This is a genomic window from Microbulbifer litoralis, assembly GCF_023634065.1.
In the GTDB taxonomy this organism is placed as follows: domain Bacteria; phylum Pseudomonadota; class Gammaproteobacteria; order Pseudomonadales; family Cellvibrionaceae; genus Microbulbifer; species Microbulbifer litoralis.
Window position 1 is genome coordinate 57,672 of sequence record NZ_JALKCV010000014.1, and the last position, 57,671, is coordinate 115,342.

The 57,671-nt window shown below is 63.2% G+C and carries 41 protein-coding genes (2 of these 41 cut by a window edge); 26 read left to right on the forward strand and 15 right to left on the reverse strand.

Going from position 1 to position 57,671, the window contains the following annotated elements; all coding sequences use genetic code 11:
* Nucleotides 1-864 carry the 3' portion of an AraC family transcriptional regulator gene (locus tag MWN76_RS17345; RefSeq protein ID WP_250463732.1) on the forward strand. Its footprint begins 339 nt before the window's first position, so only the last 864 of its 1,203 coding nucleotides appear in the window; its start codon lies beyond the left edge, outside the window; it ends in the stop codon at nt 862-864.
* A 206-nt stretch (nt 865-1,070) separates the two neighbouring features.
* Here the strand turns inward: MWN76_RS17345 and MWN76_RS17350 are convergent, their stop codons facing one another.
* From MWN76_RS17350 to MWN76_RS17370, 5 genes are all read right to left on the reverse strand, one after another.
* Nucleotides 1,071-2,522 (reverse strand): sugar porter family MFS transporter, encoded by a 1,452-nt coding sequence (locus MWN76_RS17350; RefSeq protein WP_250463735.1) that lies wholly within the window; start codon nt 2,520-2,522, stop codon nt 1,071-1,073.
* 210 nt (nt 2,523-2,732) lie between these two features.
* The gene (locus MWN76_RS17355; RefSeq protein ID WP_250463738.1) at nt 2,733-5,267 is read right to left on the reverse strand and encodes a cellulase family glycosylhydrolase; all 2,535 of its coding nucleotides are present in this window, start codon (nt 5,265-5,267) and stop codon (nt 2,733-2,735) included.
* Between the two features lie 94 nt (nt 5,268-5,361).
* The gene (locus MWN76_RS17360) at nt 5,362-7,647 is read right to left on the reverse strand and encodes a glycoside hydrolase family 3 N-terminal domain-containing protein (protein WP_250463741.1); all 2,286 of its coding nucleotides are present in this window, start codon (nt 7,645-7,647) and stop codon (nt 5,362-5,364) included.
* Nucleotides 7,648-7,856: 209 nt separating this feature from the next.
* On the reverse strand, nt 7,857-10,580 hold the full coding sequence (locus MWN76_RS17365; RefSeq protein ID WP_250463744.1) for a TonB-dependent receptor: 2,724 nt from the start codon (nt 10,578-10,580) through the stop codon (nt 7,857-7,859).
* A gap of 280 nt (nt 10,581-10,860) precedes the next feature.
* Complete coding sequence (locus MWN76_RS17370) at nt 10,861-12,936, reverse strand: carbohydrate-binding protein (protein ID WP_250463747.1); 2,076 nt, start codon at nt 12,934-12,936, stop codon at nt 10,861-10,863.
* Between the two features lie 217 nt (nt 12,937-13,153).
* Between MWN76_RS17370 and MWN76_RS17375 the strand changes: the two genes are divergently transcribed.
* The 14 genes from MWN76_RS17375 (at nt 13,154) to rpoS (ending at nt 30,010) form a co-directional block, all read left to right on the forward strand.
* Complete coding sequence (locus MWN76_RS17375) at nt 13,154-14,350, forward strand: AraC family transcriptional regulator (RefSeq protein WP_250463749.1); 1,197 nt, start codon at nt 13,154-13,156, stop codon at nt 14,348-14,350.
* A gap of 438 nt (nt 14,351-14,788) precedes the next feature.
* A complete protein-coding gene (locus MWN76_RS17380) occupies nt 14,789-17,815 on the forward strand; it encodes a TonB-dependent receptor (protein WP_250463751.1) in 3,027 nt (1,008 codons plus the stop codon).
* Between the two features lie 234 nt (nt 17,816-18,049).
* Nucleotides 18,050-19,357, forward strand: a complete 1,308-nt coding sequence (gene tilS, locus MWN76_RS17385; RefSeq protein WP_250463753.1) for a tRNA lysidine(34) synthetase TilS — start codon at nt 18,050-18,052, stop codon at nt 19,355-19,357.
* A gap of 126 nt (nt 19,358-19,483) precedes the next feature.
* A complete protein-coding gene (gene pyrG, locus MWN76_RS17390; RefSeq protein WP_250463755.1) occupies nt 19,484-21,124 on the forward strand; it encodes a CTP synthase in 1,641 nt (546 codons plus the stop codon).
* Nucleotides 21,125-21,199: 75 nt separating this feature from the next.
* Nucleotides 21,200-22,045 carry a 3-deoxy-8-phosphooctulonate synthase gene (kdsA, locus tag MWN76_RS17395; protein ID WP_250463757.1) on the forward strand — a complete coding sequence of 282 codons (846 nt, stop codon included), beginning with the start codon at nt 21,200-21,202 and terminating at the stop codon, nt 22,043-22,045.
* 195 nt (nt 22,046-22,240) lie between these two features.
* Nucleotides 22,241-23,527, forward strand: a complete 1,287-nt coding sequence (gene eno, locus MWN76_RS17400) for a phosphopyruvate hydratase (RefSeq protein WP_250463759.1) — start codon at nt 22,241-22,243, stop codon at nt 23,525-23,527.
* Nucleotides 23,528-23,611: 84 nt separating this feature from the next.
* Nucleotides 23,612-23,899, forward strand: a complete 288-nt coding sequence (locus MWN76_RS17405; RefSeq protein ID WP_250463761.1) for a septum formation initiator family protein — start codon at nt 23,612-23,614, stop codon at nt 23,897-23,899.
* The gene (ispD, locus tag MWN76_RS17410; protein ID WP_250463763.1) at nt 23,896-24,624 is read left to right on the forward strand and encodes a 2-C-methyl-D-erythritol 4-phosphate cytidylyltransferase; all 729 of its coding nucleotides are present in this window, start codon (nt 23,896-23,898) and stop codon (nt 24,622-24,624) included. The genes MWN76_RS17405 and ispD overlap by 4 nt, the downstream gene beginning before the upstream one ends.
* Nucleotides 24,624-25,124, forward strand: a complete 501-nt coding sequence (gene ispF / locus MWN76_RS17415; protein WP_250463766.1) for a 2-C-methyl-D-erythritol 2,4-cyclodiphosphate synthase — start codon at nt 24,624-24,626, stop codon at nt 25,122-25,124. Before ispD ends, ispF begins: the two co-directional genes overlap by 1 nt.
* Complete coding sequence (gene truD, locus MWN76_RS17420) at nt 25,117-26,091, forward strand: tRNA pseudouridine(13) synthase TruD (protein ID WP_250463769.1); 975 nt, start codon at nt 25,117-25,119, stop codon at nt 26,089-26,091. The genes ispF and truD overlap by 8 nt, the downstream gene beginning before the upstream one ends.
* An 86-nt stretch (nt 26,092-26,177) precedes the next feature.
* A complete protein-coding gene (locus MWN76_RS17425; RefSeq protein WP_250463770.1) occupies nt 26,178-26,849 on the forward strand; it encodes a protein-L-isoaspartate(D-aspartate) O-methyltransferase in 672 nt (223 codons plus the stop codon).
* Nucleotides 26,846-27,796, forward strand: coding sequence for a DUF368 domain-containing protein (locus tag MWN76_RS17430; RefSeq protein WP_250463772.1), 951 nt, complete (start codon nt 26,846-26,848; stop codon nt 27,794-27,796). Before MWN76_RS17425 ends, MWN76_RS17430 begins: the two co-directional genes overlap by 4 nt.
* 224 nt (nt 27,797-28,020) lie before the next feature.
* Complete coding sequence (locus tag MWN76_RS17435) at nt 28,021-28,785, forward strand: peptidoglycan DD-metalloendopeptidase family protein (RefSeq protein ID WP_250463774.1); 765 nt, start codon at nt 28,021-28,023, stop codon at nt 28,783-28,785.
* Between the two features lie 190 nt (nt 28,786-28,975).
* Nucleotides 28,976-30,010 (forward strand): RNA polymerase sigma factor RpoS, encoded by a 1,035-nt coding sequence (gene rpoS / locus MWN76_RS17440; protein ID WP_250463776.1) that lies wholly within the window; start codon nt 28,976-28,978, stop codon nt 30,008-30,010.
* Nucleotides 30,011-30,093: 83 nt separating this feature from the next.
* Here the strand turns inward: rpoS and MWN76_RS17445 are convergent, their stop codons facing one another.
* From MWN76_RS17445 to MWN76_RS17465, 5 genes are all read right to left on the reverse strand, one after another.
* The gene (locus tag MWN76_RS17445) at nt 30,094-30,420 is read right to left on the reverse strand and encodes a YdbL family probable chaperone protein (RefSeq protein WP_250463779.1); all 327 of its coding nucleotides are present in this window, start codon (nt 30,418-30,420) and stop codon (nt 30,094-30,096) included.
* A gap of 11 nt (nt 30,421-30,431) precedes the next feature.
* Nucleotides 30,432-30,626 (reverse strand): YnbE family lipoprotein, encoded by a 195-nt coding sequence (locus tag MWN76_RS17450; RefSeq protein ID WP_250463782.1) that lies wholly within the window; start codon nt 30,624-30,626, stop codon nt 30,432-30,434.
* Between the two features lie 167 nt (nt 30,627-30,793).
* Nucleotides 30,794-33,805 carry an intermembrane phospholipid transport YdbH family protein gene (locus MWN76_RS21220; protein ID WP_250463785.1) on the reverse strand — a complete coding sequence of 1,004 codons (3,012 nt, stop codon included), beginning with the start codon at nt 33,803-33,805 and terminating at the stop codon, nt 30,794-30,796.
* A gap of 123 nt (nt 33,806-33,928) precedes the next feature.
* The gene (locus MWN76_RS17460; RefSeq protein WP_250463789.1) at nt 33,929-37,093 is read right to left on the reverse strand and encodes an efflux RND transporter permease subunit; all 3,165 of its coding nucleotides are present in this window, start codon (nt 37,091-37,093) and stop codon (nt 33,929-33,931) included.
* 165 nt (nt 37,094-37,258) lie between these two features.
* Nucleotides 37,259-38,449, reverse strand: a complete 1,191-nt coding sequence (locus tag MWN76_RS17465) for an efflux RND transporter periplasmic adaptor subunit (protein WP_250463792.1) — start codon at nt 38,447-38,449, stop codon at nt 37,259-37,261.
* Between the two features lie 436 nt (nt 38,450-38,885).
* Here MWN76_RS17465 and ggt point away from each other — a divergent pair, with 436 nt between their 5' ends.
* Nucleotides 38,886-40,595 carry a gamma-glutamyltransferase gene (ggt, locus tag MWN76_RS17470; protein ID WP_250463795.1) on the forward strand — a complete coding sequence of 570 codons (1,710 nt, stop codon included), beginning with the start codon at nt 38,886-38,888 and terminating at the stop codon, nt 40,593-40,595.
* Nucleotides 40,596-41,045: 450 nt separating this feature from the next.
* Nucleotides 41,046-43,676 (forward strand): aminopeptidase N, encoded by a 2,631-nt coding sequence (gene pepN, locus MWN76_RS17475; protein ID WP_250463798.1) that lies wholly within the window; start codon nt 41,046-41,048, stop codon nt 43,674-43,676.
* 73 nt (nt 43,677-43,749) lie between these two features.
* Here pepN and MWN76_RS17480 read toward each other — a convergent pair whose 3' ends face one another.
* Both MWN76_RS17480 and MWN76_RS17485 read right to left on the reverse strand, forming a co-directional pair.
* Nucleotides 43,750-44,298 carry a histidine phosphatase family protein gene (locus MWN76_RS17480; RefSeq protein WP_250463800.1) on the reverse strand — a complete coding sequence of 183 codons (549 nt, stop codon included), beginning with the start codon at nt 44,296-44,298 and terminating at the stop codon, nt 43,750-43,752.
* A gap of 20 nt (nt 44,299-44,318) precedes the next feature.
* On the reverse strand, nt 44,319-45,896 hold the full coding sequence (locus MWN76_RS17485) for a carboxylesterase/lipase family protein (RefSeq protein ID WP_250463803.1): 1,578 nt from the start codon (nt 45,894-45,896) through the stop codon (nt 44,319-44,321).
* Between the two features lie 200 nt (nt 45,897-46,096).
* On the opposite strand from MWN76_RS17485, the gene MWN76_RS17490 reads away from it, so the two are divergent.
* On the forward strand, nt 46,097-46,252 hold the full coding sequence (locus tag MWN76_RS17490) for a hypothetical protein (RefSeq protein ID WP_250463806.1): 156 nt from the start codon (nt 46,097-46,099) through the stop codon (nt 46,250-46,252).
* Between the two features lie 181 nt (nt 46,253-46,433).
* A complete protein-coding gene (locus MWN76_RS17495) occupies nt 46,434-47,699 on the forward strand; it encodes an MDR family MFS transporter (protein WP_250463808.1) in 1,266 nt (421 codons plus the stop codon).
* 54 nt (nt 47,700-47,753) lie between these two features.
* Here MWN76_RS17495 and MWN76_RS17500 read toward each other — a convergent pair whose 3' ends face one another.
* The 3 genes from MWN76_RS17500 to MWN76_RS17510 all read right to left on the reverse strand — a co-directional run bounded on the left by MWN76_RS17500 (nt 47,754) and on the right by MWN76_RS17510 (nt 51,639).
* Nucleotides 47,754-48,314, reverse strand: a complete 561-nt coding sequence (locus MWN76_RS17500; protein WP_250463811.1) for an isochorismatase family protein — start codon at nt 48,312-48,314, stop codon at nt 47,754-47,756.
* Between the two features lie 23 nt (nt 48,315-48,337).
* Nucleotides 48,338-50,380: an NADPH-dependent 2,4-dienoyl-CoA reductase gene (locus MWN76_RS17505; protein ID WP_250463816.1), complete on the reverse strand. Its 2,043-nt coding sequence runs from the start codon at nt 50,378-50,380 to the stop codon at nt 48,338-48,340.
* Nucleotides 50,381-50,748: 368 nt separating this feature from the next.
* The gene (locus MWN76_RS17510; protein ID WP_250463819.1) at nt 50,749-51,639 is read right to left on the reverse strand and encodes a LysR family transcriptional regulator; all 891 of its coding nucleotides are present in this window, start codon (nt 51,637-51,639) and stop codon (nt 50,749-50,751) included.
* 187 nt (nt 51,640-51,826) lie between these two features.
* On the opposite strand from MWN76_RS17510, the gene MWN76_RS17515 reads away from it, so the two are divergent.
* The 7 genes in view from MWN76_RS17515 to MWN76_RS17545 are tightly spaced (at most 58 nt apart) and all read left to right on the forward strand, a layout consistent with a single transcriptional unit that may run on beyond the window.
* Nucleotides 51,827-52,498, forward strand: a complete 672-nt coding sequence (locus MWN76_RS17515; protein ID WP_250463822.1) for a histidine phosphatase family protein — start codon at nt 51,827-51,829, stop codon at nt 52,496-52,498.
* 16 nt (nt 52,499-52,514) lie between these two features.
* On the forward strand, nt 52,515-53,726 hold the full coding sequence (locus MWN76_RS17520) for an acyl-CoA dehydrogenase family protein (RefSeq protein WP_250463825.1): 1,212 nt from the start codon (nt 52,515-52,517) through the stop codon (nt 53,724-53,726).
* 24 nt (nt 53,727-53,750) lie between these two features.
* Entirely contained in the window at nt 53,751-54,821 is a 1,071-nt protein-coding gene (locus MWN76_RS17525; protein WP_250463828.1) for a phosphotransferase, read from the forward strand.
* 58 nt (nt 54,822-54,879) lie between these two features.
* Entirely contained in the window at nt 54,880-55,656 is a 777-nt protein-coding gene (locus tag MWN76_RS17530; RefSeq protein WP_250463829.1) for an SDR family oxidoreductase, read from the forward strand.
* On the forward strand, nt 55,656-56,438 hold the full coding sequence (locus MWN76_RS17535) for an SDR family NAD(P)-dependent oxidoreductase (RefSeq protein WP_250463833.1): 783 nt from the start codon (nt 55,656-55,658) through the stop codon (nt 56,436-56,438). The genes MWN76_RS17530 and MWN76_RS17535 overlap by 1 nt, the downstream gene beginning before the upstream one ends.
* A gap of 28 nt (nt 56,439-56,466) precedes the next feature.
* Nucleotides 56,467-56,928: a MaoC family dehydratase gene (locus tag MWN76_RS17540; protein ID WP_250463836.1), complete on the forward strand. Its 462-nt coding sequence runs from the start codon at nt 56,467-56,469 to the stop codon at nt 56,926-56,928.
* 13 nt (nt 56,929-56,941) lie between these two features.
* Nucleotides 56,942-57,671, forward strand: the 5' portion of a protein-coding gene (locus MWN76_RS17545; RefSeq protein ID WP_250463838.1) for an SDR family NAD(P)-dependent oxidoreductase. It continues 194 nt past the right edge of the window; the window shows 730 of its 924 coding nt (coding positions 1-730); its start codon is at nt 56,942-56,944; its stop codon lies off the right edge, out of view.

Sequence of the window (57,671 nt, forward strand, 5' to 3'; positions counted from 1 at the left end):
TTCGTCGCCTATGCGCTGTTTGAATATATTTCCTACTTCCGCTTCGACAGCGAGACCAAAGTTGCCATGCTACAGGGCTATACGCCCTACGACGAGACACTGCTGAACCTGGTGATCGGCTTCGGGCGCGAGGTCTTGCGGGTGGTGTTCGGCGCGCTGGCGCTGCTGGAGATCCGCAACTGCCGGCGGCAGATGCGCGACACTTACTCCAATGTCGACAAGATCGATTTCAAGTGGCTGCTGATCCTGGTCTGGGGTTTCCTGGCGCTGCGTGGCTGGGCCGTGCTGGTGAATATCGCCCTGACTCTGGCGGCCCACCTGGATGTGATGGTGGACTTCCGCATCATGGGGCTGGCCAGCAACTACACGGTGTTTATCCTGATCAGCGCGATGATCTTCTTCAGCCTGAGTTACTCGTCCATGTTCGAAGGGCTGGACGGGCGCGACTCGAAAGATACGGCGGGAGACACCGAGACGGGGTCGGACAAGCCGGCCGTGGACAGCCAACTGGTGGACAAGATCACCCGCTATATGGAACAGGAAAAGCCCTACCTGGCGCCCACGCTGACGCTGGAGCAGCTGTCCACACAGCTGGAGGTGCCCAAGCGCACCCTGTCGAACGTGATCAACCGACACTTCGAGCGCAACTTTTTCGAGTTCATCAACCACTACCGCATCGAGGAGGCCAAGCGGCGCCTCGCCGATCCGGTGCAGGCGGAGCAGACGGTGATGGAGATCATGCTCGACTCGGGCTTCAACACCAAGGCGACCTTCAACTCCTTCTTCAAGAAACTGGTGGGCATGACGCCCACCGAGTTCCGCCACCGCAGCCTGCCGGAGAAGCCGACCTCTGCGGCGGTGTGAGGTGCGTTGGTGGTGATGGTAGGGCGCGCACCGTTGAGCGGGCCTGTGGAAGGTTGCCGGAGTTCAGTTCGTAAGGAGACTCCGGGGCGGCCCTGCTGCCGGTGGCTGCTTGTTCAACAGCCTCATCGGCAATCGTTTCACAAACAGCCCCCGACAGCAGGACCTCCACATTCGGCTTTGTATTCTTTTCCTGCCGTAGAGTCCCGTCAGCCCTGCATCTGCTCCAGCTCCAGCCCCTTGGTCTCGTGCACCAGGTAGATGACGAAGGCGATGGAGAGCACCGCGAACAGCGTGTAGATACCGTAGGCACCGGCGAGACCGATACCGGCCAGCATGATCGGGAAGGTCATGGTGATACCGAAGTTGGCGCCCCACTGGAAGAGGCCGGACACCGCCAGGCCGGAGCCGCGGATCTGGTTGGGGAACATCTCGCCCAGCATGGTCCACATGGCGGGGCCCCAGGATCCGTTGAAGAAGAACACATAGGCGTTGGCCGCGACCAGCGCCAGCAGGCCCATGCCCTGGGACAGTTGCAGCTTGCCGCCGGCATCCAGCGTGGCGTTGGTGAAGGCGAAGGCCACCAGCCCGAGCGTCACCGCCATGCCGATAGAGCCCACCAGCAGCAGCGGCCTGCGGCCGATGCGGTCGATCAGCGCGATGGTGATCAGGCAGGCGCCGATACTGACCGCGCCGGAGATGATATTGATCAGCAGCGCGTCCGCCTCGGAGAAGCCCACCGCCTGCCACAGTACGGCGCCGTAGTAGAAGACCACGTTGATGCCCACCAGCTGCTGGAAAGTCGCGAGGCCGATGCCGACCCAGACGATCTTGCGCACGCGGCCCAATTTGTCCAGCAGGTCGCGCATGCGCGGCTTGTGGTCGCCGGCGATGGAGTTGCGGATATCCGAGAGTTTCCCGTCCACCGCGGCGGCACCGTAGAGTTTGCCCAGCACGGCTTTGGCCTTGTCGGTCTGCTTGGACAGCACCAGGAAGCGCGGGCTCTCGGGAATCAACAGCAGCGACAGGAAAAACAGCGCGGCCGGGGCGATTTCCACCCAGAACATCCAGCGCCAGGCGTTGTAGCCCATCCACCATTCGTTGACGGCGGAACCGGCCACCTGTGCCAGCCAGTAGTTGCTGACAAAGGCACAGAAGAGCCCGGAGATGATCGCGATCTGGTTGATGGTGATCAGGCGGCCGCGCATCGCCGCCGGCGCCACCTCACTGATATAGGCCGGCGACATCACGCTGGCCGCGCCGACAGCCAGGCCGCCGAGAATGCGGTAGAAGACAAACTCGGCCGAGCCCGCGGCGACACCGGAGCCCCAGGCGCTGGCGATAAAGAACACCGCCGAGATCAGCAGCAGGTTCTTGCGGCCCCAGCGGTCCGCCAGGCGGCCGGCGAAGAAGGCGCCCACGGCGCAGCCGAGCAGCATCGAGGCCACATTGAAGCCGGTGCCGGCGGTATCGGAATTGAACGCCTGTTGCAGGCCGGTCACGGTGCCGTTGATGACGCCGCTGTCGAACCCGAACAGGAAGCCGCCGATGGTGGCGACACCGCAGATCAGGATGATAAAGGCCAGGGGAGGGGAGTCCGTCCTGCCCGCGGCCAGGGCATCCGGGCCGGGGGTGTTGGAATGGGGCTCGATCGCTTGCATGGGTTACTTCCTGCGTCGTTATTGTGTAGTACGGGCCGGGCGGTGGCCCGGCATCAATGCAGCCGGATTCGGCGGGCTGGCATAATGGATGGAACGGGCCCGCGAGATCGTCCTACTTTAAGAGAAATCGTAAAGTTGGACGGCGTCAGGATGTGCCACCTTCTCGCTGTACGCCGAACAGGTGGCACGCTCGCCCGTTTCCCGCCGGACCTATTGGCTTGTCATTTCGAACCAGTTCAGGTTCCAGGCCCCGCCCTGCGCGTCGATGCGCAGGGTTGTCTCGCCGGCGGGCAGCGCGATACTGCTGCCCACCGTTTCCCAGGCCTGCCAGTCGCCGGTATCGGGCACCGCGACGGTATCCACCGATTCGCCGCCGGCGGAGAGGGTAAAGCCCTCGCTGCCGCCGCTGCTGGCCAGCCGGTAGCGGATGTCGTAGTTGCCCGCCTGCGCGACGTCGACGGTATATTCGAGCCAGTCCCCGGCCTCCACATGGCCGATATTCAACCCGCCGCCGCTGTCGTTGGTGGTTTCGGTCTGGATGCCGGACATGGCATTGAAGCTCTCCGCCTCGATCCGGCCCGGCAACGGCAGGGCCACCGCGGCGGTGGCCACCTGGTCGCTGTAGTAGCTCTCCGCGGTGTCCGTCACCGCCGTTACCACGTAGTAGTAGGTGCGGTCGCCGCTGACCGTGTCGTCGACAAACAGCGGTTCGGCAATCTCGTCGGCGAGCAGTGAATATCCATTGCCGGACGTGGTGGAGCGATAGACCCGGTAGCCGGCCAGGCGCGGGTGGTTGCTGGGGGACCAGGTCAGCGTGGCGGAGCCGCTGCCCTCCGTCAGGGCCAGGTTCGCGGGCTCGTCCGGCAGGTCCAGCAGCGTGGGGCCCGTCTCGGCGTTCAGCGCCGCGCGCACCTCTTCGTGCAGGTCGTAGCGGGTATCGCCGAAGGCGCGAAACAGCGTTTCGATCTCCTTCGGGCTGGCGCTGTTGAAATCCAGCGGCGCGAAGGGACCCTCGGCCAGTACGTCGGTACCGTCGACGGGTTGCTGCGCCACCAGGTAGATCTCGGCCCAGGCGCTGGCGCTGCCGTTGTCCCTGAAGCGACCGGAGATACGGTAGTCCCGCCCGGACTCCAGCGTGACAGCCTGGTAGAGGCCACCGTTGATGTCGCCACCGCCGTGCAGGCGCAGGGCCGCGCCCTCGCCACCAGTGGGCAGGCCATCGGCCTCGCGGTAGTCGTAGTCGATTTCGGGCGGCGCACTCTGGTGCCACTCGCTCCAGCCACTGGCGTCGCCGAAGCCGCCGTTGAGCAGCAATTCATGGCCGGTGTCCTCGTCGACGATGCTGATATTGTCCAGCGTGACGTCCAGGCTGCCGTCGCAGCAGGCGCCGGACTTGATTACCAGGTAGTAGGTGTGGGTGCCGTCGCGGTCCGGGGTAAATGCGCTGCGACTGCTGCCACAGGCCTCCCCGAGCGTCGAGTCCCAGCCGGGGCAGGCCCAGGTGTCGGCCTTGGCCAGCAGGCCCAAGCCCTGTTCGTTGGTGACCAGCCCCCAGGTGCCATCGCCCTGGCCGCCGCTGTTGCCGACGATCTTGTAGCTCCAGGCGGTGCTGGCCCAGCCGTAGCCGGCATAAGTGTCGTAAGTCGCGCGGGTGATGTCGGCGCCCAGTTGCGCGCCCAGGCCGGTCCAGGGCTGGAATTCGCCCACCAGGAAGGGGGCGTCGAGGTCCTGCAGGCGTTGATCCCATTCGCAGACGCCGCCCTTGCCGTCACTGCCACAGGTGAGCCAGTCGCGGTGCACCGGGTAGCCGATCTCGCCCCAGCCGAAAATGCCCGGGTAGAAGTGCATCTCGAAGGCGACATTGGTCATGCCCGCGTCCGCCGGTGCGGGGTAGGCGTCGAGTCCCTGCGAATGGCCGGGCAGGATCACCACCGTGTCGCTGTCGACGGCGCGGATGGCGTCGTGGAGTTGGATCGCTTCCGCGGCCAGGTTTTCCGGCGTGGTGCCCCAGGGTTCGTTGAGCACGCCGTAGGCGGCTATCGCCTCGCGATCGGCGTAGCGGCTGGCGATCTGTTTCCACAGCCACTCGGTGCGCTGCTGGTATTCGGCGCTGTCCCAGTATTCGTTGTGGTCGGCGCAGCCGCTGTGGTGTTCCCAGCCCTGGGCGCCAACGGCGCCGTGCAGGTCGAGAATCACATAGAGTCCGCGAGCCTCGGCCTGTTCGATGGCCCGATCCAGGTATTGCCAGGCGTCTTCGCGCAGCGTCATCGGGTTGCGTTCGTCTTCGACCAGGTTCCAGATAAAGGGCAACCGCACGACGTTGAAGCCGAAGGATTCGATCAGGTCCCAGTCGCGCTCCCGGATCCAGTTGTCCCGGAACAGGTCCATCAGGCGCTCGCGCTCGGCAAAGCCGAAGCGCTCGTCGAAAATACTCTCCAGCGTGCACTGGTCGTTCACCGCATCGGAGCTCTGGCCCATCATCCAGAATTCCTGCAGCAGCCAGTTGCCCAGGTTGACGCCTTTCAGCAGTACCGGTTGCCCGTCTGCGTCGACCCAGCGGGTGCCATCGGTGTGCAGTGGACTGAGCACATCGGGTTCCGGCTCGGGTTCTGGCTCGGGCTCAGGTTGAGGTTGCGGCTCGCTGACCGGCGGCGCACTGTCGCTGCCGTCGCAGGCGACCAGTTGGAACAGGGTGAGAAACAGCAGACTTCCCAGACAGATTCTTATGATTTTGGCGATTGTCATTGTCGGAATCTCCGCGGCGGTGTGCCGGCGATCCGTGGCCGGCACACGCTATTCGAATTTGCAGGGTGGGTATAGGCGCGCAGCGACGTGCCCATCAACGCAGCGTGAAACGGCCCTCCAGCCCGGCCTCGGCATTGGGGGCGATCCAGACCCGGAATTCGCCCGGCTCGGCGACGCTCTGCATTTCCGCGTTGTGGAACGCGAGTTGATCCGCCCCGAGGCTGAAGGTCACCCGGCGCGATTCGCCCGCGGCCAGCTCGATTCTCTCGAAGCCTTTCAGTTCGCGCACCGGTCGCGTGACGCTGCCCACCAGGTCGCGCACGTAGAGCTGCGGAATTTCGGTGGCGACGACATCGCCGGTGTTGGTGATGGTGGCGGAAACCCGCAGGGTGTCGTCCGCGCCAATCTCGTCGGTGCTCAGTTCCAGGTCGGAGTAGCGGAATTTGCTGTAGGTCAGCCCGTAGCCGAACGGGAACAGCGGCCGGTGGCCGTAGTCCAGCAGGTTGGAGGAGTTGCCGGGCTGGTGCTGGAAGACACCGGTTTCGATTTCGTCGATGCGGGTGTAGTTCTCGTCGGTGGCCGGGCGGCCGGTGGCCATATGGTTGTAGTAGATCGGGATCTGGCCGGCGCCCACGGGCCAGGACAGCGGCAGGCGGCCGGAGGGGGATTTTTCCCCGTAGAGCACATCCGCCAGTGCCGGGCCGGCCATGGTGCCCGGGTGCCAGGCCATCATCAGCGCGTCGGCCTGTTGCAGGGTTTCGTCCAGCTGCAGCGGGCGGCCGGCCATCAGCACCATGGCCAGCGGTTTGCCGGTGTCGGCCAGCTCGGCCACCAGTTGCGCCTGGGCGCCGGGCAGGCGGATATCGCCGCGGCTGTGGCCCTCGCCGGTGAGAATGGACTCTTCGCCGCCCACATACAGGATCACGTCGGCTTTTTCCGCTGCGGCCAGGGCGGCGGCAAAGCCTTTGCGATCGGTATCGCGGCTGTACGCCAGCCCCGGGGCATGGACGATCCTGCTTTCACCGGCGATTTGGCGCAGCGCCGGCAGCAGCGTGTGGGAATATTTTTTGTCGCCGTTGTAGATCCAGGTTCCCAGCTGTTCGTGCGGGGCTTCCGCCAGCGGGCCGATGACGGCTACGGTCTGGTCTTTGCGCAGTGGCAGCAGTTGGTCGTCGTTTTTGAGCAGTACGAAGGTCTGTTCCGCGGCGCTTTCGGCTTCGGCGAGAAACGCGTCGCTGCGGATGATTTTCTCGCGCGCTGCGGCATTTCCGGCGCGTGGGTAGGGATGCTGCCACAGGTCCAGGCGCAGTTTGATACGCAGGATATTGGCGACGGCGTTATCCAGTTGCCGTTTGGAAAACTCGCCCTCCTCGATCAGCAGCGGCAGGTAGTGCTCGTAGGTATCGGTATGCATTTCCATATCGATACCGGCGTTGGCGGCGAGCTTTGCCGCGTGCCTGGCGTCGCGGGCGAAGCCGTGCGGAATCATTTCCATCACGGAGTTCCAGTCGCTGACGACAAAACCGTCGAACCCCCATTCGTCGCGCAGTATCTGTTGTGTCAGCAGCGGGTTGGCGGTGCCGGGGATATCGTTCAGCGTGCTGTAGGAGCTCATGACGCTGGCCATGCCGGCGTCGACGGCGGCCTTGAACGGGGGCAGGTAGATATCCCGCAGGGTGCGCTCGGGAATATAGGCGCTGTTGTAGTCGCGCCCGCCCTCGGCGGCGCCGTAGCCGGCGAAGTGTTTGCCGCAGGCGGCGAGGCTGCTGGGGTCGCCGAGGTCGTCGCCCTGGAAGCCCTCGACCATGGCGGTGCCGAGTACGGAGGTGAGGTAGGGATCTTCACCGAGGGTTTCGGCGATACGGCCCCAGCGCGGATCGCGGCTGATATCGATCATCGGGGCGAAGGTCCAGCGGATGCCGTCGGCACTGGCTTCGCGGGCGGCGACACGGGCGCCGCGGCGAATCAGGTCGGGGTTCCAGCTGGCGGCCTGGCCGAGCGGAATGGGGAAAATGGTTTCGTAGCCGTGGATCACGTCCTGGCCGAACAGCAGTGGGATGCCGCGGGGGCTTTCCTCCACGGCGATGCGCTGCAGTTCGGCGAAGGCGTTGTCGTCCACATCGCTGAAATTCACATTCAGGAAACCGCCGACCTTGCCGTCGCGGATGGCCTGTTTTATGGCGGGCATGTCCTCGCGGGAATAGGTGCCCCAGTCGCGCAGGGCGAGCTGGCCGACTTTTTCGCGCGTGGTCATTTTCGAGAGGAGTTGCTCGATACGTTTTTCGATATCCGTGTCACTCTGTGCCGCCTGCAGTGGCAGGGTGGTAAGGAGCATCAGCAGGGCGGCCACTAAACCGGGCCACGTTCGAAGCTTTTTCATTGGTTGCACCTGTTTTTTAGACGTTTTTTAACGTATTCCAGTTTGGGAGTGTCGTAGGGTGCGCCGTGCGCACCGCCGAGGCCGGTGTGTGTCTGGAATCTTTCGGTGCGCACGGCGCACCCTACGGGCTCAAACCCCAAAACTCGAGTTCAAAAAAGCCCCCAGGGAAGGGAATCGCTGGGGGCAAGGGGAGAAGGGAGAATCATTCCCTAGAAGTTGTAATTCCCCCGCACACCGTAGAACCGCGGCATGGAAACCGGCCCCTTGATCACACCGTCGCCGCCGCCGGCCCAGTAGAACTCGGTCTGGTCGGTGGCGTTGTTGACGAAGGCCTCGACATTCCACTGGTCACCCGGCGCGCCGTATTTCAGTGTCAGGTTGACGTTGTGGTGTTCCGGGCGCTCGTCGGTAAAGGCATCCGGGGTTTCGGTGGCGAATTTGTCCAGGTGTTTGTCCACGTTCTGGAAGGTGTAGTAGGACTGGTCGCGCCAGTAGACGTTGATGGCCGGCTCGAGGATGCTGCCGTCGTTGAACTCGAAGGTGTGGCTGTAGTTCAGCGACACGGCAAACGGCGGCGATACCGCCAGTTCGTTGCCCTTGAAGTTGGTGGTCAGCGTCTCGTTGCTGGGGTCGGTGGCGGCACCGCTGTCGATCTCGAACAGGTCGGTGGTGGCGTGGGCCCACTGGTACATGAAGTCACTGGTGATTTCGGTGTCCAGCCAGGTGAAGTAGCCGTTGACGCGGCCGTTGGGGTAGGGCGCCCAGTCGAATTCCACTTCCAGGCCCTTGATCGCGGCGCTGCCGATATTCTCCGTCTGGAATACGGAGGCGCCTTCGGTGGTGACTTCGCCGGTGAGTTCGCCGGCGTTGTCCCGCTCCTGCACGTAGACCGGGAACAGCACCTTGGCGGAGGCCGCCTGCATATCCTCGTAGTCGCTGTAGAAGAGGGTACCGGTCAGGTTCAGGCTGCCGTCGAGGAAGGTGCCCTTGGCGCCCAGTTCGTAGGTGGTGACGACTTCCGGCTCGTAGGTGTTTTCGAAACGTTTCTTGACGATGCGATCGCCGTTGTCGTCCACGGGATATTCGGTGGTGATCGGGTCCTGTTCGTACTGCACCACCACGTCGCCGATACCGCCGGACTTGAAGCCGTTGGCCACATAGCCGAATACCATCAGGTCGTCGCTGACCTGGTAGTCCAGCCCCAAGCGGTAGTTGGTGAAATCCCAGGAGCCCTTGATCTCGTTGTTGGTGGCCGGCTCGTACATGGCGGAGTTGAGGAAATAACCCGGCGGCAGCTGGTTGAAGGCGTCGCGGTCCCAGGCCGGGAAGCAGGCCTCGCCGGTCTGGGGGTTGATGGTGTCGGCGTTGCAGGCCAGGTTGCGGCCGCCGCGGTCCTGCTTGGTGTCCTTGGTGTAGCGCAGGCCGGCGGTCAGGGCCAGGCGATCGGTCAGGTCGTAGGTGGCCTGGGCGAACACCGCCTCGGACTTGAGGGTGCGATTGGGCTGATCCCAGAAGTCGGCGTTGTTGGCGCTGTTGATCCAGCCACCGGCCATGGCGTTGTCTTCCTGGAAATAGAAGAGCCCGGTGATCCACTGCAGCGGCCCGTCGCCGGTGGATTGCAATTGCAGCTCGTGGGACTGGGATTCGAAGGTGGCGTCGTCGAAGAAGATCGACATGTCCCAGCCGGTGATGCCGCGGTCCTGGTCGGATCTCTGCGAGCGCACCTGTTCCGCCCAGCCGGCGTTGTAGACGAGTTTCAGGCTGTCGCTGAGGTCCCAGTCCAGGTTGGAGCGCACCGTATCGATACTCAGGTCGACCATACCGGGCACGCTGACGTCGACCGTGAACTCGTCGGCGCCGGGGCCGTAGACGCTCTCGCAGCCGAGCAGCCCGGGTACCGGCTCGTCGGTGACGTTGCCGCCGATGGCGTCCAGGTAGTTGCCGTCGCCGTCCTTCAGTACGCGCTTGTCGGCCAGGTCGCAGTTGAGGGTGTCGGTGCTGCCGGCGCTGTTGTCGCGAAACTGCTCGTAGGACAGCATCCACGACAGCCGGTCACCGGGTTCCCACAGGCCGGCGATGCGGAAGGCGTACTGGTCTGAGTTGTTGTAGAAATCCTCCGGGTCCGCCTTTACCAGTTCCTGCACCGTGCCGCCGCCCCAGCGGTCGCGCTGGGTCAGGGTGCGGTCGCTGTCGGCGCCGCTGTAGGCGGGTGCGTTGACCACTTCCTCCGGCAGGTAGCGCGTATCCCACTGGTTGGGGTCGTAGTAGCCGTCCAGGTAGGAGTCGCGGGTCTCCTGCATGAAGGCGGCGCGCAGGGCGAAGGTGTCGCTGACCGGGATATTGATCATGCCGCGGGTCTGTTGATGGTTCCAGCGGCCGGCCTCCACGCCGATGGAGGCGTCGAAGGCCTCGAAGTCCGGGCGGCGGGATATGATGTTGACGCTGCCGACGGTGGAGTTGCGCCCGAACAGTGTGCCCTGGGGCCCGCGCATGGCCTCGACCCGCTCCACGTCGAACATCAGTGCCATGGCGCCCTGGGGGCGCGGCGAGTAGATGCCGTCCAGGTGCAGGCCCACGGAGGGATCGCCCAGTTCGGTGATGTTGGTGGAACGCACGCCGCGCATGGAGATCACCGGCGCCGTCTGGGACGAGTCCATGGAGATTTCCATGTTCGGCACCAGCTTGGCCATATCCTTGACGTTGGTGATGCCCTGGCGGTCCAGGGATTCCTGGCCGAAGGCGGTGATGGAGATGGGGGTTTCCATCAGGCCGGTCTCGCGCTTGGTGGCGGTGACCGTCACTTCCTCCAGTTGCGTGGTGCGAACCGGCTTGTCGGTTTCCTCTGTGGTGTCATTCTGTGCGAGTGCGGGCAGGGCCCAGCAGGCATTGGCCAGCGCTACCGACAGCGCCAGCGGGGTGCGTAGTTTTTGCATTGTGTTTCTCTCATCCGGGTTTATTGTTATCCGCGACCGCCGTTGGCGGCCGTTACCCCTGCGGTGGGCGCAACGTCGGCGCCCGGGAGAAAAGTGCCGCGATTGGCGGTGGCCGTCGTCCGAGTAAGCGGTTCGAACGCATTCGGTCGACCGGGGGCCGCGTTCGGCTGCGGCAGGTTTTCTCGAACCAGTTAATTTACTTTTAAATCAATGACTTGTAGCTGTCCTCCCGGCCGCGGTCGGCGGTGCCACTTCCGCCCCGCAGCCAGGTGGGACGCCGCTATTGCGGCGTCAGCTCGAACCAGTTGAAGTTCCAGCCGCCGCTCTCGGCCCACACCACCAGGTCCTGGCGGCCGGCTTCCAGGTAGACGCTGGTGCCGATGGTGGTCCAGTTCTGCCAGCCGCCGGTGTCCGGGATCGCCAGCGCCGCAGTCAGGTCGGTCCCATCCTGCCCGAGGATCACCTGCCCGCCGCCGCCACTGGAAGCCACGCGGTACTCCAGCGTGTACCAGCCGCTGGCCTGCACGTCGATGCGGTAGGACAGCCAGTCGCCGGCCTCGATATGGCCGATATTGATACCGCCGCCGGTGTCTCCGGTGGCCTCGGAGCGGACGCCGGACTGCCAGTTGAAATGCTGCGCCTGGATGCGGCCAGGGGCGGTGTTTTCCATCGTCATCCAGGTGCGCAGGGCGCGGTTGGGCGCCAGCGGCTGGCTCGAGAAGCTGCGGAAGAAGTTCTCGATCTCGGCGCTGGAGGCGGTGGCCAGGTTGGGGACCTGCATGGGCCCGCTGTTGGCGACCATGCCCCAGGGCCAGCTCTGCGAGCCGTCGCCGCCGGTGCCGCCGAGGGACACGGTCTTGTAGGCCCAGTTGGTGGAGGCCCAGCCGAAGTTGGAGAAGACCCGCGGGGTCAGTGCGCCCAACGGCGCGCCCTGAGCGCCGGAGATGGTCCAGGGTTGGTATTCGCCGACCAGGAAGGCGGTGTCGAGCCCACTCAGCCGGTTGTTCCACTCGCAGACGCCGGTGGTGCCGTCGGGGCCGCAGAAGAGCCAGTCGTTCTGCACCTGGTAGCCGGGCTCGCCCCAGCCGAACAGGCCCGGGTAAAAATGCATCTCGAAGGCGACGTTACTCATGCCGCGGTCGGCGGGATTGCCGTAGGCGTCGATGCCGCTGTTGTGGCCGGGCAGGATGATCACGTGGTTCGTGTCCTTGGCGCGCACCACCTGGTAGAGCTCGGTGATGAAGTCCGCCAGGGTGGTGGCGTCCGTGCCCCAGGGCTCGTTCAGCAGGCCGTAGCCGGCCACGGCGCTGCGCCCGGCGTAGCGCGAGGCAATCATGTCCCAGAGCCACTTGGTGCGGTCGCGGTAGGTGGGATTGCCCCAGAGTTCATTGCGGTCTGCGCAGCCGGAGTGGTGTTCCCAGCCCTGGCTGCCGACGGCACCGTGCAGGTCGAGGATCACGTACATGCCGCGCTGCTCGGCCTGGTCGATGGCCCGGTCCAGGTAGTGCCAGGCGTCGTCGCGCAGGGTGTAGGGCCGGGTCTCGTCCTCGATCAGGCTGTACCAGAAAGGCAGGCGGACGACATTGAGGCCGAAGCTGGCCATCAGGTCCCAGTCGCGCTCGGTAATCCAGTTGTCGCGGAAGACCTCCATCAGGCGTTCCTTTTCCGCGCGACCGAAGCGCTGGGTGAAGTTGTCTTCCAGAGTGCACTGGTCCTGGAACTGGTCGCTGAGGTTCATCATCCAGAACTCCAGTTGCAGCCAGTTGCCGATATTGGTGCCCACCAGGTCGACGCGATTGCCGTCGGCGTCGTGCCAGTAGCGGCCGCTCTGGTGCAGCATCGGCAGGCTGTCGCCGCTCTCCGGTTCGAGGCGGAACCAGTTCAGGTTCCAGCCGCCGCTCTCGGCCCAGACCACCAGATCCTGCTGGCCGCTGTCCAGGTGGACGCGGGTGGAAACCGTCTGCCAGTTCTGCCAGCCGCCGGTGTTGGGCACGGCGGTGGCTGCGGTCAGGTCCTGGCCGTCCCGGCCCAGGATCACCCGGCCGCCGCTGTTGGGCGAGGCGACACGGTATTCGAGCTGGTACCAGCCGCTGCTGCCCACGTCGACGTGGTAGGAGAGCCAGTCGCCGGTCTCGATCCAGCCGACGTTGTCGCCACCGCCGCTGTCGCTTGTGGCCTCCAACTGGATGCCGGACATGGCGCTGTAGTGTTCCGCCTCGACGGTGCCCGGCAGCGCTGTCTGCGCCGGGCTGGCCTGGGCGAACAGCAGTGCCGCGGCGGCTGCCAGCAGGAATTTCCACCGGCGGCTGGAGGTCCCGGCGGCAATGCCGGGGCATTGGTGCGATAGGTTGCTCATCACGCTTTCCTCGATTTATTGGTGTTGTTGTGGCGCGGGCAGTCTGGAATGGCGCGGGCGGGGCAGTCGTTCGAATGGCGGCGATTTGTCCAATTAACCGCTTGTCGAACGCGTTCGCCTGGTTTTCCGGTATCCGAACCCGGTGCCGGGCGGGGTGTTATCCGACGGGGTTTGGGATAAGATCCGGCGGACGGTCAAACAATAAAAATAGAGCGCGATGAGCGAAGTACTGTTCAATTTCCACGATGTCATCCTGCTGATGACCGCCATGCAATGCCTGTTTTTCGCGGTGCTGTTGCTGGCTACCAATAGTCACCGGCAGGTCAGTACCTATTTTCTCGCGGCCTTCCTGTTTGCCCACGCGTTTATCCCGCTGCACGAACTGATCCTGTGGGGGGCCGAGTTCAAGCTCAAGGTGCGGGATTTCTGGCCGCAGCTCTATTTCCTCGGCGGGTTCGCCTATTACCTGGACGGGGTGCTGCTGTTCTTCTGCGTGAAATCGCTGATCTTCCGCGACTTCGCCCTGCGCCGGCGGGACCTGCTGCACCTGTTGCCGCTGGCGCTGTTCCTTCTCTATATGGTGGCGGTTTTCTATCGCCTGCCCGGTGCCGAGCGCATGGTGCTGATCCGCAGCGAGGAGTTCGTCTATGGCTGGGACTATGTGCTGGTGGAGTTCCTGTGCAAATGCCTGCGGGTGGCCTATTGCCTCTGGTGCCTGTCGCTGATCCTGAAATACAAGAGCCTGCTGAAGTCCACCCACTCCAATATCGAGAAGGTGGATATCACCTGGGTCAAAACCCTGGTGTGGGGCTTCCTGCTGGTGATGGTGATGGAGGTGATACTGAGCGTGTCCAAGCTGGCCAGCCTGTACCAGCACTACGACCTGGAGGTATTCGAGAATATCGGCCTCACCGGCTACTACACGCTGTTCGTGCTGATCAACCTGCTGGTATTCACCGGTATCCGCTACTTCGCCAGCTTCGAGGGCGTGCGCCAACGCGACAGCGGGCGCAGGCCGGCGGGCGAACAGATGTTAAATCCGGCACTGGCGGAGGAGATCGACGGGGCCATGCGCCGCGACAAGCCGTACCTGCAGCCGGATATCACCCTGGACATTCTCGCCGCCCACCTGGCCATGCCGGCGCGCGACCTGTCGATGGTGATCAACCGCCACTTCGGCATCAATTTCTACGAATTCATCAACCGCTACCGTATCGATGAGGCCTGCCGGCTGCTGCGCTCCGCCGGGGGCCGCGACAAGACCATTACCGATATCTACCTGGAGATCGGTTTCAACAGCAAGTCGGTGTTCAATACCTTCTTCAAGAAAATCGTCGGCATGACGCCGTCCCAGTACCGGCAATCGGATACCGTGCCGGAGCTTTCCGGCGTGCGCCTGGTGGCGGCCGACTGACACCGTCGGCCGATCCCGGGCGCAGATGCGTCCGCGGTTTTCCACTGTTCCTTCCAGTCATTTATGGCAGTTGGTTGCGATTAGTCATTTGCGGCTGCCTGGGCCCCTCTCCCCCTTTGCGCCTTTGACGCTGAAATAGGCGCCAATCGATGTAACCGGTTACCGTAACCGGTTACATTTATATGAATAATATGATTCAGTAACGGCGGGTCGATATTAAATAAAAAAGAGAGTTCGACTTTTATGGTCGGATCGCCATCTCGGCAATTCCCCCACCTGAACATGCTGCGCCCGGCGGCGTGATCCCCTCGCCCGTCGTCCGCGCATATCAATGTCGGCATGGCGGGTTCAGTTGGGGCACCGGCGCCAAGCCGGATGAGTACACCGTGCCAATAAAAAACATAACCGATTTGTACTAGCGAAACTGAGAGAAGACCGATGGATAATAAACCACAAAAACGCCGGCTATCCCTGTGGGTGGCCGCGCTGTCGCTGGGCGCCGCGGGGCTGCCCGCCATTGCCCAGGAATCCGGCGGGGAACCGCAAAGCCGCGCCGGGGAGCTGCTCGAGGAGGTCGAGGTCACCGGCATTCGCGGATCGCAGAAAAAATCCGTGGATGTAAAACGCAACTCGGAGGTGATCGTCGATTCCATCGTGGCCGAGGATATCGGCAAGCTGCCCGACGTGACCATTGCCGATTCGCTGCAGCGGGTTACCGGTGTGCAGATCGAACGCACCGCCGGCGAGGGCACCAGCCTCAATGTGCGCGGCATGCCGCAGGTGCTGACCACGCTGAACGGCGAGCAGTTCCTGAGTCCCTGGACCATTACCGATGTGGGCGCCAATTACTCGGACATTCCCGCGTCCATGATCGCCGGCGTGGATGTCTATAAATCCCAGGGCGCCGCGCTTTCCGCCGGTGGCATATCCGGTGTCATCGATCTCAAGACCCGCGACCCGCGCGACCTGGAGGCGGGCTGGACCGCCGCCGCCAACGCCGAGGGTTCCCGCGGCTCGATTACCGAGGACGACAACTACAACTTCAATACCTTTGTCGGCTACAACGGCGATCGCTTCGGCTTCACGCTGGGCGGTTTCCAGTCCGACAGCAACTCGGCCAACTACCAGATCTGGGAGGACATGCGCCTCGGTTTCGTCAACCAGGGCGGCGACCCGCTGGACCTGAATGGCAACGGCGACCTGGACGATCGCTACCTGGTGCCGGGCGGCTATGGTGTCAACGCCTATGTGATGGAACGGCAGCGGGAGGGGCTGGCCGGTTCATTCCGTTTCGATATCTCGCCGAGCCTCGAATTTGCCGCCGATGTGTTCTACACCAGAATGGATCAGTACGACCGCGGTGTGGAAACCAACTTCAATGGCATGAACAACGACAATTACGATGTGCTGCGCCCGGGCACGGTCACACAGCGGGAAGCGGTGTTGCCGGCGGAGGGCGACACCCCCGAGCGCGTGATCAACTCGGTGCAGGTGGCCGTCGTGGAGGCGCCGGATTTCCAGGCCACTACCCGCAGCCTGCAGAACCATACCGACGCCATCAACGCCAATATCGAGCTGAAGTTCGACAACGGCGGCCCCTTTACCGGTTCCTTGCGCTATGTGCGCGGCAAGGCCGACAAAACCTACGAAAACGCCATTTTCCAGCAGGGCACGCCCGAGTGGTACTGGGTGGACGAAGACGGCGATGGCATGGACGATCCGGTGGAGCCTTTCTGGGTAACTGTGGACTACCGCAGTGAATACCCCACCTTCGAGTTCGACGAGGACCTGTCCGGCACCGATCGCCTGAACCTGTTCCAGGGGTTTGGCGACGGCACCGAGCAGGAGGCGTCGCTGGATGTGTTCCGCGCCGACGGCAAATACGAGTTCGATATCGCCAGTTTTACCTCGGTGGATTTCGGCGTGCGCCACGGCCGCCGCGACGTGGAGAGCGAGCGCTTTATCTACATGACGCCCACCGGTTACTACTCCACCTGGGAGGATCCGAACGTACCCGAAGAACTGTGGTACCAGCCGTTGCCGGGGGATTATGTCTGGCAGCAGTACCCGGACTGGAACGATTTCGCCGGCAATACGCAACTGGGTATAGCGCCGTTCGACGAGTTGCGGGACAGGTTGATCTCCTACAACGACTTTGGTCCCTTCAAGGGCTGGGGCGACGGCGTGGCGGCGCTCGACCCGAAAGCACTGGACGATGTGGACGGCTTCATGAACTTTCTCTACCCGGGCGCGCGGCGCTTTGTCGATCCGTCGCGGGCCTACTCGGTGGTGGAGGATGAGACTTCCGTATACGGGCAGATGAATTTCTTCAACGACAGCGGCCTGTTCGGTGTGTCCTTCGATGGCAATTTCGGCGTGCGTGTCGTGGAAACGAGACGCGAGGTGGTCAATGCCGTATACGACCAGCAGGCGGTACCGGAGCAGGGCAATTACTACGGTGGCGGTTACCCGGCCACCTATGGTGAACCCCAGGGCTGGCAGATCATGTACAAGAGCCTGGGCACGGAGACCACCAAGACCTCCTTCACCGATGTGCTGCCGTCGGCCAATATCAATTTCTTTCCCCGCGAGGACGTGATCGTCCGTTTCGGTTATGCGGAAACCATGTCCCGCAACGACCTGCGCAATGTCGGGGAGGGGGAGACGCTGTGGTACCAGGAGTACCGCGTCTATACGCCCGATGGCGACCAGGTGGACGAGAACGATGAACGCTACAAGATGGTCACCAGCCCCGGCGGTGGCAACCACCAGGGCAATCCCGACGTGGATCCGTGGCGCGCCAACAACTACAACGTCTCCACCGAGTGGTATTTCGGCGAGGGCGGCATTCTCGGTGCGGGTATCTTCCTGATCGAGGTGGAGAGTGCCACCCAGACCCTGCAGGAGGCGCGCGCCTATCCGGATTCCGATGGTGTGGTGCGCCGCACCGCCAATATCTGGACGACCAAGAATGTGCCGGCATCGGATCTCAAGGGGTTTGAGCTGGGTTACAAGCAGGCCTTCAACTTCCTGCCGGGGCCCTTGTCCAATACCGGCATCGAGGCCAACTACACCTACTCGGACAACGATTCCGGCAGCGTCGACCTGGAGGGCGAGAGCTTCCCGCTCAACTCCAATTCCAAACACCAGGCCAACCTGATCCTGTGGTACCAGGGCGACCGGTTGAGTACACGCGTGGCCTACAACTGGCGCAGCGATATCTTCCAGGGGCAGGCCGGCCTCAATACCAACGAGGCCCCCATCAGCCTCGGCAACTGGGCGGAGGCGGCGGGTTACCTGGACGCCTCGATCAATTACGACCTGCTCGACAATCTCACCGTCTACCTGCAGGGCACCAACCTGACGGAGACCAACTATCGCAACTACGCCCAGTTCGAGAGCCAGCTCCGCTCGATCAATGTGCAGGAGCGCCGCCTGGCACTGGGGGTGCGTATGCGCCTGTAGGCAAAGATCTGTGACTTGTCGTTTCGTTCTGGCGAAAGCCGGGTTTTCCCCCGTTCGGGGAGGCGTTCTGTCGCCTCCCCTTTTTTGATCTGTCTTCAGCGGTCTCCACCCCACCAGGCTTCGTGCCAACCCCCACATTTCTCAACGCCGAAACCTGAGTGTACAAGATGGAGGATCAGCGGCGCCGCTGAAAGGTATACTCCCAATTGAATGGCAGTCTGGCTGGAAACGGGTGTGAGTGAACCGCTGATCGAGATCGTCGAAACCGCGCTGTCGCGCCATCCCTGCGAAGGGCAGCGCTGGCTGGCCTATTCCGGCGGGCTGGATTCCACGGTGTTGCTCTACCTGCTGGCCGATCTCGGCGTGCCGCTGCGGGCCGTTCACATTCACCACGGTCTCTCGACCGCTGCCGATGCCTGGCAGGCGCACTGCGAGCGGGTTGCCGCGTCCCTGGGGGTGCCGCTGACCGCGGTACGGGTGTCGGTCGATCCGGCCGACGGCGGCCTGGAGCAGGCCGCGCGTCGCGCGCGCTACCGGGTTTTCGGGGAAGTGCTGCAGCCCGGCGACCAGCTGTTGGTGGCGCAGCACGGCGACGATCAGGTGGAGACCTTCTTCCTGCGCCTGCTGCGCGGGGCCGGTGCCCTGGGCCTGTCGGCAATGGCGGAGAGCCGCCCATTGGGTCGGGGTCGGTTGTTGCGGCCACTGCTCGCCGCCGGCCGCGGGCAACTGGAGAACTGCGCCCGCGAGCGCGGCCTGGCCTGGGTCGAGGACGAGAGCAACCGGGACCAGCGTATCGAACGCAATTACCTGCGCGCCTCGGTGTTGCCGCTGCTGCGGCAGCGCTGGCCCCTGCGCCAGCGGGTGGTGCGGGCCGCGGACAACCTGCGCGAGGCCGCCGCGCTGCTGCGCGACCTGGCCGAGACGGACCTGGCGGCCTGCGACCGGCGCCGCGAGCGCTTCGGCGAGAGTATCGACCTGGCCCGCCTGCGGCAGTTGCCCGGGCGCCGGCGCAAGAACCTGTTGCGCGGCTGGCTGGCGGAACAGGGCGGCAGTGCGCCGGAGGCGCGACACCTGCGCGAGGCCCTGGAGCAGGTGGCCGGTGCGGCCGCCGACAGTGCCCCGGCGGTAGTGCTCGGCGGCCGGGTGCTGCGCCGCTTTCGCGACCGCGCCTACCTGACGCCGCCGTTGCCGCCGGCACCGGCGGAGGGCGACCGTTCCTGGCGGGGCGAGGTCCCGCTCGACCTGGGCGGCGGCTGGCTGCTGTGCCCGGGCCCCGGCTGGCCGCCCGGGGACTACCGGGTCCGCTTCCGCCGCGGTGGCGAGCGGGCCCACCCGAACGGCCGCCGGCACTCGCAGACATTGAAGAAGCTGCTGCAGGAGGCGGGACTGGAACCCTGGCTGAGGGACCTTGTGCCGCTGGTATTCCGCGCCGGGGCGGGGCAGGCGCCTCTCGCGGTGGGCGATCTGTTTGTCTGTGAGCGGGGTCTGCCGGGAACCCTGGAATGGCGCCATGCGGGGCCGGACAGTGCGATTTGCGATTGAGCAAAAAAGGGCTTTCTGGTAGTCTGGCGTCCCATCTCAAGGCACCGGGAAGGGCGGGAACTATTTCCGTGCGCCCGGGCCAGCCCCGCACTCCCGCATCGGGTTTTCAACTGACCAAGGTTTTGCATGACGCGCTATATTTTTGTCACAGGTGGCGTGGTTTCCTCGTTGGGGAAAGGTATCGCCTCCGCCTCTCTGGCCGCCATTCTCGAGGCCCGCGGCCTCAAGGTCACCATCCTGAAACTGGACCCCTACATCAACGTGGACCCGGGCACCATGAGCCCCTTCCAACACGGCGAGGTCTACGTGACCGAAGATGGCGCCGAGACGGATCTGGACCTGGGCCACTACGAGCGCTTTATCCGCACGCGCATGTCCAAGCGCAACAATTTCACCACCGGCCGCGTCTACGAAACCGTGCTGCGCAAGGAGCGCCGCGGCGACTATCTGGGTGGCACCGTGCAGGTGATCCCGCATATCACCGATGAGATCAAGCGCCGCGTACTCGAGGGCGGCCGCGATATGGACGTGGCCATCGTCGAGATCGGCGGCACCGTGGGCGATATCGAGTCCCAGCCGTTCCTGGAATCCGTGCGCCAGCTGCGCGTGGAGCTGGGCCTGAACCGCGCCCTGCTGATTCACCTCAGCTACGTACCCTTTATCGCCACCGCCGGCGAGACCAAGACCAAGCCCACCCAGCACTCGGTCAAGGAGCTGCGCTCCATCGGCCTGCAGCCGGATATCCTGCTGTGCCGCTCCGAGCGCGAGATCGACGAGGATTCGCGCCGCAAGATCGCGCTGTTTACCAACGTGGAAGAGCGCGCGGTGGTGCCGCTGCCGGACGCCAGGACCATATACGGCGTGCCGCGCCTGCTGCACGACTACGGCCTTGACGATATCGTGGTGGAAAAGCTGCAATTGGAGTGTGCCGCGCCGGACCTGTCTGAATGGGACGCGGTGGTGGATGGCAAGCTGAATCCGCAGCACGAAGTGAAGATCGCCATGGTCGGCAAATACATGGAGCTGCTGGATGCCTATAAATCCCTGATCGAGTCCCTGGTCCACGCGGGCATCAAGCACCGCTGCAAAGTGGATATCGCCTTTATCAACGCGGAAGATGTCGAGGAGGAAAACGGCCTCGACCTGATCAGGGACGCCGATGCGATCCTGGTGCCCGGCGGCTTCGGTGAGCGCGGCCTCGAGGGCAAGCTGGAATCCGTGCGCTACGCGCGCGAAAACAATATTCCCTACCTGGGCATCTGCCTGGGGCTGCAGTCGGTGGTAATCGAATACGCGCGCAACGTGCTGGGCCTGAAGGAAGCCAACAGTACCGAGTTCGACGTCAAGACACCGCACCCGGTAATCGGCCTGATCACCGAGTGGATCGACAGCGAGGGCAAGATCGAGAAGCGCGACGAGCAATCCGACCTGGGCGGCACCATGCGCCTCGGCGGCCAGGAGTGCCGCCTGGCCAAGGACAGCAAGGCGCGGGATATCTACGGCTCCGACGTGATCATCGAGCGCCACCGCCACCGCTACGAAGTGAACAACAACTACGTCGACCGCCTGCAGAAGGCCGGTCTCAAGATCGGCGGCTGGTCCGCGGACGACACCCTGGTGGAAATGGTCGAGCTGCCGGAACACCCCTGGTTCGTGGCCTGCCAGTTCCACCCGGAATTCACCTCCACACCGCGCGACGGCCACCCGCTGTTCGAGAGTTTCATCGCCGCGGCGATGAAGCAGCACGGCAAACGGGACTCGGTTTAATCGGGCTCGCTGCGCTTTGCCCTGAACCGGGGCTGTAGGAGCCTGCTTGCAGGCGAATAAAAAAGGTGGAAAACATTGAAGAATATTGAAGTAGGAAAGGTCCAGGTTGCCAACGACAAGCCGTTCACGCTCTTCGGCGGCATGAACGTACTGGAGTCTCGCGACCTGGCCATGCAGGTGGCCGAGCACTATGTAAAAGTCACCGAAAAACTCGGTATCCCCTATGTCTTCAAGGCCTCATTCGACAAGGCCAACCGCTCCTCGATCCACTCCTACCGTGGACCGGGCATGGTAGAGGGCCTGAAGATCTTCGAGGAGATCAAGAATACCTTCAAGGTGCCGCTGATCACCGATGTGCACGAACCGCACCAGGCCGCGCCGGTGGCCGAGGTGGTGGACGTGATCCAGCTACCGGCCTTCCTCGCCCGCCAGACCGACCTGGTGGCGGCGATGGCGAAGACCGGTGCCGTGATCAATGTCAAGAAACCGCAGTTCATGAGTCCGCCACAGATGAAAAATGTGGTGGAGAAGTTTGCCGAGGGCGGCAACGAGAAAATCATCCTGTGCGAGCGCGGTGCCTGCTTCGGTTACGATAACCTGGTGGTCGACATGCTCGGCTTCCGCACCATGATCGATTCCACCGGTGGCGCACCGCTGATTTTCGACGTGACCCACGCACTGCAGATGCGCGATCCGGGCGGCGCCGCTTCCGGCGGCCGCCGCGCCCAGGTCACTGAACTGGGCCGCGCCGGACTGTCAATCGGTATCGCCGGCCTGTTCCTGGAGGCGCACCCGGATCCGGAAAAGGCCCTGTGCGATGGCCCCAGCGCGCTGCCGCTGGAAAAACTGGAGCCTTTCCTGGCGCAGATGAAAGCCGTGGACGATCTGGTCAAAGGCTTCGAGCCGCTGGATACCAAGTAGTATCTTTATGTCCCTCCTTTTTCTGGAAGGGCCGTAGGAGCCTGCCCTGCAGGCGAAAAGGGAACGGGGTCTCCGCCGCCGTTCGCCTGCAGGGCAGGCTCCTACAAGTGCAGCTTTGCCACCTGCGCCGGTAGTTACAGGCAAACAACACCAATTAGCCATTCATCACTCAATAAAACATGGAGCCCTTGTTAAATGAGCAAAATCGCCGCCGTAAAAGCCTACGAAGTACTGGATTCCCGCGGTAACCCGACGGTCGAAGCCGACGTAATCCTGGAAGACGGATCCGTCGGTTCCGCCTGTGCCCCGTCCGGTGCCTCCACCGGTTCCCGCGAAGCGCTGGAACTGCGCGACGGCGACAAGAGCCGTTACCTGGGCAAGGGCGTGCTGAAGGCCGTTGACAATATCAACACCACCATCGCTGGCCTGCTGAAGGGCATGGACGCGACCGACCAGCGCGCGCTGGACAAGGCGATGATCGACGCCGATGGCACCGACAACAAATCCGTGCTGGGCGCCAACGCCATCCTGGCGGTTTCCCTGGCCGCGGCCAAGGCGGCGGCCGTTTCCAGGAAAATTCCGTTGTACCAGCACATCGCCGAGCTGAACGGCACCGCCAGCCAGTACAGCATGCCGGTTCCCATGATGAATATCCTCAATGGCGGCGAGCACGCCGACAACAATGTGGATATCCAGGAATTCATGATCCAGCCCGTCAAGGTCGAGACCTTCTCCGAAGCCCTGCGCCAGGGTGCCGAGATCTTCCACTCCCTGAAAAAAGTGCTGTCCGCCCAGGGCCTGAACACCGCCGTTGGCGATGAGGGCGGCTTCGCCCCGGACCTGCCGTCGAATGAAAGCGCACTGAAAGTGATCGCCGAAGCGGTAGAGCAAGCCGGTTACAAACTCGGTGACGACATCACTCTCGCCTTGGACTGCGCCTCCTCCGAATTCTACAAAGACGGCAAGTACGACCTCGCCGGCGAAGGTAAAGTGTTCGACAGCGCCGGCTTCGCCGACTACCTGGCGCAACTGGCCGACAGCTACCCGATTCTTTCCATCGAAGACGGTATGGACGAGAGCGACTGGGACGGCTGGAAAATCCTCACCGACAAGATCGGCGATAAGGTGCAACTGGTGGGCGACGACCTGTTCGTGACCAATACCAAAATCCTGAAGGAAGGCATCGACAAGGGCGTGGGCAACTCTATCCTGATCAAGTTCAACCAGATCGGCTCCCTGAGCGAGACCCTGGATGCAATCAAGATGGCCAAAGACGCCGGCTACACCGCGGTGATCTCCCACCGTTCCGGCGAGACCGAGGACACCACCATCGCCGACCTGGCCGTCGCCACCGCCGCGGGCCAGATCAAGACCGGTTCACTGAGCCGCTCCGACCGCGTGGCCAAGTACAACCGCCTGCTGCGTATCGAAGCCGAGCTGGATGGCTCCGCCCCGTACCGCGGCCGCGCAGAGATCAAGTAAATGCGGAATGAATGCGCCTCTGCCGGTGCGGGGTTTGATGTTCCGCGTTCCGCGTTCCGCATTCCGCGTTTATAGGGACGCCGCATGCGCTGGCTGTTGGCAATTCTCACCATCATGCTGCTCGTTACCCAGTACCGCCTCTGGGTGGGTGAGGGCAGCCTGGCGGAAGTCACCCGGCTGAAGCGGGAGCTGGTTCAGCAGCAGGAAAAAAACTCTGCGCTGGCGCGCGCCAACCGCCAGTTACTGCGCGAGGTGCGCAGCCTCAAGCAAGGCACCGACGGTGTCGAGGCCAAGGCCCGCTACGACCTGGGGTTGATCAAGGAGGACGAAACCCTGTTTATCTTTCTCGACCCGGAGGAGTCCAAAGAGTGACCAGCGCGACTCTCACCAGTGGCTACTGGGTTGTGGTGCCCGCGGCCGGCGTCGGCCGGCGCATGGGCGCCGACCGGCCCAAGCAGTATCTGCCGGTATTGGGCCGGCCGCTGTTGTCGCTGACATTGCGCAATATCCTGACCTGGCCCGGTATTGCCGGTGTCGTGGTGGCCGTGTCCGACGACGACAGCTGGTTTCCCCACCTGCCGGAAGCGGAGCATCCGCTGGTACACCGGGTGACCGGCGGTGCCGAGCGCGCGGACTCCGTACTGTCCGCGCTGAATTTTCTCGCTACCCGCGAGGCCCCCGAAATACCGGTGCTGGTGCACGATGCCGCGCGCCCCTGTGTCGCGCTGGAGGATATCGAGGCGCTGCTGCGGGCGGATTCCATCGCGCTGTTGGCGCAACCGGCCAGCGATACCGTCAAGCGCAGCCGTATCGAGAATGGCGGCACAGTGGTCGACAGCACCCTGGAGCGCGAATCCATCTGGCTGGCGCAGACACCACAGCGCGCGCCGCTGGCGCTGCTGCACGACTGTCTTCGCAAGGCGCTGCAGCGGGGCGAGCCGATCACCGACGAGGCCGGCGCACTGGAGCTGTACGGTCACCGGCCGCAACTGGTGCCGGGGCGCCGGGACAACCTCAAGGTCACGCATCCCACCGATATCCTGCTGGCGGAGACCATCCTGCGTCTGCGCCATGCCGCCACCGAGGACAAACGCTAGTGCGCTTTCGCATCGGCCAGGGCTTTGATGTACATGCCTTCCGCTCCGGCGAGGGCGATTGCGGTGATTGTGTCATTCTGGGTGGGGTCAGGATCCCGCATCGGCGGGGCCTGCAAGCCCACTCCGATGGCGATGTGCTGTTGCACGCGCTGGCGGATGCACTGCTGGGGGCACTCGCCATGGGTGATATCGGCCACCACTTCCCGGATACGGACGCAGAGTACGCCGACGCCGACAGCCGCGCGCTGTTGCGCCATGTGATGGGCCTGGTCGCCGGGCGCGGCTATCGGTTGGTGAATGCCGACTGTACCCTGATCGCCCAGGCGCCGAAGATGGCGCCGCATATCGATGCCATGCGCGCGAATATCGCCGCCGACTGCGGGGTGGAGATCGGTGCGGCCAGCGTCAAGGCCACCACCAGTGAGCGCCTCGGTTTTACCGGCCGCGGCGAGGGCATTGCCGCCCAGGCGACGGTCCTGCTCGAGCGTGCCGATGACTGATTCCCCCACCGACTGGACACAGGCACTCGACTGGCCGCGGGCGCTGGGCGGCGCCGCCATCGAGGGCGACTTCCGTTCCGTTGCCGAAGATTTTGTCGTCGACGAACTGGCCGCGCCGCCGCTCGCCGACGGTGAGCACGTCTACCTGCAGATCCGCAAGCGCGGTGCCAACACCGGCTGGGTGGCACAGCAGCTGGCGCAGTTGGCCGGCGTGCGCAATCAGGATGTCGGTTACTACGGTCTCAAGGACCGGCACGCGGTAACCACCCAATGGTTCAGTGTCTGGCTGGGCCGGAAGCCGGAACCGGATTGGACGCCGGTCAACAGCGATGAAATTGCGCTGCTGCAACACCATCGCGGGCCGCGCAAACTGCGCCGCGGCGAACACGGCGGCAACCGTTTCGCCATCCGCCTGCGCAATATCCGCGGCGACCGCGAGGCGGCGGAACGAGTTCTGGCGCGGCTTGCCGGCGGAGTGCCCAATTACTTCGGCGAGCAGCGTTTCGGCCGCGCCGGCGGCAACCTGGACACGGCGCGCCGGCTGGCGGAGGAGGGCGGTCGCAGCCGCCGCAGCGACAGGGCCTTCGCCATGTCCGCCGCCCGCAGCTGGCTGTTCAACCTGGTGCTGGCGGAGCGGGTGCGGATGCAGAACTGGCAGCAGCCGCTGGCCGGCGAGCCGGACGTGCAGCCCAGCGGTCCGCTGTGGGGCCGCGGCCGCAATCCCGCCGCGGATGTGGTGGCGGAACTGGAACAGCGGGTGACCGGGCCCTGGCGCGCCTGGTGCGACTGGCTGGAGCACTGTGGCCTGCAGCAGGAGCGGCGACCGCTGCTGTTGCAGCCGGCGGCCTTCGAGTACGAGTGGCCGGAAGAGGATCTGGTGTTGCGCTTCGCGCTGCCACCGGGGACCTTCGCCACTGCCGTGCTGCGGGAAGTGGCAGTGCTGGCCAACGGTTCCGGCGCCACATAGAATCTGCCCGGGAGGCTCGGGCCGGAAGCCCGTCAGTTGCGTAGGGTGCGCCGTGCGCACCGGTGAAGTTGGAACAATAAAAGAATATGGACCACTTGAAACGTGAAGGCCTGGGAATGACCTCCCAGCGTACCCGCAACCGCCTGATCCAGAGGTTGCGGGACGAGGGCATCGCAAACGAAACCGTGCTGGACGTGATGGCGTCCACACCGCGCCACCTGTTCCTGGACGAGGCGCTGGCGATCCGCGCCTACGAGGATACCTCCCTGCCCATCGGCTACGGCCAGACCATCTCCCAGCCCTATATCGTTGCGCGCATGACCGAGCTGCTGCTGAGCCGCGCCAAATCCCTGCACCGGGTATTGGAAGTGGGTACCGGCTCCGGCTACCAGACGGCGATACTGGCGCGCCTGGTGGACAATCTCTATTCGGTCGAGCGCATTGGCCCCCTGCTGGACAAGGCGCGCCGGCGCCTGCGGGAGCTGGACCTGTACAACGTCGAATGCAAGCTCAGCAGCGGCGGTTTCGGCTGGCCGGAAAAGGGGCCCTACGACGCCATCCTGGCGGCCGCGGCGCCCGCCTCGGTGCCCGCTGAGCTGAAGGAGCAACTGGCCCCCAGCGGTGTGCTGGTGTTGCCCGTCGGCTCCGATCGCCAGCACCTGACCATCGTCAGCCGGCGCGAGGACAGCGACAAGTTTGATGTGGAGCGGCTGGAGGCCGTGCGCTTTGTGCCCCTGCTCGGCGGAGTGGTCCGATGACGTCGCGGGGACTGTTGCGGCATCGCTACTGGTCGGTGGCTGCGCGGGGCATGGCCATGGGGGCGGCGGATGTGGTGCCCGGTGTCTCCGGCGGCACCATCGCGTTTATCACCGGGATCTACCAGGAGTTGCTGGATTCCCTCAGCAGCATTGGCCCGCACACCCTGACCGTGTTGCGCCGCCACGGAATCGGCGTGGCCTGGAAGACCGTCAATGGCAACTTCCTGCTGGCGCTGTTCGCCGGCATCCTGCTCAGTATCTTCAGCCTCGCCACCCTGATCAGCCACCTGCTGGAAAACTATCCGATCGTGGTGTGGAGCTTCTTCTTTGGCCTGATACTGGCCTCCACAGTGCCGATCCTGCGGCAGATTCCGCGCCGCTCGCCATCGGTGTTCGTGTGCCTTGCCCTGGGAGTACTGCTGGCTGTAGCAGTCAGTGAAATGCGGCCGGCACAGGTCCCGGCCACACCGCTGACCCTGTTTTTCTCCGGTGCGCTGGCGATCTGCGCAATGATACTGCCGGGGATTTCCGGCGCCTTTATCCTGTTGATGATCGGCATCTATCCGCGGGTGTTGGCGGCGGTGCACGAACTGCAACTGCTCAACCTGTTCTGTTTTGCCAGCGGTGCCGCAGTCGGCCTGATGTTGTTCAGCCGCCTGTTGTCCTGCTTGATGCGCCGGTATATCTCCCGCACCCTGGCTTTTCTGGCGGGCGTGTTACTGGGTAGCCTGAAGATCGTGTGGCCGTGGAAGTTGCCGCTGGGCGAAGCCGCGGCCGCCGGGGACAAACTGGCGCCGCTGATGTCGAACTCCTGGCCCGGGAGCTACGCCAGCGCGACCGGTGAATCGGCCCATCTGGTTCCGGCACTCGCTGCGGCGGTGTCCGCGGCGGCGCTGGTGTTGTTGGTGGATTTCCTGGGGGAAAAATACCGCTCTGCGCACAGTTAAAGGGCATTGCGCGGGAGCCCGCCGGATTCCGATCTGGACAAGGTCGGAATGGCAGCCTTTTCTAAAGACTTTCGGCCCGGTTTCAGGATATTTTTTTAGACACTTTTTCCATAAATCTGGCCGTCTGATGTAAAAAGAGAATAATGAAATGTCGTCCCTTTCAACAGTTTGAATCCATATCCTGGCGGGCTAATTCGCTTGGCTCTCGCTGGTACCCGGATTTTATGTTAAAAATATTTATCATTGCTTGGGTTTTCCTCCTGGTGGCGGGGTGCGCCAGCCACCGCGCACCCACCAGTTCCCTGGAGCAGCCGCCGAGCCAGCGGATCCGCCATCATATCGTCAGCAGCGGCGAGACCCTCTATTCCATCGCCTGGCGCTATGGCAAGGATTTCCGGGATATTGCAGCAGTCAACGGCATAGCGGCCCCCTACCAGATATACCCCGGTCAGAAGTTGCAGCTGGCCGGGCGCGCCCCGGTTGTGGCGGCGCCCCGCCCGGTCCGGAAGTCGTCTCCCGCGCCCTCCCGAAAGAAAGCCCCGGCCAGGACAAAACCGGCTTCCAGTCAAAAATCATTAACACCCAAGAAGACGCGGAAGCCGCGTGCACGTGTTTCATCGGGGAACATCCGGTGGCAGTGGCCGACCGAGGGGCAGGTCATCAGCCGTTTCCGCTCCGGGGATCCCCTGAGAAAGGGTGTTGATATCGCCGGGGAAAAGGGAGACTCTGTACTCGCAGCAGCCAATGGCACCGTGATCTACGCGGGTAGTGCGCTGAGAGGCTACGGAAAACTGCTGATCGTCAAGCACAGCGAGGAATTCCTCAGTGCTTATGCTCACAACCACAAGTTGCTTGTGCGTGAGGGCAGCGAAGTCAAGGCGGGGCAACGGATAGCGGAACTGGGTTCGAGTGGTACCGACCGCAACAAGCTCCACTTTGAAATTCGCCGCAACGGCCAGCCGGTGAATCCCGAAACCTATCTGCCATAGCCCGGCCAGGGCGTCCGGAGGTTCTGCAGATAAAAATGGACTTTTAATTTGTACCACTTGAGGTAGTCACCGGAATCGTGACGATCGCAAGGTCAAAGCGACGCCGGAGGCTGTCGCACTGACCGCAGCCCCCGGGCTGGGGTCCAGCAGCAGTGCGGCTGACATTGGCAAAGTACAAGGAGTTGGGGAAATGGAAGCACATCGGCAAGATCGGGTAGTCGCCGGCCAGGCAGAACTTCCTCCAGAGTTAAACAATGAACGTCAAGTAGATAAAACAGAGGACAAATCGAAGGGCCGCACCCGGAGAGCGGCGACAAAGAAAAGCTCCGAACCCACCCCCCTGAAGGCGCGGGAACGCAAGTCGGAAACCGACAGTCACCTGCAGAAAAATCTCGACGCCACCCAGTTGTATCTGAATGAGATCGGTTTTTCCCCACTGCTGACCGCTGAGGAAGAGGTGTACTACGCCCGCAAGGCCTTGCGCGGCGATGCGGCAGCGCGAAAACGCATGATTGAAAGTAACCTGCGCCTGGTGGTCAAGATTGCCCGCCGGTACGTCAGTCGCGGTCTCGCGCTACTGGATCTGATCGAGGAGGGCAATCTCGGCCTGATCCGTGCGGTGGAAAAATTTGATCCGGAACGGGGTTTCCGCTTCTCTACCTACGCCACCTGGTGGATTCGACAGACTATTGAGCGGGCGATCATGAACCAGACCCGCACGATCCGTCTGCCGATCCATGTCGTAAAGGAACTGAACGTCTACCTGCGGGCCTCCCGCGAACTGGCGCAGAAACTGGACCACGAGCCCTCGGCGGAAGAGATTGCCTCTCTGCTGGAAAAGCCGGTGGAAGATGTGGAGCGCATGCTGGGGCTCAATGAGCGCGTCACTTCCGTGGATACGCCCATCGGTCCGTCCTCCGAGAAGACCGTGGTGGATACCATACCGGACCAACAGGAATCCGACCCGGCGGAACTGCTGCAGGACACCGACCTGTTCGACAGCATCAACCGCTGGTTGGGAGAACTGCCGGACAAGCAGTGCGAAGTGGTATCGCGCCGTTTCGGTCTGCGCGGCTACGAGGCCAGTACCCTGGAGGAAGTCGGGCGGGAAATCGGACTGACGCGGGAGCGTGTTCGCCAGATCCAGGTGGATGCCCTCAAGCGCCTGCGCGAGGTGATGGAAAAGCAGGGCCTGGACAGCCACTCCCTGTTTGCAAACCTGTAATCAGCGACGACAGGTAAAAAAAGAAACAAAAAAGCCCGCGAAGAGAAGGCTCTCTTCGCGGGCTTTTTTGTAATACGCAGTCGTTACTTCTGTGCCCAACGCCCGCGATTGTCCTGGTAGTAGTCACCGGAGGAGAGCCTCGCTTCCAGTTTCTCTGCCGCGCGTGCAGCCACCTGGGCCACGGCAATGTCGTTGCGCTTGGCGATCCGGACATAGGCGGCCTTGCGCTTGGCGTTGACCTGGGCCACCAGTTGTTCCAGCTCCGGTGAACTCTGGCCCACCACGGCGATATAACCACTGTTTGCCTCGCCCACCAGCCCCTGGTTGCGGGCCTGGTCGAGGGTGATGGCCATGGCTGGCAGGGCAATGGCGAGGCCCAAACAGAGCAGGGCAGTCTTTACTGTCTTCACGGTGTGCCTCCTTAGAAAATACCTTCTTTGTCTTCGAACAGGTTGTCGAGCTCCTTGTCGACCTTCACGCGAATCTCGTGCTCTATCTTGACATTGAGATTGACCGTGATCGGTTCGCTGGGTGCCTGTACCGCAACGGTAGGCGTGCAGCCCGCCGCCGTCACGGCGGCAGCCAGCAGCAGCGGAAGCAGTCGGGTGGTTGTCATCTGACCTTCCTCAATCGTTAAAACACCTGACGCCCGCGCTCGCCGCGGGACTGGGTCGAATGTCGAGAGCCTTGATGGAGGCTGCCTTGCATTCTAAGCCCACTAGCTTAACCCAAACTGAACCCTGAATCCCCGAATTCATGGCGATACCCCGTGAATCGTCTCTGTTATTGCTCACTGACCGCTTTCTCCAGTGCCCCCGTCAGGTCGCGGCTGGCCTGTAGCGAGCGCAGCATATCGGGGATATTGTTCTCCAGGTTCAGGTTGATGACCAGGTCGCGGTCCTCTGCTACCGAGTCACTGCGTCCCACCAGTTTCAGCTGCATCTGCATGTCGCCGCTGGGGGGGTATTCGAGGGTGCCGCTCAGCTCGCGGTAGTTGTAGTCCTCCAGCGCGCCGGCGATCAGTTTAAGCTGTGGGTTTCCGGACAACATGGACGGGGAGAAGGCGCCGTAGTAGCGCAGGCGGCCGCCCGGCGGGCGGGCTTCCACCCGCCCCTGCTCGACGGTCACGCCGTCCGCGTCGGTCAGCAGTGGGATGCGCAGATCGAGGATACCGCTGGCAGCAAAATTTTCAGCTTCCATTTCATCGGCGAGTTGCTCCAGGGAAATGCCGTCCAACCGGGCTTCGCTGCGCCGCATTTCCCCGTCCAGGTTCCAGGTCAGTTGGGGGGACCGCAGTGTGCCCCCGAGCAATTCGGCGCGGAGATCGATCAGTTCCAGGTTCCGCTGCCGATCCAGCGAGAGTGCAAAGCGGATATCGTCGATGGCAACACCGACATCCACGGACCCCACTGTCAGCGGTTGCGGCGACCCGGTGACCCAGAGGCCGTCCCGTTGTTCTGCCGCCAGGGTACCGGAGGCATCGACGGCAAACATGTCGCCGTAGGTTGCGGCGAGCCGGTCCAGGGTCAGGGACAGTCGATCGCCCTTAGCGCTGCCCAGCGGCCAGGAAATCTGTCCGCTGGCGCCGATACTGCCCGCGACCAGGTCGGCCGGCAGGCCGCTGATGGAGTCGCTGAGTGGCGCTTCGCGGCTGAATTCCACGCTCGGTATATCGAAGCTGGCGCTGCCGCGCCCGCTCTCCAGTTGGTGGTGCCAGTCGGCTTCGGCCCGCAGCGCGCCGGCCTGCAACGTGCCCTCGCCCCGCAGCGTGTCGCCGGCCAGTTTGAAGCGGCCGCGGATCGATGCATCGAAGGCATACTGCTCCAGAACCCGCGCGTGGATATCATCCGAACTGTACCGGGCCTCCAGCTGTACCCCGCTGTCCGCGGTGGACAGGGACAGGGCCTGCAGATCGACCGTGCCGGAGGTTGCCAGTCCGTCGGTGCTGGCGCCGTCGGTTGTCGTGGTGATGGAATCCGCACTGCAGTCGATACCACTGGCTGCCAGCGAGCAGTGCACTTCCGGGGAGCGTATGGAAACGGTTTCCAGTTTCCACGCCTGCCGGCGCAGGTTGCCGGCGGCGATTGCCATATCCGCGAGAGTCAGGTCGGTCTGCTGTTGTTGTATGTCGACTTCCAGGTGGGAATGCAGGGAGACCTGTTCCCCCTCCAGCTCCTGCGCAGGTAGTGCCAACCTGTCTGCTCCGGCTTCCAGGTCGAGTCTGCAGGTGCGGTCGGTATCGATGCGGCACTCCAGTGCGGAGATTTGTGCCGAAATCGGCGCGTCATCGCCGTCGGGCCGCAGGCCCAGCTCCAGCGCTGGCGCCGCCAGTGAAATGCTGCCCGGCCACTGGGCGGCGGAGACCGTCAGGGGCTCGTTCAGTGCCAGTGTGGCGATGGCACGCGGCCAGCCGAGTTGTTCCAGAACGGGGATGTCACTGTCGCCTGTCGCGGCGGTCAGGCCGAGCCGGGTCTCCGGCAACAGTGAAAATTCGAGATTTTTTACTGTGGGGGCGCTGCCCGCTGTCATCTGCCCCAGGGGCTGCAGTTTTGCCGTGCCGCGGAAACTGCCACTGCCTTCGGGCGAAGTCAGTTGCAGGCCGCCGGCGAGCGATTGCCAGCGTTCGGCCTGTAGCAGCGGCTCGAGGGCCGCAAAACGGATTTCGCCGGCCAGGGATATAACCGGCTGCGCGCCGGAAACCCGCGTATCGATATCGGCACTTAGCAGCGGTGTATCGCCGGATGCCGTGGACAGGGTCAGGCGGCCGCCGCCGGCGATATCCCGGGGCCGGAATGGGGACAGGGAGGCGAAGGTCACGGTTGCGACCCCCGGGGTGGAGAAAACGAGTTCCAATGGCGCACCGAGGAGTGGTTCGGGCAGCGCCAGTGTCGCCCTGTCCGCGGACAGCTCGACAAGGATATTGCGGTACTCATCCAGGTGTAGCAGGCGATCCGGGAGCTGCATGGCCAGCCGGGCATCTGCGCTGCCGCTTGCGTTGGCCACGGCTTCGGATACTGCCTGCGGCAGTGGCAGTCTGCGCAATTGTCCGAGCGCCAACTGGAGTTGCAGTTGTGCCGTCCAGTTTTCTGTATCGAGCCGCTTCAGTTGGCCGGACAGGGTCGCGGCCCGCTCTGTGTCCGCGAGCAGAGTCACCTGCACTTCGGGTTCCCGGTCCAGGTGGCGCAGCTGCAGCCGCAATTGATGCTGTTCGCTGGCCAGCTGCAATTCCACGCTGCCGCTTTTGTGGTCCCGGTCCAGCGTCAGTTGCCCCCGCTCGATGGGGCCGCCCAGCCAGCGGAGATCGGGGATGCGGATATGTTCGGGGAGGTATCTCTGTAATAACTCGAGCAGTTCGCCGAGGCGCAGTGCCTCGGCACCCGGTTGCGCCCCGGCCTGTGCCGGCTCCGCCGCTTGCCGGGCCGCGCTTGTCGTTTCACCGGCCGGGACGGGTGCCGGTGCGGCGGCGGCGATCTGGGGCGCGGGAAGATAGCCGACTTCGGCGATGGTGAGATGGCTGCGGTTTACCCTGGCGCCGAACAGCAGGTCGAAGGGGCGCTGCAGATGGATATCGCGCAGGGCGATTTTCGAGCCGCTCTCCAGGGTCAGGGTAATCTGCTCCAGGCTCATGGCGCCGAAACCCGGGTCGAGACCGCGGATCGATTCCACCTGGCTGCCCTCCAGCAGCGGATTGACGAGGTTCGGTGCAATGCGGTCCCTGTTCAGCCAGGCCCACCAGCAGGCTGCTGCCAGCAGCAGTAACACGGCAATCAGGGTGGTAAGTCGGGATCTGCGCACCGGGTTCCTCTCGCTTGCGGGTATCGGGCGCTTCCAGTGTAACCATGTCCGCACGATTATGAGAGGGGGAGAAAAGGAACGCCCGGGGGATTCCCGGGCGGGAGGGGCGAGGCCCCGGACGGTTTACGCTTCTGCCGGAATGGTTGCCGGCTGGCGGTTGCGACCGGACTTCCCGGCCAGCTTGCGCAGCGCGACGTAGAACACCGGCGTCAGGAACAGGCCGAACAGGGTCACGCCCAGCATGCCGAAGAAGAGGGCGATGCCCAGCGCCTGGCGGACCTCTGCACCGGCGCCGGAGCCCAGTACCAGCGGTACCACGGCGGCGGTAAAGGTGATGGAGGTCATCACGATCGGGCGCAGCCGCAGGCGGCAGGCTTCCAGCGCCGCTTCCACCGGCGTCATGCCCTCGTGCTGCTCCAGTTCGCGGGCGAATTCCACGATCAGGATGGCGTTTTTACAGGCCAGCGCAATCAGCACCACCAGCCCCACCTGGACGAAGATATTGTTGTCGCCACCGGTGAACCAGACGCCCAGCAGGGCCGACAGCATGCACATGGGCACGATCAGGATCACTGCCAGCGGTAGGGTCCAGCTCTCGTAGAGTGCCGCGAGGACCAGGAACACCAACAGGATGGCCAGCGGGAACACCAGCAGCGCGGCATCGCCCTGGGTGGCCTGCTGGAAGCTGAGGTCGGTCCACTCGATGGTCATGCCGTTGGGCAGGACGTCGTCGGCAATCTGCTGCAGTGCGTCCATGGCCTGGGCGGAGGACAGTACCCGCGGGTCGGCTTCGCCGGCCAGGTCTGCGGCCGGGTAGCCGTTGTAGCGCAGCACCGGGTCGGGGCCGAAGTCGCGGGTGATATCCACCACCGAACCGATGGGAACCATCTCGCCGTGGATATTGCGGGTGCGCAGGCGGCGGATATCGTCCACATCCTCGCGGAAGGGCGCGTCTGCCTGGGCGATTACCTGCCAGGTGCGGCCGAAACGGTTGAAGTCGTTGACGTAGCTGGAGCCCAGGTAGGTCTGCAGCGTGTCGAACAGTTCCGTCAGCGGTACCCCCTGGGCCTTGGCCTTGAGGCGGTCCACTTCCGCGTTCAGCTGCGGCACATTGGCCTGGTAGCTGGTGATCGGGAAGCCCATGCCCGGCGTCTGCGCCACGGCGCCCTGGAAGGCGTTGACCGCATTCTGCAGTTCACCGTAACCCAGGTTGGCGCGGTCCTCGATAAACAGCTGGTAGCCGGAGCCGTTGCCCAGGCCCTGGATCGGCGGCGGCATGAAGGAGAAGGTAAAGCCTTCGTTGAGCGCGGCGATCTTGCCGTTGATCTCGGCGTTGATTTCGGCCGCGCTGCGCTCGCGCTCCTCGAACGGTTTCAGCGGGAAGAACACCACACCGGTATTGGAGGTGTTGGTGAACTGCAGCGCGTTCAGGCCCGGGAAGGCGACGGAGTTGGCCACGCCCTCGGTTTCCATGGCGATGTCGGTGACCTTCTGCAGCAGCCGGTCGGTGCGCTCGAGGGAGGCGCCTTCGGGCAGCTTCACACCGGCGATCAGGTACATCTTGTCCTGCACCGGGATAAAGCCCGGCGGCACCAGTTTGAACAGCAGGCCGGTGCCGGCCAGCAGCACGGCGTAGACTGCGAAGACCGCGCCGCGCCGGCGCAGCGAGTGGGACACGCCGCCGCGATATTTTCTCGAACTGGCGTTGAAGAAGCGGTTGAACGGGCGGAATACCCAGCCGAACAGTCTGTCGATGATTCGCGTCAGCCGGTCCTTGGGTGCGCTGTGGGGTTTCAGCAGCATGGCTGCCAGCGCCGGCGACAGGGTCAGCGAGTTGACGGTGGAGATCACCGTGGAGATGGCGATGGTCACCGCAAACTGGCGGTAGAACTGGCCGGTAACCCCGGACAGGAAGGCCATGGGCACGAACACTGCGCACAGCACCAGGCCGATGGCGATGATGGGCCCGGAGACTTCTTTCATCGCCTGGTGCGCGGCGGCGAGCGGTGCCAGCCCCTCCTCGATATTTCGCTCGACGTTCTCGACCACGACGATGGCGTCGTCGACGACGATACCGATGGCCAGCACCAACCCGAACAGGGTCAGGGTATTGATGGAGTAGCCGAGCAGATACAGGGCGGCGAAAGTACCCACGACGGAGACCGGCACTGCCAGCAGCGGGATGATGGAGGCGCGCCAGGTCTGCAGGAACAGGGTCACCACCAGCACCACCAGCAGGATCGCTTCCAGCAGTGTCTTGATCACGGCCTTGATGGAGTCGCTGACGAAGATGGTGGTGTCGTAGACGGTTTTGTATTCCACGCCTTCGGGGAAGCGGGTGGAAATTTCGTCCATGGTGGCGACGACGTTTTCGCGGATTTCCAGCGCATTGGCGCCGGGTGCCTGGAAGATGCCGATGGCCACCGCGTCCTTGCTGTCGAGCTGTGCGCGCAGGGTGTAGTCGCCGGCGCCGAGTTCCAGCCGCGCGACGTCGGACAGGCGCACTATCTCGCCGTCGCTGCCGCTCTCCAGCACGATATCGCCGAACTCTTCCACGGTGCGCAGGCGACCCTGGGCGTTGATCAGGGTGAGGAAGTCGCTGCTGGCGATGGGCTCGGCGCCGAGCTGGCCGGCGGAGACCTGGATATTCTGCTCGCGCATGGCGCCCACCACGTCGCTGGCGGTGAGGCCGCGGGCGGCGATTTTTTCCGGGTCCAGCCAGGCGCGCATGGCGTAGTCGCCGCCGCCGAATATCTGCGCGTCACCGACACCGCGGATCCGCGCCAGTGCGTCGCGCACGTGCAGGCGGGCGTAGTTGCGCAGGTAAAGGGTGTCGTAGCGGCCGTCCGGCGAGGTCAGGTGCACTACCATCAGGAAGGTGGGCGACTGCTTCTGGGTGGTGACGCCCTGGCGGCGCACGTCTTCGGGCAGCCGCGCCAGCGCCTGGCTGACCCGGTTCTGTACCCGCACGGTGGCTTCCTCGGCGTCGATATCCGGGCGGAAGGTCACCGTCATCTGCAGCACGCCGTCGGAGCCGGCCACGGATTTGAGGTACATCATGCCCTCGACGCCATTGATGGATTCCTCCAATGGCGTGGCCACGGTTTCGGCAATCACTTTGGGGTTGGCACCCGGATAGACGGTGCGCACCACCACCGATGGCGGTACCACCTCCGGGTATTCGCTGACGGGCAGATTCGGGATCGAGATCAGCCCCACCGCGAAAATAATGATCGACAGCACCGCCGCGAAGATGGGCCTGTCGACAAAAAATCGGGAGAAATTCATGTTGATCGATACTCCTGCGCGGCGAGCTTCTGCCCGCCGGTTAATTCGTTCCCTGGAACTAACGGTTTTCTTTTGGCCCGTGTAGGGTGCGCCGTGCGCACCGAATCCCTGAACCCGCTATGAGCCACTGCGCTTCGCCGTCCCACGAAACGGTCGTCGCCCAACTCAGGGACCCACCGAAGCCAGCGCCGTATCGACAGCGGCCTCTCTACTGCGCATCGCAACTTGCTGCGGCTCCACCGGCATACCGTCGGCAAAGATTTTCTGCACACCGCTGACCACCACCCGGTCGCCGCTATTCAGGCCGTCGCGGATAACCAGCAGTTCGCCCTGGGTGCGGCCCGGGGTGATCTGGCGGCGCGCCGCCGTGTTGTTGGCGTCCACCACGAAGACATAGCGGCGATCCTGGTCCGTCAGCACCGCCTTGCGGTTGACCAGCAGGGCCTGCTCCAGTTTTGCCACCGGCAGTTGTACGCGTACAAACTGGCCCGGCCTGAAGGCGCCCTCCGGGTTGGCGAGTTCGGCGCGGTACTGCAGTGTGCCGGTACCCGGATCGAGGCGGTTATCGATAAAGTCGAGGGTGCCGCGATACGGAAAACCGGAATCGCCGGCCAGCCCGATGCGCACCGCAGTGGCACTTTCGGCGTCGAGTATTTGCTGGCTGTCGAGCGCGGACTGCTCGTCTGCGTCGAAGTAGACGTGCATCGGGTTCACCGACACCAGGGTTGTCAGCAGTGTCTGGTCGGCGCTGGCCAGGTTGCCCCGCGTGATCATGGCGCGGCCGGTGCGGCCGCTGACCGGTGCGGTGACCCGGGTATAGCTGAGTTGCAGTTCGGCGGATTCCAGCGCGGCGCGGGCGGCGCTGACCTGGGCCTCTGCGCTGGCCAGTGTCGCCTCGCGCCGATCGTATTCCTCTCGGGAGATGGCGCGCTTGTCCAGCAGCGGCTTGGCGCGGCCGGCCTCGGTTTTCGCCAGGGCCAGCTGGCTTTTGGCGCGGGCCAGTTCCGCGCGGGCGGCGCGGGCCCGCGCCCGGTAGGGGCGCGGGTCTATCTGGAACAGCAGGTCGCCGGCCTGCACCAGCTCGCCCTCTTCAAAGGCCACCTTGTCGATGTAGCCGCTGACGCGCGGGCGCAGCTCTACGGTTTCCGGCGCCACCACGCGGCCGTTAAAGGATTCCCACAGGGTAACCGGCTCCGCGATGACTTCCGCCACATTGACGACCGGCGGTGGCATCTGGTGTTCCGGGGCCTGGCCCTGCGAATCGCAGCCGGCTGCGGTCACCGATACCAGCAGCACGAAGGCGAGGCCCCGCAACCGGCCTGCCAGACGTGTGTTGGGTTCTCTCAGACTGTCCATGCGTTTTACTCCCGCTGTCACTTTCTCTGGAACTCCCGAATGGGAGTCATACTGCAATTGCTCCGTGTACCCGCCGGGTATTCGGGACGATTACTCGATCGAGATCGTTAAAAAATGTTTGAGGATCGCTCGTGAGGCCCGTAGGGCTGTACAAGCGTGGAGGATTCTATTTCCTCAAGTTAACTTGAGGTCAACAGTCGGTGGCAAAGGTTGGCAGCAACCCTGCCCTATCCGTGTGCACACTTTACGGACTGGGCGGGGTGGGGCGGTAGCAGATTACTGCGGGAAGGTTGTCGGATCCTGTAACGGATTCCCCGGATGTGGCTATGCCGGCGCTTGCGTCGGCCGGGTAAATGTGGAGACTGTCGAAATGGTTCGGTTTGTAACCGGAATGATACAAGTCTGTAGTAGAAAATAAATATTGGGGGCAATTTCTGTGAAACGCCTGTTTAATAAAAGTTCGGTGGCGGCATTCCTGTCGGCCCTGCTGGCAGCAGTATCTGCCGATGCCTATGACCGCGTCAATGGTGAGGGCTTTGCCAGCCGTTCCCAGGTGTTGGCCACGCGGGGCATGGCCGCCACCAGCCAGCCGCTGGCAACCCAGGTGGCGCTGGATATCCTCAAGCGCGGCGGCAGCGCGGTGGATGCGGCCATTGCCGCCAATGCGGCCCAGGGGTTGATGGAGCCCACCGGCAACGGCATCGGCGGCGACCTGTTTGCGATTGTCTGGAGTGCCGAGGACGAGAAGCTCTACGGCCTGAACGCCAGTGGTCGCTCGCCCAAGTCCCTGCCGTTCGAATATTTCGCCAAGCACGACCTGGACAAGATTCCATCCCACGGGCCGCTGCCGGTGTCGGTGCCCGGTGCGGTGGACGGCTGGTTCGAGCTGCACGACAGGTTCGGCCGCCTGCCCATGAAAGAGGTGCTGGCGCCGGCGATCGACTATGCGGAGCGCGGCTTCCCGGTGACGCAACTGGTTGCCTATTACTGGAATCGCTCGGTGCCGCTGCTGGAAAAATATCCCGGTTTCCGCGAGACCTACATGCCCGGCGGCAAGGCGCCGCAGGAGGGGGATATGTTCCGCAATCCGCGCCTGGCTAGGACGCTCGGTGAGATTGCGGAGGGCGGTCGCGACGCCTTCTACAAGGGCGATATCGCCCGCAAGATTGCCGCCTATATGAAAGAGAATGGCGGCTTTCTGTCCTACGAGGACCTGGCATCCCACCACTCCGAGTGGGTGGAGCCGGTATCCACCAATTACCGCGGCTACGATGTCTGGGAGCTGCCGCCGAACGGCCAGGGGATCGCCGCACTGCAGATATTGAATATCCTCGAGGGTTACGACCTGGCGAAAATGGGCCGCACCAGCCCGGAGTATATCCACCACTTCGTCGAGGCCAAGAAGCTGGCTTTCGAGGATCGCGCCAGGTACTACGCGGACCCGGCGTTCAACGAACTGCCGGTACAGGAGCTGATCTCGAAAAAGTACGCCGAGGAACGCCGCGAGCTGATCGATCCGCACAAGGCGGCCAAGCGTTATGAGGCGGGCAATGTGGCGCTGCGCCACGGTGACACCATCTACCTGACGGTGGCGGACGGGGACGGCAATATGGTGTCGCTGATCCAGAGCAACTACCGCGGCATGGGGTCCGGCATGACGCCTGCGGACCTGGGCTTTATCCTGCAGGATCGCGGCGAGATGTTCAGCCTCAAGGAAGGCCATTTCAACCAGTACCAGCCGGGCAAGCGCCCCTTCCACACCATTATTCCCGCATTCATCACCAGGGACGGCGAGCCCTGGATGAGTTTCGGTGTCATGGGCGGCGCCACCCAGCCACAGATGCATGCGCAGATTGTCATCAATATGCTGGACTTCGGCCTGAACGTGCAGGAAGCCGGCGACGCGCCGCGGATCCTGCACAGCGGCTCCAGCCAGCCCACGGATGAGATGATGCTGGACGGCGGCTACATCAGCCTCGAGGACGGTTTCCCGATGGAAACCCGCCGCAAGCTGGTGCAGATGGGGCACAAGATCCGTTTCGAGAGCGGCCCCTATGGCGGCTACCAGGGCATCATGCGGGATGACCAGGGGGTCTACCACGGCGCTTCCGAGAGCCGCAAGGACGGCCACGCCGCCGGCTACTGACCGGGACCGGGGATGCACTTGCAGGCGATAAAGGTTGAGCGGCCACATGGCTGATTCGCCTGCGGGGCAGGCTCCTACAGCCCTGTTCGGGGTCTTCACTTCTAGTGGTCCATGCGGAAAGTTTGGTGACTAAGGAGCACAGCCAAAGTGTTCAGATCAAGGCGAGAAAGCGCAGGAATAGTGGTTCTATTTCAAGCTTTCTCAACGCAGAGCTGGGCGCTTTGGCGACGCGAACAGTTACACAACTTTCCGCATGGACCACTAGCTATCCGTGTCAGCCAATAGCAGGCGTAGCCCGGATGTAGCGCAGCGGAATCCGGGTACCCCGAGCCGGCCGCCCCGCGGCGCCACATCCATCTTGGCACTGCCTCTGAAATCTATATAGTGGGCCTTTTCCCCGCCGGCTTTTCGGCGGGGGCGGTTGTAGCCAAGGAATACCCCAGTAGCCCTATGAAAGACGCCCAGCCCCGCACCGTTTACCTCAAAGACTACCGCGTTCCCGACTACCTGGTGGACAGCACCCGCCTGCACTTCGAGCTGCAGCCCAAGTCCACACTGGTCAAATCCCGCCTGCAGGTCCGCCGCAACCCGGATGCCGGGGAAGGGCTGCCGCCGCTGGTATTGGACGGTATCGAGCTGGAGCTGCTGTCGGTGTCCATCGACGGCCAGCTGGTGCCGGCCAGCCGCTACCGGGAGCTGCCGGAGGGGCTGTCGATCGATGTGGCGAAGCCGGAGTTCGTGCTGGAGATCCACAACCGTATCAACCCCGAGGACAACACCTCGCTGGAGGGGCTCTACCTGTCCAACGGCATGTACTGCACCCAGTGCGAGGCCGAGGGTTTCCGCAAGATCACCTACTACCCGGATCGCCCGGACGTGATGTCGAAGTTCACCACCACCATCGTCGCGCCGCGGCAGTATCCGGTATTGCTGGCCAACGGCAACGAGGTGGAGCGCCGCCATACCGAGGACGGGCGCCAGGTGGTCGTGTGGGAGGATCCCTTCGCCAAACCCGCCTACCTGTTCGCGCTGGTGGCCGGCGAGCTACAGCATATCGAGGATACCTTTACCACCGCCAGCGGTCGCGAGGTGAAGCTGCAGATCTTCACCGAGGCGAAGAATATCGGCAAGTGCGACCACGCCATGCGCTCTCTGAAGAAAGCCATGCGCTGGGACGAGGATGTCTATGGGCGCGAGTACGACCTGGATATCTTTATGGTCGTGGCCGTCGATCACTTCAATATGGGAGCGATGGAAAACAAGGGCCTGAATATCTTCAACTCCGCCTGTGTGCTGGCGAGCCCCAAGACCGCCACCGACCGGACTTTCCAGACCATCGAATCCATCGTCGGCCACGAGTATTTCCACAACTGGTCCGGCAACCGGGTCACCTGCCGCGACTGGTTCCAGCTGAGCCTGAAAGAGGGCTTTACCGTCTTCCGCGATGCCGAGTTCTCCGCCGATATGAACTCCCGCGCGGTAAAACGGATCGAGGATGTGTCCATGCTGCGCACCGCGCAGTTTGCCGAGGACGCCGGCCCCATGGCCCACCCGGTAGGGCCGGACTCCTATATGGAGATCTCCAACTTCTACACCCTGACCATCTACGAGAAGGGCGCAGAAGTGGTGCGCATGATTCACACGCTGCTGGGGGCCGATGGGTTCCGCAAGGGCAGCGATCTCTACTTCGAGCGCCACGACGGCCAGGCGGTAACCTGCGAGGATTTTGTCCGGGCAATGGAAGATGCCAACGGCGTCGACCTGGGCCAGTTCCGCCGCTGGTACAGCCAGGCGGGCACGCCGGTGCTGGATGTCAGCGACGAATTCGACGCGCAGAGCGGCACCTATTCGCTGACGATCAAACAATCCTGCCCGGCGTCCCCGGGGCAAACGGAAAAATTGCCTTTCCACATTCCCGTCGCCCTGGGACTACTCGACAGCGGAGGCAATGACCTGCCGCTGGATGGGGAAGGCAACACGCAGAAAGTGCTCGCACTGACTGAGGCCGAGCAGACGTTCCGCTTCGATGGCCTGCCGGGAGCACCGCTGCCATCACTGCTGCGCGGATTCTCGGCACCGGTCAAGGTCAACTATGGCTACAGCACCGAACAATTGCTGTTCCTGATGCGCAGCGACAGCGACGAATTCAACCGCTGGGACGCCGGCCAGCGCCTGGCCTTTGCTGCGCTGGAACAGTTGCAGGAAGATTTTCGCGCGGGTCGCGAGCTCGGGTTGCAACCGGAACTGGCGGATGCCTACCGCAGCGTACTGGCAAACCGCGAACTGGATCCGGCGCTGGTGGCCGAGATGTTGGCGCTGCCAAGCGCCCAGACCCTGGCCGAACACGCGAAAACGATCGATGCCGAAGCCATTGTCGCCGCGCGGGATTTTGCCCGCCGCGAGCTGGCATTTGCATTGAAAGAGGAACTGCAGGACTGCTACAACCGCCTGCAGAGCGACAAGGCCTATGATCCCAATGCCGCGGATATCGCCGAGCGCAGCCTGAAGAATGCCTGCCTGGCCTATCTTTGTGTTACCGAAGAACCGGAGCTGCTGGCGCTGGCCGAGACCCAGTTTGCCGGGGCCGAGAATATGACCGACAGCGCCGCGGCGCTGGCGGCACTGACCAATCATGCACCGGACAATATTGTCGAGCCGGCGCTGGAGAATTTCTACCGCCGCTGGCAGGGGGATACCCAGGTGGTGGAACTCTGGTTCGGTATCCAGAGCGGCAGCGCCAGGCGCGGTACCCTGGAAGCGGTGCACCAGCTGATGCAGCACCCGGCATTCGAACTGAAAAACCCGAACAAGGTGCGCGCGGTAATCGGCGCCTTCGCCAACCGCAATTTCACCCAATTCCATCGCTCCGATGGCAGCGGCTTCGTTTTCCTGGCGGAGCAGGTGATCGCTCTGGACAGGCTCAACCCACAGGTGGCCGCGCGCCTGGTGACACCGCTGACCCGCTGGAAAAAATATACCGACGACCTGGCGCAAAAAATGCGCGGCGCACTGCAGTCGATCATGGACTCCGGCAAGCTGTCGCGGGATCTTTACGAGGTGGTCAGCAAGAGCCTGGCATAGCCTGGGTGCGCCAAGTGTGCTGTGCGGGAAGTTCGCGAATTGTTTGCGAATTTCCCGAACAGCCCGCTCGCTCCTACACGATACGGCTGCGCCGCTCGGCCCCCAGTGTCGCGATTTCCAGCTTGCCGCCGTCCAGGACCAGCTCCGTCACCGAGGTGTAATCCGGCCTGAACTGCCGCACCCTGCGGTCGCCGCGAATATGGGCGACCACAGAGTTGATAACCATAAAGTGGCAGAAGATCGCGGTGTCCCGCCCGATTTGCAACAGGTAATCAATGGTATCCCTGCGCCAGCCGGACTGTAGCGAATCCTGTTCGTCCCACTCACCTTCGAGCAATCCACGCAGCCAGTCGCCGCGCCTGTGCAGCGGCACGTCTTCAGGGGAAGGAATTTCAACCACTGCGTCCTCGATCGCGACCGGCACCTGCCACAGGTCCGCCAGCGGGCTGGCGGTCTGCCGGGCGCGGGCCTTGGGGCTGCTGACCAGGGCAAACCGCTCGGCCCGCGCGTAGCGCTCGGCCAGTTCGCCGGCCTGCCGGTGGCCCAGTTCGGTCAGCCCCGGATCGGGGTCGCGCGGCGACTTTGCCGCCTCGCCGTGGCGCACCAGTAAGATTTTTGTCATGTCCGGCTCCCCGGAATCCGCTACAGATAACGCTTCAGGATGTCGTCGGGTACATGTTGCCATAACTGCGACAGCGCTTCCGCATCAAACGGGCGCTCTTCCGGGTGCTGGCCAAAGCGCCGGCTGTGTCCCTCGGAAAAGGCCGGCCAGCCGTCGCCGGGATCGCCGCACTCGGCGAAATTCAGCCAGGCCTCGCGCATGGACTCGCTGAGGGAGTGGGCCCCGGTTTCTCCGCCATAGAGGGATTGCAGTGTCTCCTCGCCGTGGGTTCCGAACACATATCCGAGCTCCACCGCATGGCAGGCACCGAGCAGCGGCTGCGCGGCCAGTGGCTGCGCAAACTGGTAGTGGTAGCGCCTGCCCCCGTGGGCCTTCAGCAGTCTGATTCCCGGCAGGGTAAACACCATGTCCGTCAGCATCAGGTTCCAGGCGCGGCTCCATTCGGGCCAGGGATTGTCTGTCATGGATCGGGCGCGCTGATAGTAGTGGGCGAGAATCGGGTCCAGGACGTTTCTTGGCAGCAGCCACTCCAGCCGCGAGCGAATCTGCGCGTCATCCAGCATCATGCTGCCGGCGTCGGTGGCGCTGAACAGATTCCACTCGTCGAGGTTGTTGCCCAGCATCAGCGACACATCCGCACCGCCGCCGCCCTGCAGGGCGATCATAGGCTCGGTTGTCAGTAGTTCGCCGTCCAGCACCGGTTTGAATGGCAGCTGGCCCCAGCTCTGTTCCATGCGCGGATCAGACAGTATCCCCTGCTGTGCCCGAAGCAGCGACTGGACCGAGGCCCGGAGCGGTGGTTCGCCGATCTTTTCCAGGTAGCCGAGAAAGGCTTCGGCGAGATGGTTGGCGCGCTCGGGAGTCTGCATGGCACAGGGGTTGCCGCTCTGCACGATCGCGCGGCGGAACAGGCCGCGGCAGCGGGGCGCGGCCAGCAGGGCGGCGATACACATGGCTCCGGCGGACTCCCCGAACAGGGTGATATTGTCCGGATCCCCGCCGAAGGCGGCGATATTCTCCCGCACCCATTCCAGCGCCGCCACCTGGTCGAGCAGTGCCTCGTTGCCGCTGGCCGGTATGTCGCTGATGTCCGCCAGGCGCAGGAAACCCAGCGCGCCGAGCCGGTAGTTGAAGGTCACAACGATGGCGCGGCCGCTGGCGGCCAGGTGGCGACCGCTGTAAATCTCCTGGGAGCCGGCCCCCATATAGAAGGAACCTCCGTGAATCCACAGCATGACCGGCAGTTGGTCCGACTCTGCAGCCGCGGGCGGCGAGTAGATATTCAGGGTGAGGCAGTCCTCGCCCTCCGGCGCCTCGCCATTGGGCCCCTCGACTTTGAACAGCGGGGAAGGTGGCTGTGCGGCGGGCATACCGAAAGTGAAGGCCCGCAGCGGCGAATGCCAGGGGGCCAGCGCCCGGGGAGGCCGCCAGCGAAGCTCGCCCTGCGGTGGTTGGGCGTAGGGAATACCGAGGAAACACTGCACTCCGGTCTGCGGATCCAGCCTGCCGACGATCGGGCCGGCGGGGGGCTGGTAAATCGGTGTCTGCTGTACTGCGGGGTTGTCGCGGTTATGGTCAATATTCGCGTCGCTGGTCATAAGCCTGGAGAGTCCCTTCCCAAATGACATCACACCAGTATAGCTGGCGGTGTTTTTTCTCCCGGGTTGCCCGCCGGACAAAAAAGTCAAAAAAATATTCGGTATTGCCTTGCAAACAGTCCGCACTGAGATAGTATTAACGCCACAGTGTCAATCAGCGAAATTTCACGCTTGGAAATTTCACCTTGAGAAGGTTCACCATGAACAGCCACCCACGCCATATTTCACCGCAACAGCACTCCGCGCTGCAGCAACTGCTGGCGTCCGTGCGCCTGTGGTCCGGCGTGCCCGCGGTGGCAGTCTGTTCTGCGCGCACCATTTACAAGATGCGCCCGGTGAAAACCGCGATGACCTAGCACACCCGACATGGCGACAGGCGATGGAAGGTGACAAGCCTTCCTCCCAAGAGAAAACCCGGAAGGCTGGCCTTCCGGGTTTTTTTTTGCCGGTTTTTCGCTGGTTACAGCGGAAAAACGGCGTGGGTGCTGTCGCCGACCCGATATGAAAATGGCAACGATAGACAGGGAGTAAACGACGATGGACAGGCAGTGGTGGCAGCGGTTACACGGTTTTCCGCCCCTGGTCTGGATAATCCTGCTGGGCAGTTTTTTCGGCCGCGGCACCTATTTCATGGTGTGGCCGTTTCTGGCGATCCTGCTCTACGAGAAATTCCAGCTGGGTGCGGCGGAGATCGGCCTGATCCTCAGCGCGTCGGCCGTGGGGGCCGCGCTGCTGGGATTCTATGTGGGGGCGCTGTCGGACCGCTGCGGTCGCCGCAATATCCTGCTGGTTGGCACCGCGATCAATGGCTTCGCTTTCGTGCTGCTGGCCGTGGCCGGGACACTGCCGGTGTTTATTCTGGCAATGACGCTCTGCTCCATCGGCCGCGCCGTCTGGGAGCCGCCGGCCAGCGCGCTGGTCGGCGACCTGGTTCGCGACAAGCAAAGCAGGGAACTGGCGCTGCAGTTTCGCTATTTCCTGATCAATGTGGGCGCCGCGCTGGGGCCAATCATTGGTATTGCCGCGGGCCTGAATGCGCAGCAGTCGACGTTCGGCCTGACGGCGCTCAGTTACCTGCTGCTGTGTGTCGGTTTTTTTTGGGGATTTTCCCGTACCGAAAGCGGGCGGATTGCACACCGCCGCCGCGATTCCGAAACCACACTCGGCAGCACCCTGTCGGTGCTGAAGAGTGATCATGTGTTCCTGGTGGTGATTGCTGCCAATGTGTTGACGTTGTTTATCTACGCACAGATGGATTCGAGCCTGGTGCAATACCTGACCCGCGCCCAGGCGCCGGCCCTGGTACAGCTGATCTCGGCGATGATCCTGGTCAATGCACTGACCATCGTGCTGTTGCAGTTTCCGCTGCTGCAGATGATGCGCGGTATCGGCGTGAACGGCCGTATCGTCATCGGCCTGGCGATACTGGCAGTCGGGCAGGTGTGGTTTGCGACCAATCCGCTGGACTGGTTCGCCGGCTGGATGGGGGCCACCTTCGTGGTGAGCCTTGCGGAGGCGATCCTCTTCCCGACCATGAGTGTGCAGATAGACCGGCTGGCACCGGACCACTTGCGCGGCAGTTACTTCGGCGCCTCGTCGTTTTACTCGCTGGGCTGGTCGGCGGCGCCGCTGGTGGGTGGCATCGTAATCCAGTGGTGGAGTGGGCCGGCGCTCTACTGGTTGATGTTTGGCCTGTGCGGTGTGGTCTTCCTGCTCTACCGGCTCACGCCGCGCCTGTCGCGGCCGCAATGGAAAGCGGCGGAAGATATGTCTGTGGCGGACGTGCCGGTGGCGGTCTCCTGATTGAGGCAGTCAATCCCTGTTGTTGGCCCCGCCAGGGGCCTATTTTCGGGTTGGCTATGGAGGGAGCGCAACGAGATCCCGGCTGTGGCAGATCTGCGCATACTCTCCCTCGAGATTGCTGATGAAGATCTGCTGCAATTGTTCCGCATCAATCGATTCCCCGTTGCGCAGCGTTATGCCGAAAGTCGCCGTCGCGTCTTCCGGCAGCAGGATGCGATAACCCAGCGCTGCACCGGCCTTGACCGTGGCATCCACCGAGTGGTTGATCACCACGCCTGTCGCGACCAGTTCGGTAGCGCCCAGCCCGCGCAGTATCGCATCCAGTTCCGTGCCGACGAAGGCGCAGTTCTCGCGCTTGGTAACGACGCTTTCCCCGGTCGCCGGTTCGGCTTCCGGTTTGAAGGCGAAATACGGCCCATCGGCGTGGTAGGGCGATCCCGGAAAACGCGAGGAGTGGCGAATATGCACGACCGGCCATTGACGCTCGCGCCAGTGTGCGAGCAGCTCGGCGATGCGCTGCTCGGCGGTGGGGTTGTTGCGGGGGTGGCGGGAGAAGTGATCGATGGCGCGCTGCACATCGATCACCAGTAGCGCCGGGTTTCTTGTCTGTATCACCGGCGCCCTCCTGTTGTCCGCCCTCAGATTGTCGCTGCCAGTCGCGATCCCTGGTCGATGGCCCGCTTGGCATCCAGCTCCGCGGCCTCGTCAGCGCCGCCGATGAGGTGGGTCTTCACCTCGAGCTCCTGCAGCGTATTGTACAGTGCCCGCGCCGGTTCCTGGCCGGCGCAGATCACGATGTTATCGACTTCCAGCAGCCGTGTCTCGTCGCCGATACGGAGGTGCAGGCCGCTATCGTCGATTTTTTCATAGCTGGCCCCGGGCACCATCTGCACATTGCGGTGTTTGAGACTGGTGCGGTGGATCCAGCCGGTGGTCTTGCCGAGGCCGGCGCCGACCTTGGAGGTCTTGCGCTGCAGCAGAGTGACCTGGCGCGGTGCGCTTACCGGCGCGGCCGGTTTCAGGCCGGCGCGGTTTTCCAGCTGGATATCCACGCCCCATTCCTCGAAGAATTCTGCCTTGGTTGGAGAAGAGCTGCTGGCGATCAGTTCCTGTGCCGGGTTCACTTCGTGGGTCAGGTACTCGGCCACATCGAAGCCGATACCGCCGGCACCGATAACCGCCACTTTGCGGCCCACCGGCTTTTTGTGTTTCAACACATCCAGGTAGCTGAGCACTTTTTCGTGCTCGATGCCGGGAATCGGTGGTGTGCGCGGTTCGATGCCGGTGGCGACAATGACTTCGTCGAAGCCCTGTAGCTCTTCGGCGCTCACCCGGTGGTTCAGCTTTACCTCTACACCGGTGATTTCCAGCCGGCGCTTGAAGTAGCGCAGTGTCTCCTCGAATTCCGCCTTGCCGGGAATCTGCCTGGCAATATTGAACTGGCCGCCGATATGGCTATCGGCTTCGAACAGGGTCACCCTGTGGCCGCGCTCGGCGGCGACGGTAGCGGCCGCCAGGCCGGCCGGGCCCGCGCCGACCACGGCGATGGTTTTCACGGTGTCGGTCGGCAGGTACTGCAGCTCGGTTTCGTGGCAGGCGCGCGGGTTGACCAGGCAGGAGGTCAGTTTCAGTTCAAAGGTATGGTCCAGGCAGGCCTGGTTGCAGCCGATACAGGTATTGATTTCGTCCGCGCGGTTTTCCGTCGCCTTGTTGACGAACTCGGCATCGGCCAGGAAGGGGCGCGCCATGGAAACCATATCAGCGTGGCCGGCCGCCAGCACGTCCTCGCCTGTCTGGGGCATATTGATACGGTTGCTGGTGATGACAGGCAGGCTCAGGTGTTGCTTTACCTTGAGGGTGATCTCGGTAAAGGCGGCGCGGGGCACGCTGGTAACGATGGTGGGCACGCGCGCTTCGTGCCAGCCGATGCCGGTGTTGATGATGGTCGCGCCGGCTTTCTCGATCGCCTGGCCCAGCGCCACCACTTCGTCGAAAGTGCTGCCGTCCTCCACCAGGTCGAGCATGGAGAGGCGGTAGATGATAATAAAGTCCTCGCCCACGGCCTCGCGCACGCGACGCACGATTTCGATCGGCAGGCGGATGCGGTTTTCGAAGCTGCCGCCCCATTGGTCGCTGCGTTTGTTGGTGCGCGAGACGATAAACTGGTTGATGAAGTAGCCCTCGGAGCCCATGATCTCGACGCCGTCGTAACCGGCCTCGCGGGCCAGGGTGGCGCAGCGGACATAGTCGTGGATCTGGCCCTCTACCTCTTCCGAACTCAGTTCCCGGGGTGTAAACGGATTGATCGGCGCCTGTATCGCGGACGGTGCCACCAGGTCCTGGTTATAGGCGTAGCGGCCGGCGTGCAGTATCTGCATGCAGATCTTGCCATCTTCGGCGTGCACGGCGTCGGTGATTTCCCGGTGTTGATGGGCCTCCTCCGGGGTGGTCATCTTGGCGGAGCCCATAAACACGCCGCCCTCTTCATTCGGCGCGATACCCCCGGTCACGATCAGGCCGACACCGCCGCGGGCGCGCTCGCCATAGAAGGCCGCCAGCCGGTTGAAGCCGCCCTCGTGTTCCTCGAGGTTGGTGTGCATGGAACCCATCAGCACGCGGTTTTTCAGCGTGGTAAAGCCCAGGTCCAGCGGGGCCAGCAGGTGGGGGTAGGCTTGGGACATGGCATCTCTCCGTCTCTGTTGTCTATATGCAACTATGTGCATATTGTTTGAGACGGAGGATAGCAGGGGGCACCGGGGCTGGCAGTGACCGATTCGGTCGGATTCTTTGGCCTGTTTGGGTGGTTTTTCGAGCCCGGTTCCTCGTCCAACATTGGGGTGGGGCGTGTTGTGGGGCCTGCTGTTGGCGTTTGATTTCGTAAGAATGTGCAGGGCCTTCACATTTGGCTCGATATTCTTTTCCAACCGTAGAGTGCGCCGCGCGCACCATTGACCGGGCGGTGCGCACGGCGCACCCTACTGGGAGTCCCGAGTCCCGAGTCCCGAGTCCCGAGTCCCGAGTCCCGAGTCCCGAGTCCTGAGTCCCGCCTTCACACGAACAACTCCATCAACTGCCCCCGCAGCCATCGATTGGCCGGATCGTCGTGCTGGTTCTTGTGCCACAGCAGATGCCAGTCCATCTGGGGCAGTTGGAAGGGAAGTTCGAACAACCGCGCCGGGAACTGGTTGGCCAGGCTGGCCGGCACCGTCAGGGCCAGGTCTGTGCGCAGTACCACCAGTGGTGCCACCCGATAATGCTGCACGCGCAGCTTGATACGGCGGCGCCGGCCGAGTTTGTTCAGGGCGATATCCACCAGCCCCGGCCCGCTGCGGCGGCTGGAGACGTGGACATGTTCCAGTTGCAGATACTGCTCCAGTGTCAGGCTGGTCTGGTCTGCCAATGGGTGATCGCTGCGCAGCATGCACAGGTAGCGGTCGTTGACCAGTCGCTGCTGGTGTAACTGCGTGGCGGTGGCGAGTGGGATATCCAGGCCGAAATCCAGCGTGTTGGCCGCCAGTTCCTTGACCAGTTGGTCCCGCGGCACATAGTAGGATTCCACATTGATCCCCGGTGCCCGCCGTTCCAACTGCTCCAGCAGCCGCGGCAGCAGCAGGGTCTCCGCCATATCGTTCATCGACAGCCGCAGTGTCCGCTGCTCCGTGGCCGGGTCGAACTGGCGCTGTTCGCTGAGGCTGGTACCGAGCAGGTTCAGGGCCTGTTGCACGCGCGGCATGATGCTCTCGGTCAGCGGTGTCGGGGTCATGCCGGCCGGGGTGCGGGTGAACAGTGGATCGTCCAGGCTGCGGCGCAGCCGCGCCAGGGCGTTGCTGACCGCCGGTTGGGTGATATGTAGCAGCTCAGCGGCGCGGGTCAGGTTGCGCTCGTTGTAGATGGCCTCCAGCACCAGGAAGAGATTCATATCCATCTGCTGCAGCTGCATGGCTGTCACCTTTCATCAGTTGCCTTTCATCACCAGTATGAATGGTTGGATATTCGCACAATAAACTTCGATGATCCAATGTCCGGCGTTAGGGTGGGGATCAGTAGAAGGGAACCCACCGGTATCAGGGCCTTGGCGTTGAGCTTGGGTATTCTTTTTATGACAGATAGTGACCGAGGGTAACTAATTGGCTGAGTTCTATACCGTGCGCCACGGCCAGGCATCATTCGGTGCCGCCGATTACGACAAGCTATCCGAACTGGGCTGGCGCCAGGCGCGCTGGCTGGGGGAGCACTGGCGCGAGGCGGGGCTGCCATTCGACCGCATCCTGTGCGGCGACCTGCTGCGCCACCGGGAGACGGCGCAGGGTATTTGTGAGGGGCTGGACCTGGACGCCTCCCGCGTGGAACTGGTGCCGCAAGTCAACGAGTTCGACTTCCACAGCGTGATGCGCAGCTACGGCGAACGGGACCCGCAATCCGTGCCCGCCGAGGGCGCTGGCCGCGCCGATTACTACCGTTTCCTCAAGAAAGCCATGCGCGCCTGGGCCGGCGACGAGATCAGCCCGGCGGAGAGCTGGCAGGCGTTTGAACAGCGCATCGGGGAGGCGCTGGCGCTGATCGGCGACAGCCCCCGCGGCAGCAGGACCCTGGTGGTCAGCTCCGGCGGCGCGATTGCAATGATGGTGCGCCAGGTGCTGGATGCGGGCGCGGATACCGTCACCAAGCTCAATATGCAGATCAAGAATACCGCCGTCAGCCGGTTCTTTTCCGGCGCCGGCGGCGTCAGCCTGCACAGTTTCAATCACGTGCCACACCTGGAAACCGGGGAGCGGCACGAATTTATTACCTACAGTTAATCGGGAGTTTCGGCCGATGGAATTCGAATACTCGGACAAGGTGCAGCAGCTGTTACAGAAGCTGCGCGATTTTATGGATGAACACGTCTACCCGGCAGAGGAGACTTACCACCGACAGCTGCAGGAGGACCGCTGGGGCGAGCCGCCGATCATGGCCGAGCTCAAGAAAAAAGCGCAACAGGCGGAGCTGTGGAACCTGTTTCTCCCGGACAACCGCTTCGGCGCCGGACTGACCAACCTGGAGTATGCGCCGCTGGCGGAAGAGATGGGGCGGGTGCTGTTTTCGTCCGAGATCTTCAACTGCAGTGCGCCGGATACCGGCAATATGGAAGTGCTGGCCCAGTATGGCAGTGAGGCGCAGCAACAGCAGTGGCTGACGCCATTGCTGGCCGGCGAGATCCGCTCCGCCTTTGCCATGACCGAACCCAAAGTCGCCTCCTCCGATGCCACCAATATCGAGACTTCGATCGTGCGCGACGGCGATGACTACGTCATCAACGGCCACAAGTTCTATATCAGCGGCCTGATGAACAAACGCTGCAAAATCATGATCGTCATGGGCAAGACGGATCCGGACAATCCGAACCGCCACCAGCAGCAATCCCAGATACTGGTGCCTACCGATACGCCCGGGGTAAAAATCCGGCGCCCGATGACGGTGTTTGGTTACGACGACGCACCGGAAGGCCACGCCGAGGTGATTTTCGACAATGTGCGCGTAGCCGCCGAAAACCTGATCCTGGGCGAGGGCCGCGGTTTCGAGATCGCCCAGGGGCGTCTCGGTCCGGGCCGTATTCACCACTGCATGCGCCTGATTGGCGGTGCCCAGCGGGCGCTGGAAAATATGGCCAAACGCGCGGAACAGCGCGTGGTGTTTGGGCGCCCGATGAGCAAGCAGGGTTCCGTGCGCGAGGATATCGCCAGATCCGCCTGCGAGATTGAACAGGCGCGCCTGCTGACCCTGAAAGCGGCGGCGCAGATGGACCAGTACGGCAACAAGGCGGCCAGGGACCTGATCGCGATGATCAAGATTGTCGCGCCGCAGATGGCCTGTACCGTGATCGACCGCGCGATACAGGTTCACGGCGCCGCCGGCCTCAGCCAGGACCTGCACCTGGCCGGGCACTATACCTACGCCCGCACCATTCGCCTGGCGGACGGGCCGGACCAGGTGCACATGATGCAACTGGGGCGCAACCTTGCTGCGCGCTACGGCGCGGTAGGGTAAATCGACAATACAACGGGGAAGGCGATGACAAACGAGATGGTTTCCGAGAGTAGAAATATCGTCGATCAATTGCCGATAGCGGCGCTGGAAGAATACCTGGCGGCGCAGGTTGAAGGGTTTCGCGGCCCGATGCAGGTCAGCAAGTTTTCCGGTGGCCAGTCTAACCCCACATTCAAGTTGGAAACGCCGTCCGGACGCTATGTGTTGCGGCGCCAGCCGCCCGGTAAATTGCTGAAGTCGGCCCACGCGGTGGACCGGGAATTTCGCGTGATGCGCGCGCTGGCCGACAGTGCCGTGCCGGTACCGCGGGTATTGCACCTGTGTGAGGACCGCGAGCTGATCGGCTCGATGTTCTATGTGATGGAATACTGCGAGGGTCGTATCTTCTGGGATGCGGCACTGCCGGAACTCGACGGCCCCCGACAGAAAAATCAGCGCGCGGCCTTTTACGAGGAGATGAACCGGGTGCTGGCGGCACTGCACAGCGTCGATCTGCAGACGACCGGCCTGGCGGATTACGGCAGGCCCGGCAATTATTTCGAACGCCAGTTCGAGCGCTGGCAGGGGCAGTACCGCGCGTCGGAACTCCAGCCCATCGCGGCGATGGACCGGCTGATCGACTGGCTCGGCGGCCACCTGCCGCCGGACGATGGCCGCGTGGCGCTGGTACACGGCGACTATCGGCTCGACAACATCATGTTTCACCCCACCGAGCCCCGCGCCATCGCGGTGCTGGACTGGGAGCTCTCCACCCTCGGCCACCCGTTTGCGGACCTGGCCTACCAGTGCATGCAGCTCCGGATGCCGGCGGATTCCGGCAATATCTCCGGGCTGATGGGCGTGGACCGCGAGGTACTGGGGATTCCCTCCGAGCATGAGTACGTGGCCCGTTACTGCGAGCGCATGGGTATTGAAAAAATCGACAACTGGGCCTTCTACCTGGCGTTCAGCTTTTTCCGCCTGGCGGCAATTATCCAGGGGGTGGCCAAGCGGGCGCAGGATGGCAATGCGTCCAACAAGAGCGCGGCCAGGCTCGGCGCCTTTGTCGAACCGCTGGCGCAACTGGCGCTGGATGTGATTGAAAAGGAATACTGATGGGCCGTACCCGGTTTGCCCATCCTACTGAATCGAGACAGAACTTCTGGGAGTCCACATGACAACAAAACTTTTTGACCTCACCGGAAAAATTGCCCTGGTCACCGGCGCCAGCCGCGGCATCGGCGAAGCCATCGCAAAATTGCTGGCGGAGCAGGGCGCCCATGTACTGGTGTCCAGTCGCAAGATCGAGGGCTGCCAGGCGGTGGCCGATGCGATTGTCGACGCCGGAGGCAAAGCCGAGGCGCTGCCCTGCCATATCGGCAATATGGAGGAGATCGAACGGGTGTTCGGCGAGATACGCCAGAAGCACGGTCGACTGGATATCCTGGTCAATAACGCCGCTACCAATCCCTATTTCGGCCATATTCTCGATACCGACCCGGGCGCCTTCCAGAAAACCGTCGATGTGAATATCCGCGGTTACTTCTTTATGTCGGTGGCGGCCGGCAAGCTGATGCGCGAGCAGGGTGGCGGCTGCATCGTCAACACGGCCTCGATCAATGCGCTGCAGCCGGGCGTCGGCCAGGGTATCTATTCGATTACCAAGGCGGCGGTGGTCAATATGACACGGGCCTTTGCCAAGGAGTGTGCCCCGTTCAATATCCGCGTCAACGCGCTGCTGCCGGGGCTGACCAAAACAAAATTCGCCGGTGCGCTCTTCTCCCACGAGGAAATCTACGATACCGCCATCGGCCATATCCCGATGCACCGCCACGCAGAGCCGGATGAGATGGCCGGCACCGTGCTCTACCTGGTGTCCGACGCCTCCAGCTATACCACCGGTGAATGCGTGGTGGTGGATGGCGGCATGACGTCCTGCGGAGGTATCTGATGAACGCGGATCCGATCCTGGATTTCTCCGGGCAGGTGGCACTGATTACCGGCGCCGCCAGCGGCTTCGGACAACTGCTGGCCCACGAACTGGGCCGGCGTGGTGCCAGGCTGGTACTCGGCGATATCAATGAAGAGGCACTCGCCACCGTCGCCGATGAATTGGCTGGAGACGGTATCGACTTTCGCTCAAAGCGTTGCGATGTGTCCGTGGAAACAGACTGCGCGGCACTGGTGGAGCTGGCCAACTCGGCGTTCGGCAGGTTGGACCTGGCTGTCAACAATGCCGGGATTGCACCGCCGATGATGCGCCTCGAGGAGACCGATGAGGCGGAAATGGACCGCCAGTACAACGTCAACCTGAAAGGCGTGATGTTCGGCCTCAAGTACCAGCTGCCGCTGATGAAACGGCACGGCGGCGGGGCCATTCTCAATGTCTCCTCGATGGCCGGGCTGGGCGGTGCGCCCAAGATCGCCTCCTATGCGGCGGCCAAGCACGCGGTCATCGGTGTGACAAAAACCGCGGCGGTGGAAAATGCCAAGTACGGCGTACGCGTCAATGCGATCTGTCCCTTCTTCACGCTGACGCCGATGGTGACCGGTATCGAAACCCCGGGGGTGAGTGGCGAGGAAATGCAGGTATTTCTCGCCACCGGCTGCCCGATGAAACGCCTCGGGCAGCCGGAAGAGGTGGTGGCGGCGATGCTGATGCTGCTGTCACCGAAGATGACCTATATCACCGGCCAGGCGCTGGCGGTCGACGGCGGTGTGTCGGCTTACTGAAACACAATATAAGAATGCGGAGTTCACAATGCCTACACTGATTCCACGAGACAGTTTCCCGGCCTATGTCGGCCTGGAAATCGAGCCCACCGAATGGCTGCAGATAGACCAGCAGCGGATCGATACCTTTGCCGAGTGCACGCTGGATCGCCAGTTTATCCATGTGGACCCGGAGGCCGCCAGGAAGACACCGTTTGGCGGCACCATCGCCCACGGCTTCCTGTCGCTGTCGCTGCTGTCCTATTTTGCCGAACAGTTGCAAATCGCCATCGACGGCGTGCAGATGGGGGTGAACTATGGCCTCGACAAGGTGCGCTTTATCAACCCGGTCAAGGTCGACAGCAGAGTGCGGGTGCGGGCGAAGATTCTGGATATCCAGGAGAAAAAGCCCGCCCAGTACCAGATAAAACTGGAAGCCACCATGGAGATCGAGGGCGAGGAAAAGCCGGCCCTGATCGCCGAGTGGCTGTTTATGCAATTTACCGGATAGGGGAGAGGGTGAGATGAGTGTTCGATTCGATGGACAGGTGGCAATCGTCACCGGCGCCGGCAATGGCCTGGGCAGATCCCACGCGCTGGAACTGGCGCGGCGCGGGGCGAAAGTGGTGGTCAATGACCTGGGCGGCGCGCGCGACGGCTCCGGCGCTTCGCTGAGTGCCGCGGAACAGGTGGTGGCGGAAATCGAAGGCTTCGGCGGCGAGGCCATCGCCAACGGCGCCAATGTCACCGACTATACCGAAGTGGAAAACATGGTCGGGTCCGCCGTGGAGCGTTGGGGCCGGGTGGATATCCTGGTGAACAACGCCGGCATCCTGCGCGACAAGTCTTTCGCCAAAATGGACCTGGACGACTTTAAACAGGTCATGGATGTCCACCTGATGGGCTCGGTCAACTGTACCAAGGCCGTCTGGGAGCTGATGCGCAAGCAGAACTATGGGCGCATCGCCATGACCACTTCCTCGTCCGGTCTCTACGGCAACTTCGGCCAGTCGAATTACGGTGCCGCCAAGATGGCGCTCGTGGGCCTGATGAATACCCTGTGCCTGGAGGGTGAGAAATACGGAATCAAGGTCAATTGCCTGTCGCCGACCGCCCGCACGCGGATGACCGAGGATATTATCCCCGATCCCAGGGTGCTGGACCTGATGACACCGGAATCGGTCACCGCGGGCCTGTTGGCACTGGTAGCCGAGGACGCGCCCAACCGATTTATTCTCGGTGCCGGCGCCGGTG

Excerpts from the sequence above, each read along its gene's own strand:
- MWN76_RS17350 (WP_250463735.1), bottom strand. The coding sequence starts at position 2,522 with ATGCAAGCGATCGAGCCCCATTCCAACACCCCCGGCCCGGATGCCCTG.
- MWN76_RS17355 (WP_250463738.1), bottom strand. The coding sequence starts at position 5,267 with ATGACAATCGCCAAAATCATAAGAATCTGTCTGGGAAGTCTGCTGTTT.
- MWN76_RS17360 (WP_250463741.1), bottom strand. The coding sequence starts at position 7,647 with ATGAAAAAGCTTCGAACGTGGCCCGGTTTAGTGGCCGCCCTGCTGATG.
- MWN76_RS17365 (WP_250463744.1), bottom strand. The coding sequence starts at position 10,580 with ATGCAAAAACTACGCACCCCGCTGGCGCTGTCGGTAGCGCTGGCCAAT.
- MWN76_RS17370 (WP_250463747.1), bottom strand. The coding sequence starts at position 12,936 with ATGAGCAACCTATCGCACCAATGCCCCGGCATTGCCGCCGGGACCTCC.
- MWN76_RS17375 (WP_250463749.1), top strand. The coding sequence starts at position 13,154 with ATGAGCGAAGTACTGTTCAATTTCCACGATGTCATCCTGCTGATGACC.
- MWN76_RS17380 (WP_250463751.1), top strand. The coding sequence starts at position 14,789 with ATGGATAATAAACCACAAAAACGCCGGCTATCCCTGTGGGTGGCCGCG.
- pyrG (WP_250463755.1), top strand. The coding sequence starts at position 19,484 with ATGACGCGCTATATTTTTGTCACAGGTGGCGTGGTTTCCTCGTTGGGG.
- eno (WP_250463759.1), top strand. The coding sequence starts at position 22,241 with ATGAGCAAAATCGCCGCCGTAAAAGCCTACGAAGTACTGGATTCCCGC.
- MWN76_RS17405 (WP_250463761.1), top strand. The coding sequence starts at position 23,612 with ATGCGCTGGCTGTTGGCAATTCTCACCATCATGCTGCTCGTTACCCAG.
- truD (WP_250463769.1), top strand. The coding sequence starts at position 25,117 with ATGACTGATTCCCCCACCGACTGGACACAGGCACTCGACTGGCCGCGG.
- MWN76_RS17425 (WP_250463770.1), top strand. The coding sequence starts at position 26,178 with ATGGACCACTTGAAACGTGAAGGCCTGGGAATGACCTCCCAGCGTACC.
- MWN76_RS17430 (WP_250463772.1), top strand. The coding sequence starts at position 26,846 with ATGACGTCGCGGGGACTGTTGCGGCATCGCTACTGGTCGGTGGCTGCG.
- MWN76_RS17435 (WP_250463774.1), top strand. The coding sequence starts at position 28,021 with ATGTTAAAAATATTTATCATTGCTTGGGTTTTCCTCCTGGTGGCGGGG.
- rpoS (WP_250463776.1), top strand. The coding sequence starts at position 28,976 with ATGGAAGCACATCGGCAAGATCGGGTAGTCGCCGGCCAGGCAGAACTT.
- MWN76_RS17450 (WP_250463782.1), bottom strand. The coding sequence starts at position 30,626 with ATGACAACCACCCGACTGCTTCCGCTGCTGCTGGCTGCCGCCGTGACG.
- MWN76_RS17460 (WP_250463789.1), bottom strand. The coding sequence starts at position 37,093 with ATGAATTTCTCCCGATTTTTTGTCGACAGGCCCATCTTCGCGGCGGTG.
- MWN76_RS17465 (WP_250463792.1), bottom strand. The coding sequence starts at position 38,449 with ATGGACAGTCTGAGAGAACCCAACACACGTCTGGCAGGCCGGTTGCGG.
- pepN (WP_250463798.1), top strand. The coding sequence starts at position 41,046 with ATGAAAGACGCCCAGCCCCGCACCGTTTACCTCAAAGACTACCGCGTT.
- MWN76_RS17480 (WP_250463800.1), bottom strand. The coding sequence starts at position 44,298 with ATGACAAAAATCTTACTGGTGCGCCACGGCGAGGCGGCAAAGTCGCCG.
- MWN76_RS17485 (WP_250463803.1), bottom strand. The coding sequence starts at position 45,896 with ATGACCAGCGACGCGAATATTGACCATAACCGCGACAACCCCGCAGTA.
- MWN76_RS17490 (WP_250463806.1), top strand. The coding sequence starts at position 46,097 with ATGAACAGCCACCCACGCCATATTTCACCGCAACAGCACTCCGCGCTG.
- MWN76_RS17495 (WP_250463808.1), top strand. The coding sequence starts at position 46,434 with ATGGACAGGCAGTGGTGGCAGCGGTTACACGGTTTTCCGCCCCTGGTC.
- MWN76_RS17505 (WP_250463816.1), bottom strand. The coding sequence starts at position 50,380 with ATGTCCCAAGCCTACCCCCACCTGCTGGCCCCGCTGGACCTGGGCTTT.
- MWN76_RS17510 (WP_250463819.1), bottom strand. The coding sequence starts at position 51,639 with ATGCAGCTGCAGCAGATGGATATGAATCTCTTCCTGGTGCTGGAGGCC.
- MWN76_RS17520 (WP_250463825.1), top strand. The coding sequence starts at position 52,515 with ATGGAATTCGAATACTCGGACAAGGTGCAGCAGCTGTTACAGAAGCTG.
- MWN76_RS17525 (WP_250463828.1), top strand. The coding sequence starts at position 53,751 with ATGACAAACGAGATGGTTTCCGAGAGTAGAAATATCGTCGATCAATTG.
- MWN76_RS17530 (WP_250463829.1), top strand. The coding sequence starts at position 54,880 with ATGACAACAAAACTTTTTGACCTCACCGGAAAAATTGCCCTGGTCACC.
- MWN76_RS17535 (WP_250463833.1), top strand. The coding sequence starts at position 55,656 with ATGAACGCGGATCCGATCCTGGATTTCTCCGGGCAGGTGGCACTGATT.
- MWN76_RS17540 (WP_250463836.1), top strand. The coding sequence starts at position 56,467 with ATGCCTACACTGATTCCACGAGACAGTTTCCCGGCCTATGTCGGCCTG.